The following is a 56,686-nucleotide window of genomic DNA, read 5'->3' as shown; positions in this document are numbered from 1 at the left end:
CGAGGGAGGGCCACGGGTCGGGGGCGGGCAGCCGGACCCGCAGGTGCTCGTCCACCACCAGGCGCCCGGAGTGCGGGTGCAGCAGCGCGACCCGGGTCCGCCGGCCGGGCCCCGTCATGACGTCACGCTCCCCGGCTCGTCGTAGGGCAGCGTCTCCGGCAACCGCGCCGGCTCGGTCGTCGGCCTCGGGGACGGCGCCCGCAGCCGCAGCTTCCGGTAGATCAGGGCGCGCATCTTGGGGGCGAACCGCCCCGGTTCGGAGGTGATCCGCGCCGCGACCCGCTCGTAGTGGTGCGGGCGGTAGGTGGCGGAGCTGCGCGCCAACTGCCGCAGCAGGGGCCGGTCGCCGCGCAGCCGGTGCGCGAACGAGCGCAGGTCGGCCAGCGGCGAGCCCGGGTCCACCTCCGGCTCCCGGGTGTCGGCCATCAGCACGGGCGCGCCGGTCATCACCCCGTACAGGGACACCGAGCCGTGGTCGCCCACGATGTAGTCGGCGGCCACGAGCGCCCCCGTCCAGTCGCTGTACTGGCTGATCAGCGTGAGCCCGGAGCGCCCGAGCCCGGCCAGCCAGCTCCGGATCTGCCATTCGCCGTGGGCGTTCCACACGTGCGGGTGCAGCAGCGCGGCCACCCGGTACTCGTCCCGGGGCAGTTCGGTGACCAGCCGCTCCAGCAGCTCCCAGCCGCGCCCCAGCAGGGAGTCGGGACCCCAGGTGGAGCAGACCAGGACCAGCCGCTGCCGCGCCCGGGTGCGCAGCGCCTCCCGGTACAGCGCCCGGGAGGGCAGGCTCGCCCGGATGCGGTCGAAGCAGGGGTCTCCGACGACCTCGGCGGCGGGCAGCGCCTCGGGGCACTCCCGGCCGAGGCGGGCCAGCTCCTCCTGGTGGGCCAGCACGATCACCTCGGGCACCACCGTGCCGTCCCGGATCAGCCGCTGCCGGCTGAGCCCGTACACCCCCCGCTCCGCCACCGCCCGGCCGCGCCGCCCGGCCGGGGTGAGCTTGTTGTGCCCGGCACCGTGCGGCAGCACGATGACGGGGGCGTGCAGTTCGTGCAGGCTGCCGTGGCTCGCGGCCAGCGCGAGGTCGAACTCGGTCTGTACGGCCTGGCTCCACGGCAGGACCAGCCCTTTGAGCTTCTCCAGGAAGTCGGCCACCCCGTGGCTGAACACATCGGGTGCGGAGGTGAAGAACACCTGCACCCTGGAGTCGCCCTCCAGCAGGCGCACCGCTTCCAGCAACCGCTGCCCCGCGGTCACCGTGTGCACCACCGCGAGGACCCTCCTGCGGATCTGTCGGGTGGCCCAGCGCTCGACGTCCAGACGCACCGGCACGTGCCGCCAGTGCGGTTCCGGCACTGTCACGCTCATCGAAATCGATCCCCCGGTCTTCCCCCTCGGACGGACCGGCAGCCCGGCCCGTCGGCGACCGGCCGCGACGGTTCGCGGCCACTTGCGCTGTGCCCGGCCGGGTGGATGGACGACTTGCAGAAATCCTGCACCCCGCGTGGACGGGACGGGGGGCGCCGCCGTGCGCCGGTCGCGCTTCCGTGCGCCTCTGGCCATCGCCTTCGCGGCGCGGGAAACAGTAAGTTGAGTGCCGTACGAAAGTACGAGCGCTGCCGGATGCGGTGAAAGAAGCACACCCGTCGGGGGCGATGGTGGAACTTCTTGCTCTGGGACCCCTTGAGCTGTGGGAGAACCAGCGGCAGCACGAGCTGGGTTCGGTGAAGGAGCGCTGCGTGCTGGCCGTGCTGGTGCACGCCCGGGGCGAGCCGGTGGCGGCGGGCACGCTGATGGAGCGGCTGTGGGACGGTGACCCGCCCCGGACGGCCCTGGACACCCTGCACAGCTACCTGTCCCGGCTCCGGGGGCGGTTACGCCGGTCGGTCGGCGACCTGGCGAGGCTGGAGCGGCCCTCCTCCCGCCTGTACCAACTGCGCGTCGCCGACCCGGAGGACGTGGACCTGCTGCGCTTCCAGCGGCTGCGCAACGACGCCGCGGCGGCCGCCGCCCGGGGGGAGCGGGACCTCGCGGTCGGCCTGCTGCACGCGGCCGAAGCCCTGTGGCGGGGTGAGCCGTTGACCGAGTTCACCGGGACGTGGGCGGCCTCGGCACGGGCCCGGCTGGTCGAGGACCACCGCCGCGTACGGGAGGAACGGATCCGGCTGGAACTGGAGTCGGGCCTCCACGCCGACCTGCTTGGCGAGCTGCACGAGCTGGCCTCGCAGAACCCGCTCGCGCAGCAGGTGATCGCCTCGCTGATGCTGGCGCTCTACCGCAGCGGGCGGCACGACGAGGCGCTGGAGGTCTACCGGACCACCCACCGGCGCCTCCTGGAGGACCAGGGCATCGAGCCCGGGGCCGAGCTGCGCGAGCTCCAGCGCCGCATCCTCGACCAGGACCGCACCCTCATGCAGACCCCTGATCCCGGGGCCACCGCCCTCGCCCCACCGCCCACGCCCGGCCCGTGCGACAACCTGCCCCGCGACACCCCCGACTTCACCGGCCGCACCGCCGAACTGCGCATCCTGCTCGGCGCTCCCCCACAGGCGACCGAACACCCCGCCGAACACCCCGCCGCCAGCGCCAGCGCCACCGCCCTGCCCGTCACCGTGGTGCACGGCATGCCCGGCGTCGGCAAGACCGCCCTCGCCGTGCACGCCGCCCACCGGCTGCGTACCGCCTACCCCGACGGCCAGTTCTACGTGGACCTGCACGCCTACGGCGGCCGGCCGCCCTTCGAGCCCGCCGAGGCGCTGTCGGTCCTGCTCCACGCCGCCGGGGTGCCGGAGCCGCTGCCCGCCTCCCTCGACGAGCGGGCGGCGCGGTGGCGGCAGTGGACCGCCCGCCACCGGGTGCTGCTGGTGCTGGACAACGCCCGGGACGCCGACCAGGTCCGGCCGCTGCTGCCGGGCGCGGCCTCCTGCCGGGCCATCGTGACCAGCCGCAACCGGCTCGTCGGCCTGGCCGGGGCCACCTCGCTGTTCGTGGACGTGCTGTCGGGGGCGGAGGCGGCGGTGCTGTTCACCCGGATCGTCGGGGCCGCCCGGCTGGCCGGCGACGTCCCGGCCCTGGGGCGGGTCGTGGACGCGTGCGGCTGCCACCCGCTGGCCGTGCAGTTGCTCGCCAGCCACTTCCGGCACCGCGACTCCTGGGACCTGCGCCACCTGCTGGACCGGCTCGCGCAGGCCGCCGATCCGCTGGACGAGCTCGACGACGCGGTCGCCTCGGCGTTCCGCCTCTCGTACGCGGCCCTCAGCGCCCCGGCCCAGAAGCTGTTCCGCCTCCTGGCGCTGCACAGCGGCCCCGACATCACCCTCCGCGCCGCCACCGCGCTCGCCGGCGGCACCGCGCGCGTACGCGGGAGCGTGGAGGAGCTGCTCGACTGCCACCTGCTCGAAGAGCCGGTCCGCGACCGCTACCGGCTCCACGACCTGGCCCGTGCCTTCGGCCTCCAGGCCGGCGCGCGCACCGATCCGGAAACCGCCCGCCGGGCCGCCGTCGAACGGCTCCTCGGCTACTACCTGACCGCCGCCCACCGCGCCGACCGGCTCGCCCACCCGCACCGCCGCGCCCTGCCCCTGGCCGGCCACCCGGCCCTCCGGTCCCCCGCCGCACCGCACTTCGCCGACGCGGACGAGGCGTCGGTGTGGCTGACCGTCGAACGCGCCAACCTGCTGGCAGTGGCCCGCACCGCGGCCGCCGAAGCCCCCGCCCACGCCGCGCTGTTCCCGCACGTCCTGGCCACCTCGCTGAAACAGTGGGGTACGTGGGACATCGCGGCCGAGCTGTACGCGGCGGCCGTGCCCGCCCTCCGCGCGCACGGCGACCGGACGGTCCTCGCCATGACGCTGACCGAGCGGGCGGACGTCCTGGCCCAGAAGGGCCATGCCGAGGCGCTGCGCTGTGCCGCCGAGGCCCTCTCCATCTACCAGGAGCTCCACTCCACCGTGGGCTGCGCGGACGCCCTCCACCAGGCGGCCCGCGCCCACTTGGCGGCGGGCGACGGCGGCAGCGCCATGGGGCTGCTGGACCGGTCGCTGGCGCTGTACCGGCAGGCCGGCGACCGGCACGGCGAGGCGCGGTGCCTCAACGTGCAGGGGGCGGCGCTGTACTACGCGGGGCGCTACGGCGAGGCGCTGCGCGCGTTCCGCGAGATCCTCGCCCTCAACGAGGAGCTGGGCGAGCTGCTGGGCCAGGCCATGGCGCTGAACAACATGGGCGAACTGCACTGCCTCCAGGGCCGGTACGAGGAGGCCCGCACCTACTACGAACGCTCACTCGCCCTGGTGCGGAGGTGCGGCGGCCGACAGGAACTGGCCATTTTGGACACCAATCTGGGCGGCGTCCACCAGGCGACCGGGCAGACGGAGAAGGCCCTCGCCTGCTACCGCCGGGCGCTCGACAGCCACCGGGCCGGCGGCGACTCGCTCGGCGAGGCGAACGTCCTGATCAGCATGGGCACGGCGTACGCGGAGACCGGCCGCCGCGGCGAGGCCCTGCTCCACTTCAACCTGGCGGAGCGGGTCGCCGACGGCATCGGCAACGCCTACGAGCGGCAGCGTGCCCTGATCGGCGTCGCCGACGTCCAGCGTGAGTCGGGGCGGCTCGGGGCCGCGATGAAGGTCTACGAACAGGCGCTGGAGGTCGCGCGGGGGATCGGGTTCCCGCTCGGCTCCGCGCGTGCGCTGGCGGGGCTGGCCCGCACCGCGCTGTCCGCGCACAGCATCGAGCCGGCCCGCCACTACGGACGGCAGGCGGTCGCCCTGTACGTGAGTCTCGAAGCCGACGCGGAGGCCGAGACCCTCCGGCGCCTCCTGCTGGACCACGGCGTGACCGGCTCCTGAGTCACCACATCAACTGCGCCTCCGTCACCGCGCCGGCCCGCACGGTCGTCACCCGCTCGGCGGGGGCCGCGCACACGGCGAGCGCCGCGATGGCGGCGGCGATGAGAAGGGCGCTCACGACGGTCCTCGTCACTGTGATCCACTGCACGGCGCAAAACGTATCGGCAACGAGGGCCCACATGGCGAGTCCAAGCAACATAAAGACAGAAGGGCTTTTCATGTGCTATGGGACCGGCTCCCCGTAGAGCACCAGGTTCTCGTCGTACGCGTGCGCGTCGGGGTCGAAGTCACCCGCACAGGTGACCAGGGCCAGCCGGGCGGTCCCCCGGGGCGTGAACAGGTCTTGCGGCAGGGCCTTCTTGGCGTGCGTGCGACGGGCGACGATCCTGTACGTGTGGCGGGCGCCGTCCGCCGTGGTGACCTGGGCACGAGTGCCCATGGGCACGTCGTGGAGGGCCTCGAAGGGGCCCGCGCCCTCCTCGGCCGAGTCCAGGTGGCCGGCCAGCAGGACGGTGCCGTGCGCGGCGCCGGGCGGTGCGCCCAGTGCCCACCAGCCCAGCCGCGTGGGGGACTCCGGCACGGCCATGGCCCCGCCCGCGTCGGCGGTGACCGGGTCGACCGGTGTGGGGCGCAGGTGGCCCGGGATGCGCAGGGAGACGGGCGGGGAGTACGCCGGGGCCCGCCCGGCCGCGGTCGGGCGCGCGGCGGCCGGCCCGGGCAGGGTGCCCGCGTCGGGTGCTCGCGTGGGGGCCGGGAAGAACGGGAAGAGGTACGCCACGACCGCCGTGGCGATCGCGGCGAGCCCGGTCCGGACCAGCACGCGGTCCGGACCGGGCCCGGCACCCGGCCAGGCGCCCATCGGCGTCAGCGGTTGTCGTTGCGGCGGATGCGGGACGCCATCCAGAAGGCTCCCCCGGCCACCAGGACCCCGCCGACCGCCAGTGCGGGCACGGCCAGCACGATCGGTACGTCGGCCGCCAGGGAGGTGGCGGCCTGGCCGCCGTTGCCGGCGTGGATCCGCTTCGGCTTGGCGGCCCCGTGGTCGCGGCACTCGCCGCCGCGCACCATGTCCAGGTGCATGGCGACGACCGGGCGGGCGGCCTTGGCGGCGGCGGTCACCTCGGCGTTCTTGCCGTTGGCGATCTGGTTGTCGATCCGCGCCAGGGTCTTCTCGTGGGCGGCGGCCTGGGCGTTCAGCCAGGCGGTGTCGTACGCCTTGGTGCCCGCCTTGGCCATGATGGCCGCGAGCGTGTCCTGCTGCTCCTTCGAGGGCGCGACGGGCAGGTCGACGCCCTGCTTGTCGGCGAGGGCCCTGGTGTCCGCGTCCAGCTTGGTGTGGTCGCGGACGAGCACCTTGGCGACGTCCTTCACACAGGCGGTGGTGGCGTTCTTCTGAGCGTCCTTGCCCGCCGCGATCTCGGTCAGGTTGCCCTGGTGGGAGGCGCGCAGGAAGGCGGCGTCGGTCGGGTGACCTGTGGTGGCGCCGTCGGCGGGCGCCGTGGCGAGGGCGGGGCCGGCGGCTATGCCGGTCAGGGCCAGACACGTGAAGGCCGTGGCGGCCCAGCGGTGGGTGCGGGTCACGATTGGTCGTCCGTTTCTCGTCGGTCGAAAGGTGACCCTCACGGCCGAGGGTCACGTGACCATCCGGACACGGCACGGCGCCGCCCGCCACTTGCCCTACTGCATACGGCGCACACTCGTTCAGGTGAGCGAGGCGGTGACCAGCAGGGCGAAGGACGCCGTGACCAGCAGCGTGCGCAGCAGGTGGAAGGCGTTCCAGCGGGACTCGAACGCGGACCGGGCGGGACCCGGGGCGCCGCCCTCCGAGGCCGCCAGCGCGTTGTTGAGCGGCACGTTCCCGCCGATGGTGACCAGGTGGTTGAGCACCGCGCAGACCAGCCCGGCGACGATCAGCCACCGCTGGCCGTCCGACCGGCCCTCGACCGGTACGCCGAGGGCCAGGGCCGGGAAGACCACGACGCCCGCGAAGGCGGTCATGAACACCGCGCGGGGCACCTGCGCGTTGATGAGCCGCATGACGGTCACGAACTGCTCGTCGGAGAGCCGGGCGAGCGCGGGCATGATGCCGGTCCGGAAAATCAGCATGAAACCCGCGTACAGGCCGGTGGAGATGATCGCGAGGGCGAGCAGCAGCGTCGGCATGCGGCCATCATGGCAGCCTGCCCGATACGGCGGCAGTGCTTGCGACCGGTTCTCGAGTCGGGCTCCTGCCCCGCGCGGCCGGTCGGTTCAGTCCCGGAGGCCGTTGGCCTGGCGGATCGATTCGGCGAGCTGCGCCACCACCTTGGACTCGGTCGTGCGGGCCAGTTCCGCTGCCCGCTCGGCGAGTTCGCTCCGGGACGGCGCGCCCGGCAGTTCACCGCCGCGCAGCGAGTCGGCGAAGTACGCGGCCACGGCGGCGACCCGGAGGCCCGGCGCGGTGCCCTCGTCCCACAGCCGGGCCCCGAGGGCGCCGGACTCCAGCGAGCCGGAGCGCTCGTGCGGGGCGCGCGAGGCGGGGTCGAGCCACCGGACGGTGGCGGTGGCCAGGTGGCCGCCGCGGCCGGCGGCGCCGGGCCGGGTCTTCACGGCGTACAGCGCGGTCACCTGGTGGCCGGGGCCGACCTCGCCGCCGTCCACCCGGTCGTCGCGGAAGTCGTCGTCGGCGACCTCCCGGTTCTCGTAGCCGATGAGCCGGAACGTCTCCACCGTCTTCGGGTCGAACGCCACCTGTGCCTTGGCGTCCCGGGCGCGCAGTTCGATGTGGGCAGGCAGTTGGTCGACGAAGACCTTGCGGGCCTGCTCGGAGGTGGAGACGTACGTGGTGTGGCCGTCGCCCTTGTCGGCGAGCTGTTCCATCAGCGCGTCGCCGTACTCGCTGCCGACGCCGACCCCGAAGAGCGTGATGCCGTACGCGCGGCGCTCGTCCTCGATCCGTTCCAGGATGGCCTCGGCCTCGGTCGCGCCGGTGTTGGCGAGCGCGTCCGACAGCAGGACGACCCGGTTGGTGGCGCCCTTGCGGTGGCCTTCGACGGCCGTGTCGTAACCGGTGGTCACGCCCGCCTCCACGTTGGTGGAGGAGGTGGTCTCCAGGGCGTCGATCACGTCGTGGACGCGGTCGCGGTTGCCGTCGAGGCGGGTCATGGGCAGCCGGGTCTCGGCCTCGTCGCTGAAGGTGACCAGGGCGATCGAGTCGTCGTCGCGTAGCTGGTCGGTGAGGACGGCGAGGGACTCCTTGACCAGGTCCAGGCGGCCCGGTTCGGCCATCGAGCCGGAGATGTCGACGACGAACGTCAGGGCGGCGGGCGGGCGTTCGCCGTGCCGGTCCGAGGGCCGGGTGGCCAGTCCGACGCGGACGAGGGACCAGTCGCCGGACGCCGTGCGGGCGCCGTCGACGGTCACCGAGAAGCCGTTGCCGTCGGGCTTGGGGTACGTCTGGCGGAAGCTGTTGACGAACTCCTCGGGGCGTACGGTGTCGGGCGCGGGCAGCCTGCCGTCGGCGAGGGTGCGGCGGGCGTAACCGTACGAGGCGGTGTCGACGTCCAGCGCGAAGGTGGACAGGTGGTCGGCGGGCGGGGCCTCGCGCGCCTCGTCGCCCCGACCGTCGGCGCCGGGGCGCTGTTCGCCGTCCGGTGCGCCGGGCGCGGGCGCGGGCACGCCGGGCGCGGGTGCACCGGGGGCGCGGTTGCCGCTGTCGCGCGCGGCGGTGCGGTCGGTTCCGGTACCGCCCGAGCAGCCCCCGAGCAGCAGCCCGCCGGCGAGCGCCGCCGTGACCGCCCAGGCCGCCGCCCGGCGTGTCCGCGCCCGGCCCGCCCAGCCCTTCCTACGTCGGTGAACAGCCATCCGAACCCCCCATGTCCCATGTCGCCTCATGTCCCGGTGGACGTACGGCACTTGTGAATGTGACGTCGAAAGGGCCCTGGAGGAGCAGACGAAGGTGTTGCGGATGGGTCTCAATGCGGCAACACGGGGCAGTCCTGTGAGACAAACCGCAGGGCTTGGCTTGGACTCGCCAACCCCTGAACTTGCTCTTGTCACCGTGCGCAGTCACATGCGTACATGGAGTTGCGTACGTTCCAAGGGGATGGCGGGGGTGGTCAGCCGTGGCGAACGTTCCGGGCTCCGTGCTCGGTCGAGCGGCTTTAAGAGACACGACACCGGGGGTCGCCGTGCCGCCGCAGTCACCGCGGCCGGCCGGGCAGCCCGTGCGCGGGACGAGACAGATCTGCGCGACGCTCGCCGCGCTCACCGAGTCCGCCCGCCGTGAGGTGCTCACCTTCGACGACCCGGCCGCCTGCCTGGGCATGTCGATCCCCGCGCCCTTCCTGGAGCTCGCCGGCACCTGTGTGCGCACGGCGACGGAGCGGGTCCGTACGGTGCGTCAGATCGTTCCGCGCCACGCGCTCTCCAGGGTCACCGCCGCCGACGCCCCGGGGGCGGCGCGGCTGCCGGGCCGGGCCAGGCTGACGGAGTCCATCCCGTTCAAGATGATCGTGGTGGACCGTACGGTCGCCGCCATCCCCCTCGATCTCGAACTGCTCTACAACGGGTTACTGCTGATCCGGGACCCGGTCGTGGTGCAGGCCCTCGTCCGGGCCCACCACGCCTGGTGGGAGATGGGCGAGGAGATCACCGCGCGCCCGTCACCGCCCGGATCGTTGCCGACGCACCTACGACCGGTGCTGGAGGCCCTGCTGGCCGGCCTCACGGACGAGACGGCCGCCGCGCGGCTGGGGATATCGGGGCGTACGTACAGCCGGCGTGTGGGCGAGCTGCTCGCGGCCCTGGGCACGACGAGCCGCTTCCGTGCGGGAGCGGAAGCGGCCCGTCGTGGCTGGCTGTGAGGCGGGACCCGCCGCCTAGGACACGATGTCCTTGCGCGCGAACCCCCGGAACGCGAGCGCGAACAGGACCAGGGCGTAGGTCACGGACACCGCCGCGCCCTTGAGCATGCCACCCCACTCCAACTGCGGCTGGAGCGCGTCGGCCCAGGCGAACTGCCAGTGCGCGGGCAGGAAGTCGCGCCAGGAGCCGAGCGCCGTCACCGCGTCCAGCACATTGCCGATGATCGTCAGACCGACCGCGCCACCGACCGCGCCGAGCGGGGCGTCGGTCCTGGTCGACAGCCAGAAGGCGAGGCCCGCCGTGACCAACTGCGAGACGAAGATGAACGCCACGACCAGCGCCAGGCGCGGCACCGTGTCGGCGGTGGCGAGGGAGCCGCCCGTGGGCAGCTCCAGCGGCCCCCAGCCGTACGCGACCGTGCCCGCCGCCAGGGCGACCAGCGGCAGCAGCAGCATCGCCGCCGCGCTGAACGCGAGCGCCACGGCCAGCTTCGACCACAGCAGCCGGGCGCGCGGCACGGGCGCGGCCAGCAGATAGCGGAGGGAGGACCAACTGGCCTCGGACGCCACCGTGTCACCGCAGAACAGCGCCACCGGCACCACCAGCAGGAAGCCGGCCGAGACGAACAGGCACGTGGCGGCGAAGTTGGCGCCCGACGCGGTCGCCGTGTCCATCAGGGTGATCCGGTCGTTGCCGCGCCCGTCCGGTCCGCCGCCGATCGCGAAGGCGGCGATCAGCACGAAGGGCAGGGCGGCCAGCACCGCGCCCATGACGAGGGTGCGGCGCCGCTTCAACTGGCGTACGGCTTCGACGCGCAGCGGCAGCGTGCGCCCCGCCCGGTAGCCGGGCGCGGCGGGGGTGCCGGTCGTGGTCGTCACGCGGGTCCTCCTCCGATCAGGGTGAGGAACGCGTCCTCAAGGCGGCGGTGCGGGCCGACGCCGGTCACCGGCACGTCCAGCCGGACGAGTTCGGTGATCAGGGCGGTGGCGGTCGCGCCGTCCAGCCGTACCAGCAGGCCGCCGTCCGTCCGTGCCACCGAGCCGACGCCGGGCAGGGCGCCGACCTTGTCGAGCAGCGGCTCGGGCACGTCACCGGCGGTCGTGACGAGCAGGGTGTCGCCCGCGCCGGTGATCTCGGCGACCGGGCCCGCCTGGACGAGCCGACCACGGTCCATGACCACCAGGTGCGTACAGGACTGCTCGACCTCCGACAGGAGGTGGCTGGAGACGATGACGGTCCGGCCACCGGCCGCGTACCGGATCATCACGTCCCGCATCTCGCGGATCTGCGGCGGGTCCAGTCCGTTGGTCGGTTCGTCGAGGATGAGGAGGTCCGGCAGGCCGAGCATCGCCTGGGCGATGGCGAGCCGTTGCCGCATGCCCTGCGAGTAGGTGCGCACGGCCCGGGCCAGGGCGTCGCCGAGACCGGCGATCTCCAGGGCCTCGTCGATGTGGGCGTCCTCGGCGGGGCGGCCGGTGGCCCGCCAGTACAGCTCCAGGTTGTCGCGCCCCGACAGGTGCGGCAGGAAGCCGGCGCCCTCGACGAACGCGCCGACCCGGGACAGGACGGGTGCGCCGGGCCTGATGGCGTGGCCGAAGACCCGGATCTCACCGTCGTCGGGGGTGATCAGGCCCATGAGCATGCGCAGGGTGGTGGTCTTGCCGGCGCCGTTCGGCCCGAGGAGCCCGAGGACCTGGCCCTTCTCGACCCGGAAGGAGAGGTCGCGGACGGCGTACCTGTCCGCGGACTTGGCGTACTTCTTCGTCAGTCCGGTGATCTGGAGCGGTACGCCCGCGAGCGCCGGGTCGGGTGCGGGGGCGGTGGTGCGGCGGCGGGCGGTGAGCAGCAGGGCTCCGGCGACCAGGGCGCCGCCGGCCGGGAGGCCCCACACCCACCAGGGCAGGCCGGCGGCCTGGGTGCGTACGGCGGGGGCGGTCGGCACGGACAGGGCGCCGGTCACGCCGACGGTGTACGTCGCCGGGGCCGCCGGGGTGGCGTAGCCGAGGTCGGTGGCGGCGAGGACGAGGCGCAGCCGGTGCCCGGCCTCCACCTCGTGGTCGATGGCGGGCAGCGTCAGCTCGACGGTCTTGCCGTTCTTCGCGCCCTCGACGCGGACGGGGCTGACGAGCTGGGCGGGCAGGACCTGCCCGCGCCCGTCGGGCCCGACGTCGTACACCTTGCCGAACAGGACCGCCTCTCCGGTGCCGGACGTGACGGTGACGCGGACGGTGGGCGAGCCGGTGATGCGCAACGGCGCGGTGAGGGGCTGGGACTCGAACCGGGCGAACTGCCCCGGGAAGTCGAGCGACAGGCCCACCCCCAGCGACGACAGTTGCGACAGCCCGCCGCCGACCCCGGGTACGGCGGAGATGGCGGGCGGGGTGGCCCCGGCGGGGTTGCGGAAGGTCTGCGGGCGGCCGGTGAGCGGGAGGTCTCGGGTCCCGCTGCGCAGCCCGGGGTAGCCGTCTGCGGTGGCGCCGCGCAGTCGGGCCTGGCCGTCGGTGGAGTCCACGCCGCCGGTGCGGCTGACCCGGAAGGCGGGGCCGGTGTCGGCGCCGGTGTCCTCCTTGAGGTACCGGTCGAACCAGGCGCCGATGCGTGCCTCGACGCGCTCGGTTTCGCGGTCGCCGCCGTCGTGTCCGCCCGCGATCCAGTCGACGGCGACGGGTGCTCCGCCCGCGCGGATGGCCTTGGCCATGGCGTCGGCGTGGGACAGCGGGAAGAGGGAGTCGGCCTGCCCCTGCACGATGAGCGCGGGCACCTTGATGCGGTCGCCGACGGCGGCGGGGCTGCGCGCCGCGAGCAGCGCCCGCGCGGCCGCGTCGGGCTTCCCGGCGACGGCCACCCGCTCGTACATGGCGCACAGCGCGTCCTGGAACCGCCCGCAGGCGGCCGCACCCGGCGCGGCGGTAGGGGTCGTCCCGCCCGCCGTGCCCGGCGCCTGGGCACCGCCCGGGTTGCGGCCCGGGGGCTGGTCGCCCTCGCCCGGCGGCCGGACCGGGGCCTCGGGCCGGTCGGACGAGGCCGCCGTGCCCGTGGTGAAGAAGATGCCGGCCCACAGTTTCTTGAAGACGCCGTCCGGGAAGAGCGCGTCCGCCAGGTTCCAGTACGTGATCTGCGGGGCGATCGCGTCCACCCGCTTGTCGTACCCCGCCGCCAGCAGCGAGATCGCCCCGCCGTACGACGAGCCAGACACGCCCACCCTGGGGTCGCCGTCGCCGTCGAGCCGCACCTCGGGGCGTTTCGCGAGCCAGTCGATGAGCCGCGAGACGTCCTTGACCTCGAAGTCCGGGTCGTTGAGCCCGATGCGTCCGGTCGAGCCGCCGAAGCCGCGCGCGGACCAGGTCAGCACGGCGTACCCGTCCCGCGCCAGCGTCTCGGCCTGGGCGCGCACGTCCTCCTTGCTGCCGCCGAAGCCGTGCCCGAGGAGCACGGCGGGGCGGCGGCCGTCGCCCTGGCCGGAGGTGAAGAACGACGTGTCGATCCTCGCCCCCGGCATCTCCATCACCGTGTCCTCGCGGTGCACGGACGGTGCACCGTCCGACGCGACGGCGGTCCAGGTGCCGGCACCCGCGAGCAGCACGACGGCGGCGGCGATCGCGGCCGCCCGGCGGCGGGGGAATCGGGTCTCCATGCCTAGACCCTAAGCGCCATGCCACGCCCGTCCTGGCGCCCTGCGGCGGAACTCGGGGGCCTTCCTGAGGTGTACGCACTACCGTCGCCGTACACCGGACGCGGTACACGAGAGGACACGAACACCATGGAGATCCGCCGTGCGGCGACCGTCGCCGAGCTCGTCGCCGCCGAGCACCTCTACGACGGCCCGGCGCGCGCCGAGTGGGCCGAGCGGTTCCTCGCGGCGCCCGGCCACCTGATGCTGATCGCCTATGTGGACGGCGTGCCGGCCGGGATGGTGTCGGGCGTCGAGATGCTGCACCCGGACAAGGGCACGGAGATGTGCCTGTACGAATTGTCCGTCGACGAGCGGTTCCGCCGGCGTGGCATCGGCCGGGCGCTGACCGGGGCGCTGGCCGCCGTCGCCCGTGAGCGGGGCTGCTACGACATGTGGGTCGGGGTGGACACCGACAACGAACCGGCATTGGCGACGTATCGCTCGGCCGGGGCCGTGGACGATGGAGAATTCGCCATGCTGACGTGGGAATTCGGCGACGAAGTGAAGAGGTCCGAGTAGAACCCTTGTGCGGTACATGACCAGCCGAGACGCTGTGGGGCCGTCCGGAAGAAAGGTCAGGTGCCCCCGAGATGAGAGCCCCATCCCGCAGGCCCCACCGCCGCATCGGCGCGCTGATACCCGTCGTCGCCCTCGCGGCCGGTCTGCAGCTCGCCGTCACCCCCACCGCGCACTCCGCGCAGGTCGGCGACCTCCGTCTCGCCCCCACGGAAACCGCCGTTTCGAATAGCTGGATCGTCGTCCTCAAGGACGGCTCGACGCGCGCCGCCGACCTCGGCGTCACGCCGCGGCACACCTACCGCAGCGCACTCGACGGGTTCTCCACGACCATGTCGAAGGCGAAGGCCGCCGCTCTCGCCGCCGACCCGAGGGTCGCCTATGTCGAGCAGAACCAGACGGTCCGCCTCAACGCCACCCAGCCGAACGCCACCTGGGGCCTGGACCGCGTCGACCAGCGCGACCTGCCGCTGTCGACCACGTACACGTACAACACCCCCGCGTCGAACGTGAACGCGTACATCATCGACACCGGCATCCGGACCTCGCACAGCGAGTTCGGCGGCCGGGCGGTGGTCGGCACGGACACCGTCGGCGGCGGCCAGAACGGGCAGGACTGCCAGGGCCACGGCACGCACGTCGCCGGCACGGTCGGTGGCAGGACGTACGGCGTGGCGAAGGCCGCCAAGCTGATCGCCGTCCGCGTCCTGGACTGCAACGGCTCGGGCACGACGGCCGGCGTCATCGCGGGCGTGGACTGGGTGACGGCGAACGCCGTGAAGCCGGCGGTCGCCAACATGAGCCTGGGCGGCGGCGCCAACACGTCGCTGGACAACGCCGTCAAGCGGTCGATCGCGTCGGGCGTCTCGTACGCCATCGCGGCGGGCAACGGCAACATCCTGGGCCTGCCGGAGAACGCCTGCAACACCTCCCCCGCCCGCGTCCCGGAGGCGATCACGGTCGGCGCGACGGACAACGCGGACCGCCGGGCCTCCTTCTCCAACTACGGCACCTGCGTGGACCTCTTCGCCCCGGGCGTGAAGGTCACCTCGGCCTGGCGCACCAGCGACACGGCGACGAACACCATCTCCGGTACGTCGATGGCGGCGCCCCACACCGCGGGCGTGGCGGCCCTGTACCTCTCGAAGCACCCGACCGCCTCCCCGGCGCAGGTGCGGGACGCCCTGGTGAACAACGCCACGAGCGGCAAGGTCCAGAACGCGCTCACGGGCTCCCCGAACAAGCTGCTGTACTCGCTGTTCTAGGCCTTCACGGCACGAGGTGCCCGAGGAGCTCCGCACCCGCCGGGTACGGACGCTCCTCGGGCATCAGTCGCTGCGCCCCCGCCAGGTCCCCTTCGCGCACCAGGGCGTGCATCTCGTGGGCGAGCGGCGTCACGTCCCGTATGGACACGGTCCACTCGTCGGCGTACCGCGCGGACGCCTCGCCCGCGAGCCCGAGCTGGAGCGAGCGGTACGGCAGCGGCGCCAGGCGCAGGTGCCGCTCGGGGTCCCACTGGACGCGGGCCGGCGACCGGCGCAACTGCCGCTTCCACGTGGCCTGGTCGGGGTGGAGCCCGCCCTTGTAGTGCGACAGGCAGGCGTGGCGCAGCGCCCACTCGAAGCCGTCACGGGTGATCTCGACGGCGAGGACCGTCTCCTGGCCTTCCTTGGTCGCCCAGCCGCAGCGGTACATCATCCACAGGAAGCTCGGCTTGATCCATGTCATCCGGTCCCGCTTCCAGATGGCCGGAAAGCGGCCGTCGCGGGCGGCGGGACCGCCGATGGCCGGCCGGTACGCCTGGTAGACGGTGACCGTGTCCTCGGTGTGGAGGGCACGGATGCGGTACTTCGGTTCGTTCTCGTTCATCCCGGCAAGGATCAACGGCCGGCCCCCGTGGGGGCCAGCCGTTTTCTCCGTGCCGGGAAGGTCTCAGTGGTTGCGCGGGAAGCCCAGGTCGACGCCCGCCGGGGCTTCGGACGGGTCGGGCCAGCGGGTGGTGACGACCTTGCCGCGCGTGTAGAAGTGGACGCCGTCGTTGCCGTAGATGTGGTGGTCGCCGAAGAGGGAGTCCTTCCAGCCACCGAAGGAGTGGTAGCCGACGGGCACCGGGATCGGGACGTTCACGCCGACCATGCCCGCCTGGATTTCGAGCTGGAAGCGGCGGGCGGCGCCGCCGTCGCGGGTGAAGATGGCGGTGCCGTTGCCGAACGGCGAGTCGTTGATGAGGCGGACGCCCTCCTCGTAGGTGCCGGCGCGCAGCACGCACAGCACCGGGCCGAAGATCTCGTCACGGTAGGCGTCGGAGTCGGTGGACACCTTGTCGAGCAGGGACAGGCCGATCCAGTGGCCGTTCTCGTACCCGTCGACGGTGTAGCCCGTGCCGTCGAGGACGACCTCCGCGCCCTGGGCGGCGGCGCCGGTGACGTAGGAGGCGACCTTGTCGCGGTGGGCGGCGGTGATCAGCGGGCCCATCTCGGAGGTGGGGTCGTCGCCGGGGCCGATCTTGATCTTCTCGGCGCGCTCGCGGATCTTCTCCACCAGCTCGTCGCCGATCGCGCCGACCGCGACGACCGCCGAGATCGCCATGCAGCGCTCGCCCGCCGAGCCGTACGCCGCCGAGACCGCCGCGTCGGCGGCCGCGTCGAGGTCGGCGTCGGGCAGGACCAGCATGTGGTTCTTGGCGCCGCCGAGGGCCTGGACGCGCTTGCCGTTCGCCGAGGCGGTGGTGTGGATGTACTTCGCGATCGGGGTCGAGCCGACGAAGGAGACGGCGGCGACGTCCGGGTGCTCCAGCAGGGCGTCCACGGCCACCTTGTCGCCGTGGACGACGTTGAGGACGCCGTCGGGCAGGCCCGCCTGGGAGGCCAGCTCGGCGAGCAGGTTGGCGGCGGACGGGTCCTTCTCGCTGGGCTTCAGCACGAAGGTGTTGCCGCAGGCAATGGCCAGCGGGAACATCCACATCGGCACCATCGCCGGGAAGTTGAACGGCGTGATTCCGGCGACCACGCCGAGCGGCTGGCGGATGGCGGCGACGTCGACCCGGTTGGAGACCTGGGTGGACAGCTCGCCCTTGAGCTGGACGGTGATCCCGCACGCGAGCTCGACGATCTCCAGGCCGCGCGCGACCTCGCCGAGGGCGTCGGCGTGGACCTTGCCGTGCTCGGCGGTGATCAGGGCGGCGATCTCGTCGCGGTGGGCGTCGAGCAGCGCGCGGTACTTGAACAGCACGGTGGTGCGCTGGGCCAGCGACGACGTCCCCCACGTCTCGTACGCGGCCCTGGCGGCGGCGACGGCCGCGTCGACCTCCTCGGCGGACGCGAGGGCGACCTTCGTGGTGACGGCGCCGGTCGCCGGGTCGGTGACCGGTCCCCAGTTGCCCGACGTGCCTTCGACGGTCTTGCCACCGATCCAGTGGTTGACGATCTTCGTCATGACGAAAAGCTCCTTCAGATGCTTCACAGATGGCGGCGTCGGGCTGCGACTTGCCGGTCGTACTCCTCCCGGGCCTTGACCGCCGGCGTACGGGTCGCGGTCTCGGCCACGGGCACATCCCACCATGCCTCGGCAGCGGGCGCGCCCGACACTGTGTCTGCCGTTTCGGTCTCGACGTAGACACATGTGGGGACGGTCGCCGCGCGGGCTTCGGCGAGGGCTTCTCGCAGGTCACGGACGGTGTGGGCGCGCAGGACGCGCATACCGAGGGAGGCGGCGTTGGCGGCGAGGTCCACCGGGAGCGGGTCGCCGGTGTACGTGCCGTCGGGGGCCCGGTAGCGGTAGGCGGTGCCGTACCGCTCGGCGCCCACGGACTCGGAGAGGCCGCCGATCGAGGCGTACCCGTGGTTCTGGAGGATGACGACCTTGATGGGCACGTTCTCCTGGACGGCGGTGACGATTTCGGTGGGGTTCATCAGGTACGTACCGTCGCCGACGAGGGCCCAGACGGGGCGGCCGGGGGCGGCGAGGGCGACGCCGATGGCGGCGGGGATCTCGTAGCCCATGCAGGAGTACCCGTACTCGACGTGGTACTGGTCGTGGGAGCGGGCCCGCCAGAGCTTGTGCAGGTCGCCGGGGAGCGAGCCGGCGGCGTTGATCAGGATGTCGTCGCCGTCGACCAGGGTGTCGAGTGCGCCCAGGACCTGCGGCTGGGTGGGGCGCGCGTCGTCGCTCTCGGGGGTGTACGCGGAGGTGACGCGCGCCTCCCAGCGGGTGCGCTCCTCGTGGTACTCGATCTGGTACCGGGCGGGGACGGTGTACCCCTGGAGGGCTCGCGCGAGGTGGTCCAGGGCCTCGCGGGCGTCGGCGACCAGCGGCAGGGCGGCCATCTTGTGAGCGTCGAAGCCGGTGACGTTGAGGTTGACGAACCGGACGCCGGGGTGGGCGAAGAGCGTGGCGGACGCGGTGGTGAAGTCGGTGTAGCGGGTGCCGACGCCGATCACCAGGTCGGCAGTGCGGGCGAGGCTGTTGGCGGTGGAGGTACCGGTGTGGCCGATGGCGCCGACGTCGGCGGGGTGGCCGTGCGGCAGGGCCCCCTTGCCGGCCTGGGTGCAGGCGACGGGGATGCCGGTCGCGCCGGCGAGGGCGGCCAGGGCGGGTTCGGCGCGGCTGTGGTGGACGCCGCCGCCGGCCACGATCAGGGGCCGCTCGGCCACCGTGATCGCCCGGACGGCCGCGTCGAGTTCGGCCGGGTCGGGCTGCGGGCGGCGCACCTGCCAGACGCGTTCGGCGAAGAACTCCTCCGGCCAGTCGAAGCCTTCCGCCTGCACGTCCTGCGGCAGCGCGAGCGTGACCGCGCCGGTGGTGGCGGGGTCGGCGAGCACGCGCATGGCGTGCATCGCCGCCGGGATCAGGGCTTCGGGGCGGGTGACCCGGTCGAAGTACCGCGACACGGGTCGGAGGGTGTCGTTGACGGACACGTCACCGGCGTGGGGCACTTCGAGCTGCTGGAGGACCGGGTCGGCGGGCCGGGTCGCGAAGGTGTCGCCGGGCAGGAGCAGCACCGGGAGGTGGTTGATGGTGGCGAGCGCGGCGCCGGTGACGAGGTTGGTGGCGCCCGGGCCGATGGAGGTGGTGACGGCGTGGGCGGACAGGCGGTTGGACTGGCGGGCGTAGCCGACGGCGGCGTGCACCATGGCCTGCTCGTTGCGGCCCTGGAGGTAGGGCATGGGGGGCCCGGGGGGCATCCCCCCGGAAGGCGCAGTGTCCCCGTACTCGACGAGGGCCTGGCCGATGCCGGCGACGTTGCCGTGGCCGAAGATGCCCCAGGTGGCGTTGATGAGCCGGTGGCGCCGCCCGTCGCGTTCGGTGTACTGGCGGGCCAGGAAGGCGACGAGCGCCTGGGCGGTGGTGAGCCGCCGGGTGCCGGTCTTCGGGCTGCTCATCGGTATCCCTCCGTGCGGTGGTCGGGGTGGAAGCGGATCTTCCACTCCCGTTCGTCACCCGGCCCGGCCATGACGTTGAGGTAGTACATGGTGTGGCCGGGGGCGGCGATGGACGGGCCGTGCCAGCCGTCCGGTACGAGGACGGCGTCGCCGCCGCGGACCTCGGCGAGGACGTCGGCGCCGCCGGGTCGGGAGGGCGACACGCGCTGGTAGCCGACCCCGTCGCCCTCGATCTCGAAGTAGTAGATCTCCTCCAGCTCCGCTTCCTCGCCGGGCAGGTGCTCGTCGTGTTTGTGGGGCGGGTAGGAGGACCAGTTGCCGCCGGGTGTGAGGACCTCGACGGCGATGAGCCGGTCGCAGTCGAAGGTGTCGGCGGCGGCGAAGTTGTGCACCTCGCGGGCGCAGACGCCGCTGCCGCGCGCCTCGACCGGTACCTCCGGCGCGGGGCCGTAGCGAGCGGGGAGTCGTCGCTCGCACTTCGCTCCTGCCAGGGCGAAGCGGCCTCCCGCGCCGGAGGCGATCTGGGCGTGGGCGTCACGCGGTAGGTACGCGAAGTCGGTGACGCCGCTGAACACGCTTTCCCGGCCGAGCAGTTCGATGATCTCGCCGTCGACCTGCACCGTACAGCCGCCGGTGAGGGGAAGCACCACCCATTCGCTGTCTCCGGTGGCGAAGAGGTGGGACTCGCCGGGGCCGAGGACGAGGACACGGAGGGCGCAATAGCCCCAGCCGGCCGCCTTCGGGTCGATGTGGAGCGCGTAGGGCCCCTGGGCGGTCTCGCCCCTCGGTACGTACAGCTTCTGCTCGGTCATGCTCTCTCCGTACCCCTCTCCGTACCCCTTCGGACCGGTCATCAGAGTTCATGAAGCAGGCCGACGGCCGTGTCGACGGCGGCGGCGACGTCGCCGTCCGCCGGATAGAGCAGCGACCGGCCCACCACCAGGCCCTGGACGGTCGGCAGCCGCAGCGCTTTGCGCCACTTCTCGTACGCCGCGTCCTGGTCGGGCCCCACGTCGCCGCCGAGCAGGACGGCGGGCAGGGTCGTGGTCTCCATGACCCGCGCCATGTCGTCGGGGTCGTCGGTGACGGGCACCTTCAGCCAGGTGTACGCGGACGTCCCGGCGAGCCCGGAGGCGATGGCGAGCGAGGTGGTCACCGCGTCGGGGCTCAGGTCGTTGCGGACGCGGCCGTCCACCGGGTCGCGGCGGGAGAGGAACGGCTCGACGAAGACGGGGAGCCGCCGCTCGGCCATGGCGTCGATGACGCGGGCTGCGGAGGCGAGGGTGGTGAGGGAGCCGGGGTCGGTGTGGTCGATGCGCAGCAGGAGCTTGCCGGCGTCGAAGCCGAGGCGGGCCAGGTCCTCGGGGCGGTGGCCGGTGAACCGGTCGTCCAGCTCGAACGCGGCGCCCGCGAGGCCCCCGCGGTTCATGGAGCCCATCACCACCTTGTCCTCCAGGGCGCCGAGGAGGAGCAGGTCGTCGAGGATGTCGGCGGTGGCGAGGACGCCGTCGACGCCGGGGCGGGAGAGCGCCAGGCAGAGCCGCTCCAGCAGGTCCAGGCGGTTGGCCATGGCGAGCGGCCGGTCCCCGACGGCGAGGGCGCCCCGAGCGGGGTGGTCGGCGGCGACGATCATCAGCCTGCCGGAGTCGCCGAGGAGCGCCCGGCGCCTGCGGCGGGCGGCGGCCTCGGCGACGGCCTCGGGGTGCCGGGTGCGGACCGCGACGAGGTGCGCGAGGTCGACGGTCATGGTGTGCCGCCGCTCTGGAGGGCCTGCTCCACCTCGTCGGGGAAGGGCATCGCGGAGGAGCAGGCGAGGCGGGAGGCGACGATGGCGCCGGCGGCGTTGGCGTACCGGACGGTCCGCTCCAGGTCCCAGCCGGCGAGCAGCCCGTGGCACAGGGCGCCGCCGAACGCGTCGCCGGCGCCCAGGCCGTTGACGACCTCGACCGGGACGGGCGGTACGTCGGCGGTGTCGCCGTCGGCCGTCATGGCGAGGACGCCCTTGGGGCCCCGCTTGACGACGGCGAGGCGGACGCCCGCGTCGAGGAGGGCGCGGGCGGCGGCGTACGGCTCGCGCTCACCGGTGGCGATCTCGCACTCGTCGAGGTTGCCGACGGCGACGGTGGCGTGCCGGAGGGCCGCGCGGTAGTGGGGCCTGGCCTCGTCGGCGTCGGCCCAGAACATGGGGCGCCAGTCGAGGTCGAAGACGGTGAGCCGCCCGTCGTGGGCGGTGGGGGCCGGCCGGGCGGCGAGGGCCGCGAGGGTGGCCGTCCGGCTCGGTTCCGCGCACAGCCCGGTACCCGTCATCCAGAACACCCGGGCGGCGGCGATGGCGGCCAGGTCCAGCTCGTGCTCGTGGATCTGAAGGTCCGGGGCCTTGGGCTGCCGGTAGAAGTAGAGCGGGAAGTCGTCGGGCGGGAAGATCTCGCAGAACGTGAGCGGGGTCGGGTACGCCTCGACGGGCGTCACCCACCGGTCGTCCACACCGAAGGCGCGCAGCTCCTGGTGGAGGTACTCGCCGAACGGGTCCGCACCCGTGCGGGTGATCAGCGCGGTCCGCCGGCCGAGCCGGGCGGCGGCGACCGCCACGTTGGAGGCCGAGCCGCCGAGGAACTTGCCGAACGTCTCGACCCGCGCCAGTGGCACACCGGTCTGGAGGGGGTAGAGGTCCACCCCGATGCGCCCCATGGTGATGAGGTCGTACGGATCGGTCGCCATCCATGTCCCCTTCGCGTCGGCACCGTGGTCAGGTCTAGCCGCCCCTGGAGGGCCTGTCAACATTTTGTCCTTACATTCGGACTAACTCTTGACGCCCCACTCCGGCCCCGACCAAGCTGACCCTCATGACGCCGCTGTCACCAACGCCGCTGTCCCGTATCCGGATCGGTTCCGCCCCCGACTCATGGGGTGTGTGGTTCCCCGACGATCCGCAGCAAGTCCCCTGGCAGCGCTTCCTCGACGAGGTCGCCCGGGCCGGGTACGAGTGGATCGAACTCGGGCCGTACGGCTACCTCCCCACCGACCCCGCCCGGCTCACCGAGGAGACCGCCCGCCGCGGGCTGAAGGTCTCGGCGGGCACGGTCTTCACCGGCCTCCACCACGGCGAGGCCGTCTGGGAGAAGACCTGGGCCCACGTCGCGGACAACGCCACGCTCGCCCGCGCCATGGGCGCCGACCACCTCGTCGTCATCCCGTCCTTCTGGCGCGACGACAAGACCGGCGAGGTCCTCGAGGACCGCGAGCTGACGGCCGCTCAATGGCGCGACCTGACCCGCCTGACCGAACGCCTCGGCCTGGAGGTCCAGGACCGCTTCGGCCTCCGCATCGTCGTCCACCCGCACGCCGACACCCACATCGACAGCGAGGACAACGTCGCCCGCTTCCTGGACGCCACCGACCCGGACCTCGTCGCCCTGTGCCTGGACACCGGCCACTACGCCTACTGCGGCGGCGACAGCGTCAAACTCATCGAGACCTACGGCGAACGCATCGGCTACCTGCACCTGAAGCAGGTCGACCCCGAGATCCTCGCCCAAGTCGTCGCGGAGGGCACCCCGTTCGGCCCGGCCGTCGCCCGCGGCGTCATGTGCGAGCCCCCCACCGGCATCCCCGCCCTCGAACCGGTCCTGGCCGCCGCCCAGGCCCTGGACGTCGACCTCTTCGCCATCGTCGAGCAGGACATGTACCCCTGTCCCCCGGACAAACCCCTCCCCATCGCCGAACGCACCCGCCGCTTCCTCCGCTCGTGCGGGGCGTGAGGGCCGCGCCCGGTCGTGACCGGCGGCACTAGCAGCGGGCCAGTGTGCCGCTCTCCCTGCCGAGTTTAGGGCTGTGGGCCCAGCCTTCGGTGTTCGTCCCCTCGATACGGGCGTAGATCCACTTATTGCCGTAGGCGTTGGTGACGTAGCAGTGGTAGTAGAGCTTCACGCCGGTCTTGACCACGGTCACGTACTGGCAGTCCGCGTACGGCCCGGTGTAGAGGTGGGAGTTCTCGGCCAGATAGCCGTAGCCGTTGCTGCGGTTCTCGTGGGCCCAGCCGGTGCACGCCGTCGACACCGGGGTGGGCTCCTTCACCGTCGGACTGGGCGTGGTCTCCGGAGGAGCCGACGGGCTCTCGGCCGGCTTGTCGCCTCCGCCGCCGGGCGCCGTCGTGGGGCCCGTCTCCTTTTCCTGGTCCGTGTCCTCGTCCCCGTCCTCGCCCTTGGGACCGTCCGTCTCCTCCGAGGGGGACGGAGGCTGCGAGGACGCGCTGGGAGAGCCGGAGGACGTCGGGGTGGCGCTCCCGGTCGGCAGGCCGCTGCCCGTCGGGGAGCCGGCGCCGGGCGGGGACGGGTGCGTGACGTCCAAGGTCTTGCCGCCCTGTGGGGCTGTCAGGGCGTAGGTGATGCCACCGCCCACGGCGAGGAGCAGCACGGCGGCCGCCGCTGCGGTGAGGGTGGGCCGGCTGCGCTTGCGCGCGCGACGGGCGGTGGAGCGGCTCGTCTCGGGGGCGGGGACTCCCGGGGCGGGGACTCCGGCGGGGACTCCGGCCGCGCCCGCGACCGGCGCGCCGGGCTGCGGAGGCGTCGACGGCAGGTGGGGCTGCGGGTGGCCCGCGTACGGCGGCTGGGCCTGCGGGGCGGGCTGGGGGAACAGCGGAGGGCCGAACCCGGGTGCCGGTGCGGCGGCGGGCGCGGCCCCCGGGTCCGGTGCGGGAGCGGGAGCGGGGGCCGGTGCGGGGGCGGGGGACGCGAGGGTCACCGTCCCGCCCGTGGCGATGTGCTCCAGCATGCCGCGCGCCTGGTCCGCGGTGGGCCGGTCCTCCGGTTCCTTCGCCATCAGCGCCTGGAGCACCGGCGTGAGCGTTCCCGCCCGGCGGGGCTCCGGCAGCGGTTCGGTGACGATCGCCGACAGGGTGGACCAGGCGGACGTGCGGCGGAACGGCGAAGTGCCCTCCACGGCCGCGTACAGCGTCATGCCGAGCGACCAGATGTCCGACGCGGGACCGGGCTCCCGGCCCTGCGCGCGCTCCGGCGGCAGGTAGTCGAGCGAGCCGACGATGTCACCGCTGCGGGTCAGCTTGGCCATGGCGTCATCACCGGACGCTTCCATGGTGGCGATGCCGAAATCGGTGAGAACGACCCTCCCCCAGCCTCCGGCCGGGGGGACCCCCATCTCGCTTCGCTCGCCGTGCTCCAGCAGCACGTTCGCGGGCTTGACGTCCCGGTGCAGTACGCCGGCCCGGTGCGCGGCGGCGAGCGCGTCCATCAGCTTGGCGCCGATCGCCGCGGCTTCGTGCGGCTCCAGAGTGCCGCGCTGCGTCAGCAGGTCGTCGAGCGAGCACCCTTCGACGAGCTCCATGACGATGACCGGCAGGCCCTGCTCCTCGGTCACGTCGTGCACGGTGACCACACCGCTGTGCCGTATGCGGGCGGCGGCCTGCGCCTCCCGCTGCATCCGGGTCCGCAGATCGGCCAGTTCGGCCGTGGAGGCGTCGGTGAAGGCCCGCAGGACCTTGACGGCGACCTCCCGGTTCAGCAGTTCGTCCACCGCCCGGGCGACCACGCCCATGCCGCCGCGCCCGATCACGGAAGTCACCCGGTAACGGCCGCCGAGAACCTTGCCTATCAGCTCTCCGCCATTCGCTTCCCCCGTCGTCACCGCATGCTCCGTTCCTCGCTGTTCGCCATCCGTCAACCGGTGCCACAAGCGTAGAGGCAGGCATATGACGGGACTTGGGCGGCCGCACCGGCGGCCGGACGTGACGAGGGGCCGGCGCCCCGCCCCGGGCCCCGGCCCCCGGCCCCGCCCCCGGCCCGGTGGACCGGTGGACCGGAAACCCCTCGACATGCCGGAGCGCTCCGGGAGATGCTCCTGTCGATGACACGCACCGATACGCCGCCCGCCTGGGATGAGCGCACCCAACTGACCACCTTCCTCGGCTACGTTCGCGCCACCGCGCGCGCGAAGTGCGAGGATCTGTCCGACGAGGCGGCCCGCAAGGCGCTGCTCCCCGGCTCGCCGTTGATGACCCTGAGCGGCCTCATCAACCATCTGCGCTGGGTGGAGTACTACTGGTTCCAGGTCGTCTTCCTCGGCGAGGAGGACGAGGGCCCGTGGACCGATGAGGACCCCGACCGCGAGATGCGCATCGCCGTCGACCTCCCGCTGTCCCGGATGCTCGACGAGTACGCCGAGCAGTCCGCGCGTTACGACCGCCTGGTCGCCGAACACGATCTGGACACCACGGCCCGGCGGGAGCGGAGCGACGGCAGCGCCGTGAACCTCCGCTGGATCCTGCTGCACCTCATCGAGGAGACGGCGCGCCACAACGGCCACCTCGACCTCCTGCGCGAGATGACCGACGGGCGCAAGGGCGCCTAGCGCTTCGCGCGGGCCTCCTTTGTCACAGTGATCCCTGCCGTGTCACGCATATCTCCATTACGCGGACCTTCCGTCACAGCCGGTCAACAGCCCCTTTCCGCCCCCGCTCCCTGTCGTTCAACGGGCACAGGCTCAGTGATCGCCAGCGCCCACGCCGCGGCTCCCCCGACGGCCCTCCAGGGCCGCCGCCGTGGCGGGCGCAGGGAGGTGCCAAAGATGACGGACAGAAGGCTCTGGTCCTACAAGGAGATCGCCGCGCACATCCGGGTGCAGCCGGACACGGTCCGGTCGTACCGCAAGCACGGCCTGCTCCCGCAGCCCGACCATGTGGAGGGCGGTAAGCCCTACTGGTACCCGGACACCATCCGCGTCTGGGTGGCCAACCGTCCCGGCAACCGGGGCCGGGCGGACTGAGGTCCGCGCTGTGGCCCGGCCTCCGGCCCCGTACACCGTCAGGTACGGGGCCGGCCGCGTAAATGCCTTGCCCGGCGAGGGGACGGGCACGGAGGATCGCCCGATGAGCGACTTCTCCGTCAAGCCGACCCTCACCGGCGACAACGTGGTGCTGCGTCCGGTCACCGAGGACGATGCCGCCGTGTTCGCGGAGATCCTCCAGGATCCCGACGTGCTGACGTTCACCGGCATCCCCGCCGACGAGCCGCCCCTCTCCCTCGACTACCTCCGTTCCTGGTACGGCTCCCGGGGGGAGCAACCGGACCGGCTCGATCTCGCGCTGGTCGACCGGGCCTCCGGGGAGGTGGTGGGCGAGCTGGTGTTCAACGAGTGGGACGAGCCCAACCGCAGTTGCAACTTCCGCACCCTCATCGGGCCCCGGGGCCGCGATCGGGGCCTGGGGACCGAGGCGATCCGGCTGTTCCTCGCGTACGGCTTCGAGCAGCTCGGCCTGAACCGGATCTCGCTCGGTGTCTTCGCCTTCAACCCCCGTGCGATACGGGCCTACGAGAAGGTCGGCTTCGTGCGGGAGGGCGTGGAGCGGGAGGCCCTGCTGCACCAGGGCGAGTGGGTCGACTCCCTCTACATGTCCGTGCTCGCCCGCGAGTGGGCCGTCCACCGCGGTCACCCCGAGTCCGCCCCGTCCGTCACCCCCTGATGGCCGGCTCGGGCTCGCGCGCCGGCGCGGGCGTCACCGTCGGTGCGGGTGCCGGGGCGCCCTCGCCCTCGCTGAGCCCGAACCTGGCGTGCAGGGCGCGCAGCGGCGCCGGGGCCCACCAGGTGGCCCGCCCGGTCAGCCGCATCACGGCGGGGACGAGCAGGCTGCGCACCACCATCGCGTCCATCACCACGGCCAGCGCGACGCCGAGTCCGAGCATCTTGGTGTTCGTCACCCGGGACGTGCCGATCGCCACCATCACCACCGCCAGGATCACGGCCGCCGCGGTGATCAGCCCGCCGGTGCGCTGAAGCCCGAACCGGACGGCGTGCTCATGGTCACCGGTGGTGTCGTACTCCTCCTTGATCCGGGAGAGCAGGAACACGCCGTAGTCCATGGAGAGCCCGAAGGCGACGCAGAACATCAGCACCGGCAGTGTCGTCTCCATGTCCCCGGTGGGGGTGAAGCCCAGGAGGCCGGACAGATGGCCGTCCTGGAAGATCCACACCATCGCCCCGAACATCGCCGTGAGGCTCAGCGCGTTCAGCACGACCGCCTGGACCGGTATCAGCACACTGCCGGTGAGCAGGAAGACCAGCAGCAGGGTGGCCACCACGATGGTGGCCGCCGCCCACGGCAGCCGGTCGGCTATGGCGTCCTTGGAGTCGACCAGCACGGCCGCCGACCCGGTCACCGAGGTGGTGAACGGTGCCTTCTCGGCGCGCAGCTCGCCCACGAGGCGCTGCGTCTCCTGGGCGACCGCCTCCCCCTCGGGCTGCACCGAGAAGTACGCGTACGTCCCCGAGGTCACCGGCCCGTCCACCCGCAGCACACCCGGCAGGCCCGCGATCCGGTCGCGGTACTCGGCGTACTGGGCGGTGGTGGCCCGCCCCTCGGCGAGGACCTCCAGACCACCGCCCGGGCTGCCGGGGAAGCCGTCCCGTAGGTGCTCCTGGACGACGCGGGACTCGGCGCTCGACGGCAGTTGCCGGTCGTCGGCCGTACCGAACTTCACGCCCATGAACGGCAGCCCCAGCAGCACCAGCCCGGCGGCCGTACCGACCGCGAAGAGGGGTGCCCGGCGCATCACCAGCGCCGCCGTCCGCGCCCATCTCGCGCCGTCGGCCTTCTCCGTGCCGCCGGCCTTCCCCGGCCGCCGGGTGAACAGGCGCCGCAGGTCGAGCGCGTTGCCCCGGGGGCCGAGCAGCAGCAGGGCGGCCGGCAGCAGGATCAGCGCGGCGGCGGCCGCCAGCAGCACCACGGCGATGCCGGCGTACGCGAAGGAGCGCAAGAAGTACTGCGGGAAGACCAGCATGGCGGAGAGGGACACGGCCACCGTCAGCGCCGAGAAGAGCACCGTGCGCCCGGCCGTCCGCAGCGTCGTCGCCACCGCCGCCCCGGTGCCGGCGCCGCCGGCCAGCTCCTCGCGGAACCTCCGCACCACGAACAGGGCGTAGTCGATGGCCAGTCCGAGGCCGAGCGCGGTGGTCAGGTTCATCGCGAAGACCGATACGTCGGTGAACTCGGTGAGCCCGCGCAGCACGGCGTTGGTGCCCAGGATGGCGACGATGCCGATGCCCAGCGGCAGCAGGGCGGCGACGGCGCTGCCGAAGACGATCACGAGGAGCACGAGCGTCACCGGAAGGGCGATCAGCTCGGCCCGCAGCAGGTCCTCCTGGATGATGGTCTGCATCTCGTGCTGTACGGCGACGGGCCCGCCGATCGTGACCTCCACCGGCCCGTGCGTGCCCCGGAAGGCGGGCGCCATCCGCTCCAGGGTCTCGCCCCGGGTCTTCTCGTCGCCCTCGATCCGCGCCGCGATGAGCGCCTCGCGCCCGTCCTCGGCCCGGAGCGCGGGCGAGCCCGTCCGCCAGTACGAGCCGACGCCCACGACCCCCGGCTCGGCGGCGAGCCGCGCGGCGAGGCGCCGGGCCTCGGCGGCGACCGCCGGGTCGTCCACCCCGGCGCGCCCGCTGTCGACGAGGAGCAGGAGGTTGGGCTGCGAGGCGGGGAACTCCCGCTCCAGGGCCTTCGTCGCGTACGCCGAGGCGGAGTCCGGGTCCTCCCACCCGCCGCTCCCCATGCGGTCGGCCACCCCACTGCCGGCGAACACCGCCAGCGCCGTGATCACCAGCCCGAGCAGCAGTGCCAGGCGCGGCCGCGCGGTGACGAACCGTGGCGCGCCGCCGCGGGCGGGCGGGCTGTTGACTTCGGACATGACGCGGTGTCCCCTTCACCGTGATCCGGGACCCGTGCCCCCGTGGCACGCGTCCCGGACCGTCCCATTGCCATAGACTGGCAAACACGAGTGATCGCTCGCGTTTTCCAAGAATGCGAGCGACCTCTCGCGTTTGTCAACCACTCCGAGAAAGCTGGGGATTGACATGCCGGACGCCACAGTTCCGACCGAGGCCAAGCCGCGCCGGCGGCAGGCACGGGGGGAGCGGCGCATCGCGCAGTTGCTGGAGGCCGCCGCCCAGGTGTTCGCGAGCACCGGCTACGCCACCGCAAGCACCAACGCCATCGCCCGCGAGGCGAGCGTCTCCCCCGGCACGCTCTACCAGTACTTCCCCAACAAGGAGGCCATCGCCGTCGAGCTCGGCGAGCGCCTGCTGCACCGGATGCGCGAGGCGCACGGCCAGGCGTTCACACCGGCCAACTTCGACCTGCCGCTGCCCGAGATGCTGGACGCGATCCTCGACCCGATGATCGAGTTCAACTGCGCGAACCCCGCCTTCCTCGCCCTGATGCACGGCTCGGACATCCCCGGCCGGATCACCGAGGAGCACGACGCGCTGCACGCCTCCCTCCTGACGCGCATCGAGGAGCTGTTCGGGCACTACGCCCCGGACATGCCCGCCGACGAGCGCGGCCGCACGGCCTCCATGGCGCTCGCCGTGTTCAAGGCGGGCCTCGTCCTCGTCCTGGCCCACGAGGGAGCCGAACGGGACGCCTACATCGCGGAGCTGAAGCGGATGATGTTCCGGTATCTCGACCCGGTCATTGGCATCCATACCCCCTAGGGGTATACAGTGAGGGCGTCAGGGCGTCACGGCGCACCTTCCGGGCCCCACGCACCCCTGCCGCACCATGACTCCGACCGAAGAGGAGAACACCATGACCGCCGAGACGAGGACCGAGCTGCCCCAGGCCACCGGCTCCTGCTGCTCGCCCACCGGCTCCTGCCACGACAGCGCGGCCGACGTCCGGACCGGCGGCATCACCACGGTCTACGAGGTCAAGGGCATGACCTGCGGCCACTGCGAGGGCGCCGTGGCGGAGGAGATCTCCGCGATCGCCGGCGTCACCTCCGTCAAGGCGGTCGCCGCGACGGGGCTGGTCACCGTCGTCTCCGAGGCCGCCCTGGACGAGGCCGAGGTCCGCGCGGCGGTCGACGAGGCCGGCTACGAGCTCACCGGCACCGCCTGAGCACCCACGCGCCACCATCGACGCCGACAGGCGCCCGGCCGGTCCGGGCCGCACCGTGACGACGGGCGGCCCGGGCCGGCCGTTGCCTTTCCTCCCCCTTTGGTGGTGACTGTCCGTCCCCGGTCCCGTACCTGCACGTGATTTCACCTTCACGTGACTCACAGGACCTTCACAAAGAGATCTAGATCACAGATATTTAGGGGTAACCATTTGGACGGCTCGCGAGTCTAAATGGGCGATGCCACGAACGTCTTGGGGGACGTTCATGGGATGTCTTGGGGGACGTCCCAGGCAAGCGTTGGCCGGGGCACGTGCACCGGGGAGCTTTGAGCGGCCCTCCCGTACGTACGTACCCCGGCAGATCGCACGCGAGCTTCTGCTGCAACCGGCAGACGCCCGGACCCGGATCCCGTGGGGGGAATCCGTTCCGGGGAAATGGGAAGCGCCCCGCTCGCCGACCCGTGGGGGGATCGGCGGCGGGGCGCTTCTCGCTTGAGTGAGGGCGCTGCGTCAGCGGCTCTCGACCGGGACGAAGTCGCGCAGCACCTCGCCCGTGTAGATCTGGCGCGGGCGGCCGATGCGGGAACCCGGCTCCTTGATCATCTCGTGCCACTGGGCGATCCAGCCCGGCAGCCGGCCCAGCGCGAAGAGCACCGTGAACATCTCGGTCGGGAAGCCCATCGCCCGGTAGATCAGACCGGTGTAGAAGTCGACGTTCGGGTAGAGGTTGCGCGAGACGAAGTACTCGTCGGCGAGCGCGTGCTCCTCCAGCTTCAGCGCGATGTCCAGCAGCTCGTCGGACTTGCCGAGCGCCGAGAGGACGTCGTGCGCCGCCGCCTTGATGATCTTCGCCCGGGGGTCGAAGTTCTTGTAGACGCGGTGGCCGAAGCCCATCAGCCGGACGCCGTCCTCCTTGTTCTTCACCTTGCGGATGAAGGAGTCGACGTCGCCGCCGGTGGCCTGGATGCCCTGGAGCATCTCCAGCACCGACTGGTTGGCGCCACCGTGCAGCGGGCCCCACAGGGCCGAGATGCCGGCGGAGATGGAGGCGAACATGTTCGCCTGCGAGGAGCCCACCAGGCGCACGGTCGAGGTCGAGCAGTTCTGCTCGTGGTCGGCGTGCAGGATCAGCAGCTTGTCGAGCGCGGAGACCACGACCGGGTCGAGCTCGTACTCCTGCGCCGGGACCGAGAAGGTCATGCGCAGGAAGTTCTCGACGTAGGACAGGTCGTTGCGCGGGTAGACGAACGGGTGGCCGATCGACTTCTTGTACGCGTAGGCCGCGATCGTCGGCAGCTTGGCCAGCAGCCGGATCGTGGACAGGTGGCGCTGCTTCTCGTCGAACGGGTTGTGGCTGTCCTGGTAGAACGTCGACAGCGCGCTGACGACCGAGGACAGCATCGCCATCGGGTGGGCGTCGCGCGGGAACCCGTCGAAGAACCGCTTGACGTCCTCGTGCAGCAGGGTGTGCTGCGTGATCTCGTTCCGGAAGGCCGCCAGCTCGTCGACCTTGGGAAGCTCACCGTTGATCAGCAGGTACGCCACCTCGAGGAAGGTGGAGCGCTCGGCGAGCTGCTCGATGGGGTAGCCGCGGTACCGCAGGATGCCCTGCTCGCCGTCCAGGTAGGTGATCGCGGATTTGTAGGCGGCGGTGTTGCCGTATCCACTGTCCAGGGTCACCAGACCGGTCTGGGCTCGGAGCTTCCCGATGTCGAAGCCCTTGTCACCGACGGTGCTCTCGACCACCGGGTAGGTGTATTCACCGTCCGCGTACCGCAGTACTACAGAGTTGTCGCTCACGTCATCCCTCACCGACGTAGTGCCTCTTCTTCGAGGTGCCCTGACTGTCTCTACCATCCCCCACTTGGCCCAGCAGAGTGCACTCGGGGTCGACCATTCGGCCAATTGGCGGCACTCAGTGCCGTCAACCTGCTCATCCTGCCCCCTTCGCCCCGGTTGCGAAAGTCCGGATGATCCTTAGGTGATGTTTCCCACCCGTACCTCACCTTTCAGCCGGTGTCGCAGTGAGGTAAAGCGCCGGCCGGCGGAGACGGTACGGACCGCCTGCCCGATCGCCTTGCGGGAGCCGACCAGCACGACGAGCTTCTTCGCGCGCGTGACGGCCGTGTAGAGGAGGTTGCGCTGGAGCATCATCCACGCCCCGGTGGTGACCGGGATCACCACGGCCGGATACTCGCTGCCCTGGGAGCGGTGGATCGTGACGGCGTACGCGTGTGCCAGCTCGTCCAGCTCGTCGAAGTCGTACGGCACCTCCTCGTCCTCGTCCGTCAGCACCGTCAGCCGCTGCTCGTCCACGTTGAGTGAGGTGACCACGCCGACCGTGCCGTTGAAGACCCCGTTCGTCCCCTTCTCATAATTGTTGCGAATTTGAGTGACCTTGTCGCCGACGCGGAAGACCCTGCCGCCGAATCTCTTCTCCGGCAGGTCCGGCCGGGCGGGGGTGACCGCCTGCTGGAGCAGGCCGTTGAGCGTGCCGGCCCCGGCCGGGCCCCGGTGCATCGGCGCCAGGACCTGCACGTCCCGGCGCGGATCGAGGCCGAACTTCGCCGGAACCCGGCGGGCGGCGACGTCCACGGTGAGGCGGCCGGCCTCCTCGGTGTCCTCGGTGACGAAGAGGAAGAAGTCCGGCAGCCCCGAAGTGATCGGCTGCTGACCGGAGTTGATCCGGTGGGCGTTGGTGACGACACCGGACTGCTGGGCCTGCCGGAAGATCCTGGTGAGCCGCACCGACGGGATGGGGCCGTCCTCCGCCAGCAGGTCGCTCAGCACCTCCCCCGCCCCCACGCTCGGCAGTTGGTCGACGTCTCCCACCAGCAGCAGGTGCGCCCCCGGCGCGACCGCCTTGACCAGCTTGTTGGCCAGCAGCAGGTCCAGCATGGACGCCTCGTCGACGACGACCAGGTCGGCGTCGAGCGGCCGGTCCCGGTCGTACGCCGCGTCCCCGCCCGGCTTCAGCTCCAGCAACCGGTGCACCGTCGACGCCTCCGCGCCGGTCAGCTCCGCCAGCCGCTTGGCCGCCCGGCCGGTGGGCGCCGCGAGGATCACCTTGGCCTTCTTGGCGCGGGCCAGCTCCACGATGGACCGGACCGTGAACGACTTGCCGCAGCCGGGGCCGCCCGTCAGCACGGCGACCTTCCTGGTCAGGGCGAGCCGCACGGCCTCCTCCTGCTCGGGCGCCAGCTCCGCCCCCGTACGGTCCGCGAGCCACGCCAGCGCCTTGTCCCAGGCCACGTCCCGGAAGGCCGGCATCCGGTCCTCCTCGGTGCGCAGCAGCCGCTGGAGCTGGGCGGCCAGGGAGACCTCGGCGCGGTGGAAGGGCACCAGGTACACGGCCGTCACCGGCGGGCCCTCGGGGCCCGGCACCCGCTCCCGGACGACGCCGCCCTCCTCCTCGTCCGCCACCAGCTCGGCGAGGCAGTCGATGACCAGGCCCGTGTCGACCTGGAGCAGCTTCACGGCGTCGCCGATCAACTGCTCCTCCGGCAGGAAGCAGTGCCCCTGATCGGTCGACTGCGACAGCGCGTACCGCAGTCCGGCCTTCACCCGCTCCGGGCTGTCGTGCGGGATGCCCACCGCCTGCGCGATCCTGTCGGCGGTGAGGAACCCGATGCCCCACACGTCGGCGGCCAGCCGGTAGGGCTGGTTCTTCACCACGGAGATGGAGGCGTCCCCGTACTTCTTGTAGATCCGCACCGCGATGGAGGTGGAGACGCCGACGCCCTGGAGGAAGACCATCACCTCCTTGATCGCCTTCTGCTCCTCCCAGGCGGCACCGATCATCCTCGTCCGCTTCGGCCCGAGCCCCGGCACCTCGATGAGCCGCTTCGGCTCCCGCTCGATGACGTCGAGGGTCTCGATGCCGAAGTGCTCCACGATCCGGTCGGCGATGCGCGGTCCGATGCCCTTGATCAGGCCGGAGCCCAGATAGCGGCGGATGCCCTGGACGGTGGCCGGCAGGACCGTCGTGTAGTTCTCCACCGTGAACTGCCTGCCGTACTGGGGGTGCGAACCCCAGCGGCCCTCCATGCGCAGCAACTCGCCCGGCTGCGCGCCGAGGAGCGAGCCGACCACCGTGAGGAGATCGCCGCTCCCGCGCCCGGTGTCGACCCGGGCCACCGTGTAGCCGTTCTCCTCATTGGCGTACGTGATCCGCTCCAGGACCCCTTCGACCACTGCCAGATTGGACATGCCACGACGCTACCCGGCACCTCGGACAGCGCGGCCGGCCTGTGGAAAACCCCGGGTACGGCACCCCCGCGCACGCACTCCCTGGCACGCACCCCCGCGCACGGCGGGACGAAGGGGCCCGGGCCGAGGGCGCCCGAAGGCGTCCACGGGCCGGGCCCCGCGCGCTCCCCCCATCAGGGGCCTCCTCCGAATCCCCCCGGATTTCCCCCCGGAGGCCCTGATGACAGATACGACACGTGCCGCACCGCGAAGGTTGTACGGGCGACGGCCGTGAATGTCAGAGCACGTGCCGCACGTACCGCCGCGCCGTCTCCTCCAGCACCTCGATCCCGTCCCGGGCCCACAGACCGTCGTTGAACAGTTCCACCTCGATGGGGCCGGTGTAGCCGGCCGCGTCGACCAGTTCGCGCCAGGCGCGCAGGTCGATGGTGCCGTCGCCGATCTGGCCGCGCCCGGTGAGGACACCGGCCGGCAAGGGGGTGGTCCAGTCGGCGAGCTGGAAGGAGTGGATGCGGCCTTGCGCGCCGGCCCGTGCGACGGCCGCCGGGGCCCGGTCGTCCCACCAGACGTGGTACGTGTCCACGACGACGCCCACCTGGGAGGACGGGAACGGCTCGGCCAGGGCGAGCGCCTGGTCGAGGGTGGACACCGCGCAGCGGTCGGCCGCGTACATGGGGTGCAGGGGCTCGATCGCGAGCCGGACGCCCCGCTCGGCGGCGTACGGGGCGAGTTCGGCGAGCGCGGCGGCGATGACGGAGCGCGCGGCCGACAGGTCCTTCTCCCCGGGCGGGAGGCCGCCGGAGACGAGGACCAGGGTGTCGGTGCCGAGGGCCGCCGCCTCGTCGACGGCCGCGCGGTTGTCGTCCAGGTCGGCGGCGGTGGTGAAGAAGCCGCCCCGGCACAGGGTGGTGACCGTCAGCCCGGCGTCGCGCACCAGTTTGGCGGTGGCCTCCAGGCCGTATTCGGCGACCGGCTCGCGCCACAGGCCGATGCCCAAGATGCCCAGGCGCGCGCAGGCCCCGGTCAGCTCGGGCAGGGGAAGTTGTCTGACCGTCATCTGGTTGATGCTGAACCTGGTGAGACTCAACTGCCGACTCCGTACACCGTGAGCAGGGACTTCATTCGGGACTCCGCCAGCGCCGGGTCGGGGAACAGGCCCAGTCCGTCGGCCAGTTCGTACGCCCGTGCCAGGTGCGGGAGCGAGCGTGCCGACTGGAGGCCGCCGACCATGGTGAAGTGGTCCTGGTGGCCGGCCAGCCAGGCCAGGAACACCACGCCCGTCTTGTAGAAGCGGGTCGGTGCCTGGAAGAGGTGGCGGGAGAGGGGGACGGTCGGGTCGAGGACGGCGCGGAAGCCCGCCTCGTCACCGGTGTCGAGGCGGCGGACCGCCTCGGCCGCCAGGGGGCCGAGCGGGTCGAAGATGCCGAGCAGCGCGTGGCTGAAGCCGTGTGCGTCGCCCGCGATCAGCTCGGGGTAGTGGAAGTCGTCGCCGGTGTAGCAGCGCACCCCGTCGGGGAGGCGGCGGCGGAGCTCCACCTCGCGCCGCGCGTCCAGGAGGGACACCTTGATGCCGTCGACCTTGTCGGGGTGCTCGGCGATGACCTTCAGGAAGGTGTCGGTCGCGGCGTCCAGGTCGGCCGAGCCCCAGTAGCCCTCCAGGGCGGGGTCGAACATCGGGCCCAGCCAGTGGAGGATCACGGGTTCGGCGGACTGGCGGAGGAGGTGGGCGTACACGGTGAGGTAGTCGTCGGGGCTCGTCGCGGACGCCGCGAGCGCCCGGGAGGCCATGAGGATGGGCTGGGCGCCGCTCTCCTCCACCACCGCCAACTGCTCCTCGTACGCGGCCCGCACGGTGGCCAGGTCCGCCGGGCCGGTGAGCTGGTCGGTGCCGGCGCCCGCCGCGATCCGGCCGCCGGCCGCCTTCGCCTCGGCGCCCGAGCGGCGGATCAGCTCGGCCGCCCCGGCCCAGTCCAGGCCCATGCCGCGCTGGGCGGTGTCCATGGCCTCGGCCACTCCGAGCCCGTGCGCCCACAGGTGGCGGCGGAAGGCGAGGGTGGCGTCCCAGTCGACGGCCGCCGGGGAGTCGGGCGAGACGTCTGCGTACGGGTCGGCCACCACGTGGGCGGCGGAGAAGACCGTACGGGACGCCAAGGGCACGCCGGTGGGGGCGAAGGCCGCGGGTTCGGTACGCGGTTCGTAGGTGCCGTGCGGGAGTCGGATCGTCACAGCGACAGCTCCGGTACGTCGCAACGGCGGCCCTCGGCGGAGGACTTCAGGCCCAGCTCGGCGAGCTGCACGCCGCGCGCGCCCGCCAGGAGGTCCCAGTGGTACGGCTCGTCGAGGACGACGTGGCGCAGGAACAGCTCCCACTGGGCCTTGAAACCGTTGTCGAACTCGGCGTTGTCCGGCACCTCCTGCCACTGGTCGCGGAAGGCCTCCGTGACGGGCACGTCCGGGTTCCACACCGGCTTGGGCGTGGCCGAGCGGTGCTGGACGCGGCAGTCGCGCAGCCCGGCGACGGCCGAGCCGTGGGTGCCGTCGACCTGGAACTCGACGAGTTCGTCGCGGTGGACGCGTACCGCCCAGGAGGAGTTGATCTGCGCGACGGCGCCGCCGGCCAGTTCGAAGATGCCGTACGCGGCGTCGTCGGCGGTGGCGGCGTACGGCTTGCCGTCCTCGTCCCAGCGCTGCGGGATGTGGGTGGTGACGTGGGCGTTGACGCTGGTCACCCGGCCGAACAGCTCGTGCAGGACGTACTCCCAGTGCGGGAACATGTCGACGACGATGCCGCCGCCGTCCTCGGCGCGGTAGTTCCAGGAGGGGCGCTGGGCCTCCTGCCAGTCGCCCTCGAAGACCCAGTAGCCGAACTCCCCCCGTACGGAGAGGATCTCGCCGAAGAAGCCGCCGTCGATGAGGCGCTTCAGCTTGAGCAGACCCGGCAGGAAGATCTTGTCCTGGACGACTCCGTGCTTGATGCCGGCGGCCTGGGCCATGCGGGCGAGCTCCAGGGCGCCGGCGGTATCGGTGGCGGTCGGCTTCTCGGTGTAGACGTGCTTGCCGGCCGCGATGGCCTTGCCGAGGGCGTCGACGCGGGCGGAGGTGACCTGGGCGTCGAAGTAGATGTCGATGGAGCCGTCGGCGAGGACCCCGTCGAGGTCGGTGGACCATTCGGTCAGTCCGTGGCGGTCGGCGAGCGCGCGCAGGGCGTGCTCGCGGCGGCCGACGAGCACCGGCTCGGGCCACAGGACCTGCCCGTCGCCGAGGTCCAGGCCGCCCTGGTCGCGGATCGCGAGGATGGAGCGCACCAGGTGCTGCCGGTACCCCATCCGCCCCGTGACGCCGTTCATGGCGATCCGCACGGTTCTGCGTGTCACGAAGGTCCTCCATGTGTGGTCGGCCCCGTCGCCTGTGTGGTCGGCCCGGTCGCCTGTCGCTTACGGGAGTCTTGCCCGGACAACGTCGTAGCAAGCGCTTTCTATCGGGGATGACGCTAGCCTGCCGACAGCGGCCCGTACAAGGGCCCGGTCCGACTCTCCTCGGAGGAAAGCGATGACAGTCACCCTGGCCGATGTGGCGGCGCGCGCCCGGGTGTCCCCGGCCACCGTCTCCCGCGTCCTCAACGGCAACTACCCGGTCGCGGCCTCCACCCGGGAGCGGGTCCTGCGCGCGGTCGACGAGCTGGACTACGTCCTCAACGGCCCCGCCAGCGCGCTCGCCGCCGCCACCTCCGACCTGGTCGGCATCCTCGTCAACGACATCGCCGACCCGTTCTTCGGGATCATGGCGGGCGCCGCGCAGACCGCGATCGGCGAGGGCGGATCGGGCCGGGCGGGGGGCGAGAAGCTCGCCGTCGTCTGCAACACGGGCGGGTCCCCGGAGCGCGAGCTGACCTACCTGACCCTGCTCCAGCGCCAGCGCGCGGCCGCCGTCGTCCTGACCGGCGGCGCGGTGGAGGACCCGGACCACATCGCGGCCATGGCCGCCAAGCTGGCCAAGCTCGCGGATGCCGGGACCCGGGTGGTGCTGTGCGGGCGGCCGCCGGTGCCGGCGGCGGGCGACGCGATCGCGGCCGCGCTGACGTTCGACAACCGGGGCGGCGGGCGCCGGCTGACGGAGCATCTGCTGACGCTGGGCCACCGGCGCATCGGGTACGTCGCCGGTCCGGCCGAGCGCACCACCACCCGCCACCGCCTGGAGGGCCACCGCGCGGCGATGGAGGCGGCCGGGCTCGCTGGCGGCCTGGACCGGCTCACCGTGCACGGGTCCTACGACCGGCGCTCGGGCTACGACGCGACGCTGGAGCTGCTGCGCCGTGACCCGGACCTGACGGCGATCGTCGCCGCGAACGACACGGTCGCGCTGGGCGCCTGCGCCGCGCTGCGCGACCAGGGGCTGCGCATCCCGGACGACGTCTCCGTGGCGGGCTTCGACGACCTGCCGTTCTCGGTGGACGCGGTGCCCGCCCTCACCACCGTACGGCTGCCGCTCCACGAGGCGGGCGCGCGTGCCGGGCGGCTGGCGACGCGCACGGAGGCGCCGCCACCGGGTGGCATCGCGACCATCGCCGGGGAGCTGATGGTCCGGGCGTCGACGGGGCGGCCGCGCGGGCGCTGACCCGGCGCCATCGCGGAAGGACCGGGTACGCGGGGCGGCCCCGGCACTCGTGGTCCGCCATGTCCGGGCGCCTTGCGGGTACGTTCCACGGGAGTGAGACCGGACCCGCGCCGTACGAAGGAGCTCCAGACCGTGAAGTACGCCTTCTCCACCCTCGGTGTCCCCGGGATGCCGGTCCCCGACGTCGTCCGCCTCGCCGTGGACAGCGGCTACCAGGGCGTGGAGCTGCGCGCCCACCCCGAGGAGCCGGTGCACCCCGGGCTGGTGGCGCACGAGAGGCGGGCCGTGGTCGAGGAGTTCGCGCGGGAGGGCGTCGAGATCCTGACGGTGGCGGGGTACGCGCGCGTGGCGGAGGCCGGGGACGACGAGCCCGTGTACGAGGAGCTGCACCGGCTCCTGTACCTGGCGGCCGACCTGGGCGCGTCGTACGTGAGGGTGTTCCCGGGCGGCGGCGACCAGGACCCGGCGCGGGCGGACGCGACGGCGGCCCGCCGGCTGGGCGTGGCGGCGGAGGTCGCCGCGGACCTGGGCGTGCGGGTCCTGGTGGAGACCCACGACTCGCACCGCACCGGTGCGGACGTGGCCAGGATCGTGGGGGCGGTCGGCCACAAGCACGTGGGCGCCCTGTGGGACGTGATGCACCCCTGGTCGGCGGGCGAGGCCCCGGCGGCCACGCACGCGGTGCTGGCGCCGTACCTGGGCTACGTCCAGGTCAAGGACATCGCCTCGGCGGAGGACCCCACGCCGCTGCCCCTCGGCGCCGGGGTGCTGCCGCTCGCCGAGTGCCTGGCGCTGGTGGGCGGCGAGGGCTGGGCCTGCTGGGAGTACGAGAAGCGGTGGTACCCGCAGGCGGCCGACCTGCCGCCGCTGCTCGCGGCGGGCCGGGAGCACTTGGCGGCGATCGCCTAGGCGCCCCCTCCTGGGTGCCCCACTCCTGGGTGCCCCACCCGCGTCCGTGCGCTTTTCGGGCGGGCTCCGGCCGACACGACGTCACCCTGGCACGGGGATCGGCGTCCGGGTGTGAATCTGTCGTGGCGTCCCCGGGAACCGGCCGGGGAGCCCCGCGGCCGCGCCCGAGAGGGAGTCCCATGGTGTCCAGACGCCGTTTCGTGCAAGCCGGCGGTCTGACCGCCGCCGCGTGGGCACTGGGCGGGCCGTCGGCGCTCGCCGGGGCGCTGACGCGCGAACCTCCCCCGGTCGGGGACCACGTCCCGGCCACGGAGCTGGGAAGCACGGCGGACTGTCCCGTACCGTCCGAGCACGACCCGGAGGTCATCAGGACCGTCTACCGGGTCGGCGGCCAGTGGGGCGTCAACGACAAGGTGATGCTCGCCGGCTTCGAGGCCGGGTGGGTCGAGTCCCACATGAACAACCTCCCCTGCGGGCACCTCGACTCGGTCGGCGTCTTCCAGCAGCGCCCGAGTCAGGGCTGGGGCACCCGCGAACAGTGCATGGACGTCACGTACGCGTCCAACGCCTTCTTCACCCGGGCCGTCGAGGCCGACCGCGCCCATCCCGAGTGGACCGCCGGCCAGGTCGCGCAGAGCGTGCAGCGGTCGGCCTATCCCGAGCGGTACGACCAGGCCGAGGCGAAGGCCCGCGCTCTCCTCGAAGAGGCGCGGGCGGGCAGTGGCGGGCCGGTGACGGCCCCGGAGTCACGGGCCGATGCCGTGTAGGGCGGCCGTGGCGGCCCTTGCCCCTCCGCCCCTTTCCCGGCGCGGTGTGCGCGGGTCCTTGACCTGGCAGTTACTTTCCGGCTATCCGTGACTCCTTGGAAGTTTCCTTCATCCGGATGGCCGGAAGGAGCACCATGCACCACCGAGCCACACCCACCACCCCCTCCAGACGCACCCTCCTCACCGTCACCGCCGCCACTGCCGCGGCCGCAGCCGTCGGCGCAGTGACCACCCCCGCCGGGGCGGCGACCGGCGAGGACCGCCGCCTCAAGCGGCTCATCTCCCGTATGAGCCTGGAGGAGAAGGTCGGCCAGCTCTTCGTCATGCGGGTCTACGGGCACTCCGCGACCGCCCCCGACCAGGCCGACATCGACGCCAACCTCAAGGAGATCGGCGTCCGCACCGCCGCCGAGCTGATCGCCACGTACCACGTCGGCGGCATCATCTACTTCTCCTGGGCCCACAACACCCGCGACCCGCACCAGATCGCCGACCTGTCCAACGGCATCCAGCGCGCCGGGCTCGCCCAGCCGGTCCCCGTCCCGGTCCTCATCTCCACCGACCAGGAGCACGGCATCGTCGCCCGGATAGGGGAACCCGCCACCCTCATGCCCGGCGCCATGGCGCTCGGTGCGGGCGGCTCGCGCTCCGACGCCCGCCGTGCCGCCCGCGTGGCCGGCGCCGAGCTGGCCGCGATGGGCATCCGCCAGAACTACGCGCCCGTGGCCGACGTCAACGTCAACCCGGCCAACCCCGTCATCGGCGTACGCTCCTTCGGCGCCGACCCGCAGGCCGTCGCCGGTATGGTCGCCGCCCAGGTCAGCGGCTACCAGCGGGCGGGCATCGCCGCCACGTCCAAGCACTTCCCCGGGCACGGCGACACGTCCGTCGACAGCCACTACGGCCTGCCGACCATCACCCACACGCGAGAGCAGTGGAACACGCTCGACGCGCCGCCGTTCCGGGCCGCCATCGCCGCCGGGATCGACTCGATCATGACGGCGCACATCGTCGTCCCGGCCCTCGACCCGGCCGAGGACCCCGCCACCCTCTCCCGCCCCATCCTCACCGGCATCCTCCGCGAGCAACTCGGGTACGACGGCGTCGTCGTGACCGACTCGCTCGGCATGGAAGGCGTACGCACCAAGTACGGCGACGACCGCGTCCCCGTCCTCGCCCTCAAGGCCGGCTGCGACCAACTGCTCAACCCGCCCAAGCTGTCCGTGGCCTGGAACGCCGTCCTCAAGGCCGTACAGAGCGGCGAGATCAGCGAGGCCCGCATCGAGGAATCGATTCTCCGCATCCTCCGCCTGAAGGCGAAACTGGGCCTGTTCCACGACCCGTACGTCGCCCACGACTCCGTGGACCGCACCGTCGGCACCCGACCGCACCTCACCGCGGCCGACCGGATCGCCGAGCGGACCACCACCCTGCTGCTCAACGACGGCGGACTGCTCCCGCTCAGCCCCGCCGACCGGCCGAACCTCCTCGTCGTGGGCGCCGACGTCGCCTCGCCCTCCGGGACGACCGGCCCGCCGACCACCACCCTGGCCGCCGCCCTCACCGAACTCGGCTTCACCACCCGGGTGCTGCCGACCGGAACCGCCCCGACCGCCGCGAAGATCGACGAGGCGGTCGCGGCGGCGGCCGGCAAGGACGCCGTGGTCGTCGGGACGTACAACGTCTCGGCCACCAGCAGCCAGCGCACCCTGGTGTCCCGGCTCGCGGCCACCGGCGTCCCCGTCGTCACGGTCGCCATCCGCAACCCCTACGACATCGCACGCCTCAGCGGCCAGCGCGCCACGCTCGCCACCTACTCCTGGACCGACGTCGAACTCCGCGCCGCAGCACGGGTCATCGCGGGGCGGGCGCGGCCGGAGGGCCGGCTGCCCGTGCCCGTACAGCGCGCGGACGATCCGGCCCAGGTGCTGTACCCGATGGGCTACGGCCTGACGTACAAATCCTGACGTACAAATAGCGCAATACCCCCGACGCGTCTGGCGTGTGCCCGCCACGGCGGGTCACGCTGGGCGCGAGGATCGGGGGGTCTGGCATGCGTCGGCGACGAGCCATGGGCGCCCTGCTGCTGACGGCGGCGCTCATCACCGGCTGTGAGCAGGCACGCGGGGGCGCGCCCGTCGGCTTCGAGGAGAGCGCCACCGGCTACGGCGAGGTCTTCCTCGGCCCCGGCGAGTGCAGCACCCGTGGCCGGGACTTCCGCGAGGTGGTCTGCGGCAGCGAGCGGGCGGTGGCACGGGTGCTGACCCGGTACGCGGGGCCGCCGGCCGACGGGCCGGTCTGCCCCCGGACCACCGACTTCGTGCTGCACGTCTCCGAGAACCGCCCCGCCGTCGACGAGGACGGCGACGGGGCGGTGGCGCGGGGCTACGCCTGCATGCGCAACCTCCGGCCGCCGCACCCGGGCGACCCCGGGGGCGGCGGCGGCCCGTACACGGTCGCCGGGGACTGCCTGTACGACTCCCGCGCGGGCCAGGTGAAGGAGACGGCCTGTGACGGCTCCGGCGCGCGGCGGCCGGAGTACCGGGTGGCGAAGGCCGTGGAGCGGCGGTCGCGGTGCCCGGCGTGGACGGACCTGTACGTCGAGTTGGGCGGCGAGCAGCCGGTGGGCTGCGCGCGCCGCCTGTGAGCGGTACGCGCAGCCCCGGTGCGCCTCAGGGGCGCAGCGTCTGCTCGCGCTTCAGCTCCCGCTTGTCCAGGCGCGGGTCGTACGTCGCCAGCGGCGCCGCGCGCTGCGCGTCCGCCGGTGCGACGCCCGCCCAGGCCAGGATGCGCGCCGTGGCCTTCGTACGCTCGGCCTCGGTCAGGCCCGCGACGTTGGCGCCGTGGTTGGCGCCCGGCGCGGTCATGACGTAGGAGTCGCGGGCACCCTTGTCGACGCGGAACTTCTCGGCGCCCCACGGGTCGTTGCCGCCGTACACGAAGAGCATGCCGCGCCCCTGGGTGCGTACCCAGGTGTCGACGTCACGCATCACCCACGGCTTGAACCGCATGGGGATGTCACGCGGCACGAAGTTGCGGGCGGGCTGGTAGCCGTACCGGGTCAGGCCCTTGAGGTGCTCCATCCGCATGCTGGGCGAGCCGAGTTCGGTGGCGGCCTGGTAGTAGTACGGGGTGTACGGTTCCAGGCCCTGGTCGGAGTAGAAGGACCAGCCGGAGTACGTGTCGATGGTGTCGTACACGGCCTGGTCGGTGGCCGTGGCGGCATCGGGGATCGAGGCGCAGTCGGCCTCGGTGTGGTACTGCCAGAAGCCCCAGACGAAGTCCAGGACGACCGCCTCGTACGCCTTGTCCAGGCTGCCGACGGTGTTGAAGGTCGCGCCCTCGGCCTCCGCCCAGGTGCGGAACCTCTCCTGGAGCGGCGCCCGGCGGACGAGCGCCTCGCGCTGGAGGGCGTTCAGCCGGTCGCGGCACTCCTGGGTGGAGACGCCCGCGAAGAACCGGTCGTACGCCGCGTCCTCCTTCTCCACCACGTCGTTGGGGGCGACGTAGGCGACGACGCCGTCCATGTCACGGGGGTAGAAGCGCTCGTAGTAGGTGGCGGTCATGCCGCCCTTGGAGGCGCCGGTGGCCAGCCACTTGCGGTCGTAGATCTTCTTCAGCGCGGTGAAGATCCGGTGCTGGTCGGAGGCGGCCTGCCAGATGTCCAGCTTGGACCAGTCGGCGGGCTGGGGGCGGGACGGGGTGAAGAAGCGGTACTCCATGGAGACCTGGTTGCCGTCCACGATCCGGGTCGGCTCGGCGCGCCCGGGGCGGGTGCTGACGGCGTATCCACTGGTGTGGAAGACGGTGGGGCGGCTGGTGTCCTTGTGCAGCAGGGTCAGGCGCTGCTGGAAGGTGCCCTTGGAGCGGTCGCGGTGGTCGACCGGCTGGGTGTAGGTGAGGACGAAGTAGCGGTAGCCGGGGTAGGGCTTCTCCTCCACCAGGGTCATCCCGGGTATCGCCAGGATTCGGTCCTTGATGTCGGTGGTCGTGCCGTTGGTCGTGCCGCTGTCGGCGGGCCCGGCGGCGGTGGCCGTGCCGGCCGCGCTCACGGTGCCTATGAGCACCACGAGAGACAGCAGCCATCTGAGCGCCTTGCGCATTCACCCTCCACGTGGGTTTGCGGTGGTCGCCGCGAACCTAGTGGGGTCAACGTGCTTGCCGCCAGACCTGATTGGGCCCCGGGCCGGTCAGCAGAGGATCCATCCTGTGGAGGCGCCCTTGCCCGCGACCGCGCCGGACGCGCGCACGCACCGGTTGAGGGCGTGCACGGTGACGGGCCCGGCCTGCCGGGTGAACGCCCCCGCGTCGACGGCGGCCCGTCCGCCGCGCGGCTGGATGGACACCGACATGGCGCGCCGGGCGCCGGGCTTCTTGGCGACGGTCATGGCGCACGCGTACTGGCGGTTCTTGTACACGCGCAGCTCGCCGGTGCTGAACGCCATCGTCTTGACGAGCCGCCCGGAACAGGCCGTGGCCGCCGCGTCGGCACGTGGCGTGCCGGGTCCCGCGAGGACGAGGAAGCCCGCGGCGACCAGCACCGCGAGCACGTGTATGAGCAGTCGTCCTGCCCTGGCCGTGGCCACCCCACCGAACACGCTTGCTCCCCTCCGCCTCATGAGCGTACGTGCGTACGACGCGCTGGAGCGCCGAACGGTTGCCCGGGGGCGCCTAGGCGTAGCTGAGGATCGCGAACAGCGCGAGCGCCTCGGCGCCGAGCTGCGTCCGGAAGGCGTCCTTGCGCACGGCGTCCGTCCGCGCCCCGCGATCGGGCGTGACCAGCGCGACGAGCCACAGCACCCCGGCGGCCAGGGAGCTGTACAGCCACACCCAGCCCGGCATGCCCACGCACTGCTCGCCGCCCTTCACGACGCATCCGGACGCCCGCTCGGAGAACAGCGTCAGGAACCCGACCACCACGCAGGCGGGCAGGAACGCCACGGCGGCGATGGTCGCGCGGACACGCATGCGGAGGGCGAGGTCGGAGGGCGCAGGCGCGCCGGCCGGGTCGGTGCTCATGCCCTCATCCCACCGCCCGGCGCCCACCGGCGGAATGCGCCCGGGTACTCAGAAGCCCGGGCGCCCGTACTCACCCGCGCGTCACGCCGTCGCCGCCGGGGTCTCCGCCGGGGCCTCGCCGATGAAGGTGCGCCACAGCTCGGCGTAGCGGCCGCCGCGGGCCAGCAGCTCGTCGTGGGTGCCGTCCTCGGCGACGCGGCCGTGGTCCATGACGACCACCCGGTCCGCGCGGGCCGCCGTGGTGAGGCGGTGGGCGACCACCAGGGTGGTGCGGCGGCCGGCGAGGCGGTCGGTGGCGGCGTTGACCTGCGCCTCCGTGGCCAGGTCCAGCGCGGCCGTCGCCTCGTCGAGCAGCAGCACGTCGGGGTCGACCAGCTCGGCGCGCGCGAGGGCGATCAACTGCCGCTGGCCCGCCGACAGGTTCCGCCCGCGCTCGGCGACCTCGTGCAGGTACCCGCCGTCCAGCGTGGCGATCATGTCGTGGGCGCCGACCGCCCGGGCCGCCGCCTCCACCTCCGCGTCGGTCGCCTCCGGCCGCCCGTACGCGATGGCGTCGCGGACCGTCCCGGCGAAGAGGTACGCCTCCTGGGGGACGACCCCCAGCCGGTGCCGGTACGCGGTCAGGTCGAGGTCCCGCAGGTCGGTGCCGTCGGCGGTGACCCGGCCGGACGTCGGGTCGTAGAACCGGGCGACCAGCTTGACCAGCGTCGACTTGCCGGCGCCCGTCTCGCCGACGAACGCGACGGTCTGCCCGGCCGGGATGCGCAGGTCGACCCCGCTGAGGGCGGCTTCGTCGTCCCCGTACGCGAAGGAGACGTCCTCGAAGGCGATCTCGCCCCGGAGGGAGGACACCGGCCGCGGCTTCGCCGGGGCGGCCGTGGACGTCTTCTCGCGCAGCAGCTCCTGCATCCGCCCCAGCGAGACGGCCGCCTGCTGGTAGCCGTCGAAGACCTGCGACAACTGCTGCACGGGCGCGAAGAACAGGTCGATGTAGAGCAGGTAGGCGACCAGGGCGCCGGTCGTCAGCGTCCCGGCCTCGACCCGCCCCGCGCCCACGATCAGCACCGCCGCGGCCGCGACCGACGACAGGAACTGGACGAACGGGAAGTAGACCGAGATCAGCCACTGGCCACGCACGCGTGCCGCCCGGTACTCGGCGCTGCGCGCCGCGAACCGCTCCGTGCCCGACCGCTCGCGCCGGAACGCCTGCACGATCCGCAGCCCGGACACCGACTCCTGGAGGTCGGCGTTGACGACGCTGATCCGCTCCCGCGCCAGCTCGTACGCCTTCACACTCGACCGGCGGAAGAAGAACGTGCCGACCACCAGTACCGGCAGCGTCGCGAAGACGACCAGTGCGAGCTGCACGTCGATCACGACGAGCGCGATCATGATGCCGAAGAACGTCACCAGCGACACGAACGCGGTCACGAGCCCGGTCTGGAGGAACGTCGACAGGGCGTCCACGTCCGTCGTCATCCGGGTCATGATCCGCCCGGTCAGCTCGCGCTCGTAGTAGTCGAGCCCCAGGCGCTGGAGCTGCGCGAAGATCTTCAGGCGCAGCGCGTACAGCACCCGCTCGCCGGTCCGGCCGGTCATCCGGATCTCACCGGTCTGCGCCGCCCACTGCACCAGCACCGTCACCAGCGCCAGCGCGGACGCCGCCCACACCGCGCCCAGCGCGGCCTGCTCGACGCCTTCGTCGATGCCGTGCCGGATCAGGATCGGCAGCAGCAGGCCCATGCCCGCGTCGACCGCCACGAGGAACAGGCTGACCAGCAGCGCCGCCCCGAAGCCGCGCAGCAGCCTGCGCAGCCCGTAGGACTCCTCGGGCGTGACCGCCCGTGCCTCGTCGACCGCCGGGGTGTCCGTCGCCGGCGGCAGCGCCTCGACCTGGGCGAGCAGCTCGGGCGTGGCGCCCGGCGCCGCCGACTCCTCGACGGGCTGTTCCCGCTCCCACAGGGCCGGTGTGATGCCCCGTTCCGCGTCGAATTCGGCGTCCAGCTCCTCCCGTACCGTGCGGTCCTCCGGCATCTCCAGGGGCACGGCGTGGCCGGGCGAGACGCCGCCCAGCTCGTCGGGGTCGGTCAGCAGCCGCCGGTAGAGCGCCGAGCGCCGCTCCAGCTCCTCGTGCGTACCGATGTCGGACAGCCGCCCGTCGTCGAGGACGGCGATCCGGTCGGCGAGGTTCAGGGTGGAGCGGCGGTGGGCGATCAGCAGGGTGGTGCGCCCGGCCATGACGGACCGCAGCGCTTCGTGGATCTCGTGCTCGATACGGGCGTCGACCGCCGAGGTGGCGTCGTCGAGGAGCAGCAGTCTGGGGTCGGTGAGGATCGCCCGGGCGAGCGCGATGCGCTGGCGCTGCCCCCCGGAGAGGGTCAGGCCGTGCTCGCCGACCTTGGTGCCGTACCCCTCGGGCAGGTCGTTGATGAAGCCGTCGGCCTGCGCGGCCCGGGCCGCCGTGCGGATCTCCTCGTCGGTGGCGTCGGGCTTGCCGTAGGCGATGTTGGCGCGGACGGTGTCGGAGAAGAGGAAGCTGTCCTCCGGTACGAGGCCGATGGCGTCCCGCAGGGAGGCGAGGGTCAGCTCGCGCACGTCGTGCCCGCCGACCAGGACGGCGCCGTGCGTCACGTCGTAGAAGCGCGGCAGGAGCAGCGAGACGGTCGACTTGCCGCTGCCGGAGGAGCCGACCACGGCGACCGTCTCGCCGGGGCGGATCTCCAGCGAGAAGCCGTCGAGGACGGGCCGGCCGTCCTCGTAGGCGAACGACACGTCGTCGAACTCGACGCTCGCCGGGGCGTCGGCCGGCAGCTCCTTGGTGCCGTCCTGGATCACCGGTTCGGTGTCGATGAGCTCCAGGACGCGCTCGACGCCCGCACGGGCCTGCTGGCCGACGGTGAGGACCATGGCGAGCATCCGGACCGGGCCGACGAGCTGCGCGAGGTAGGTGGAGAACGCGACGAACGTGCCCAGGGTGATCTGGCCCCGGGTGGCCAGCCAGCCGCCGAGCGCCAGCATGGCGACCTGCCCGAGCGCGGGCACGGACTGGAGGGCCGGGGTGTAGCGGCTGTTCAGCTTGATGGTGCGCATCCGGCCGGCGAACAGTTTGCGGCTCGCCTCGCGGATCTTGCCGGTCTCCTGCTCCTCCTGCCCGAAGCCCTTGACCACGCGTACGCCGGTCACGGCGCCGTCGACCACTCCCGCGACGTGGGCGGCCTGTGCCTGGGCGTACCAGGTGGCGGGGTGGAGCCGGGTGCGGCTGCGCTTGGCGATCCACCACAGGGCGGGGGCGACGGCGAGCGCGACGAGGGTGAGCGGCAGCGACAGCCACGCCATGACGACGAGGGAGATCAGGAAGAGCAGGAAGTTCCCGATGGTCATCGGGAGCATGAACAGCAGGCCCTGGATGAGCTGGAGGTCGCTGGTGGCGCGGCCGACGACCTGTCCGGTGGACAGCTCGTCCTGCCGCCGCCCGTCGAGCCGCATGATCGTCCCGTACATCTCGGTGCGCAGGTCGTGCTGCACGTCGAGGGCGAGGCGGCCGCCGTAGTACCGGCGTATGTACGTCAGGACGTAGACGGCGACGGCGGCGGCGATCAGCAGCCCGGTCCAGACGGCGAGGGAGCGCGTGCCGGCGCCGATGACGTCGTCGATGACGACCTTGGTGATCAGCGGGACGATGGCCATGACGGCCATGCCCGCGAGGGACGACCCGAGCGCGAGCACCACGTTGCGCCGGTAGCGCCAGGCGTACCCGGACAGCCGTCGTGCCCATCCCTGCTCTGCCGCCGCCACGTGGTGCCTCCCGTTGGATCCCGTCGACCTGTTCGACCTGATCTACCGGAAGGCACCAACGCGGGCGCGGACGGATTTCATCCCTCCGCCGCCGCTGGACTAGCGCGGGGCGCTCACCAGGTCCTGGGCGGCACGGCCGGGCACGGCCGGGACGGCCTCCTGCGGGACGGCCGGCGGGACGAAGCTGTCGCTCCTCGCGGCGCCCGGGTTGAGGTCGGCGTGGACCACGCGCGCGACGGCCTGGATGGTGTTGATGCCGTCCTGCATGGTCGCGTTGTCGTGCGTGAGGACGGTGATCTGGTAGTTGTGCGCCGTGCCGGTGAAGGCGCCGATGGAGTGCACGCGCCAGCCGTGGGTGGCGCGCGGCAGCCAGCCGTTCTTCACGTGGATCTTCGCGGTGCCGGGGGCACCGGCGGGGGTGCCCCAGCGCTGCGAGGAGACGACCTTGTTCATCAGGTCGAGGATGTAGGCGCGCGAGGCGTCGGTGAGGACGGTGTTCTTCGCGGTGATCAGGGCCAGCAGCTTCTGCTGGTCACGGGCGGTGATCTGGGTGAGCCCCCAGTAGCCGCCGGAGCCGGGGACGGTCTTGGTCATGCCGGCCGCGGCGAGGAAGCCCTTGACCTTGGTCACGCCGAGCTGCTTCCACAGCGCGCTGGTGGCGTCGTTGTCCGACTTGGTGATCATGGCCGTGGCGCGCGACTTCTCGGTCGCGGTCAGCGCCCGCTTGGACTTCTGCGCGTCCCACAGGAGCGTGGCGAGCACGGTCGTCTTGACCACGCTGGCGGAGTCGAACTGCGTGTCCGGCCGCAGGACGCAGCTCGTCTTGGTCACGCGGTCGTTGACGAGGATCGCGGTGGTGGACTTGCGGCCCTTGAGCGCGGCGTTGATGTCGTTGACCAGTTTGGCGGCGAGGCCCGCCTTCTGGGAGGTGCACGCCACGGCCGGTGTCGCGGCGGAGGCGGGGGTGACGCCGGCGGCGGTCGGCAGGAGCACCCCGAGGGCGACCGCGGCGCACAGGGACCCGCGCCCGCGGCGGGATATGGAGAGTCTGTTCACGCATTCGATGACTCGGCAGGACGGGAAAAGTTGTACGCACGGGGCTCATCGGCCCGGTGAACCCCGTGCGGCTTCCGTCACAGGTGGGTCGGCGCGAACATCTTCAGCACGGCGGGCAGCACGACCACCGAAGGGCCGGGCAGGCGAAGGGAGTTCGCGAGGTCCTCGCGGAGGGCCTTCGGTGTGGTCCGTACGGCGGGGACGCCGAACGACTCGGCGAGCGCCACGAAGTCCGGGCGGGCCAGTTCGGTGCCGGTGGCCGCGCCGAAGGCGTCGGTCATGTACTCGCGGAGGATGCCGTATCCGCCGTCGTCGACGATCAGCCAGGTGACGTTCAGCCCGTACTGCTTCGCCGTGGCCAGCTCGGCGATCGAGTACATGGCGCCGCCGTCGCCGGAGACGGCCAGCACGGGGCGCGTGGGGTCGGCCGCGGCTGCGCCGAGAGCGGCCGGGAAGCCGTAGCCGAGGCCGCCGGCGCCCTGTGCGGAGTGCATGGTGTTGGGGCGGCGGGCGTCGAAGGCGGACCAGGCCCAGTAGGCGAGGATCGTCATGTCCCAGCAACTGGGCGCGTCGTCCGGGAGGGCGTCGCGCACGGCGGCGAGGACCTGCCGTTCCAGGGTGAGGTCCTGGCCGTCGATCCGCGCCCGGACCTTGTCCAGCACGGTACGGACGCGGTCGGCGGCGTGCTCGTCCGTCCTCGTGCCCACGGTTTCGAGGAGCGCCGACAGGGCCAGGCGGGCGTCGGCGTGGATGCCGAGGGCGGGGTGGTTGGACTCCAGCTTGCCGAGGTCGGCCTCGATCTGGATCACCCGGCCGCGCGGGGCGAAGGTGTGGTAGTTCGAGGACAGTTCGCCGAGTCCGGAGCCCACGACGAGGAGGACGTCGGCGTCCTCCAGGAAATCGGTGGTGTGCCGGTCCTCCAGCCAGGACTGGAGGGACAGCGGGTGCTCCCACGGGAAGGCGCCCTTGCCGCCGAAGGTCGTCACCACCGGTGCCTGGAGGCGCTCGGCCAGGGCCAGGAGCTTGCCGGACGCGTCGGAGCGCACCACTCCGCCGCCCGCGACGATCGCGGGCCGCTCGGCGTTCGCGAGCAGGTGCGCGGCGAGGGCCGTCAGCTCGGGGCGGGGCGGGAGGTCCTCGGGGGTGGCGTCCATGGCGGTGACCACGGGCAGGGCGGCCTCGGCCGTCAGCACGTCCTGGGGGATCTCCACCCAGACCGGGCCGTGGGGCGCGGTCAGCGCGGACTCCCAGGCGGCGGCGATCGCGGACGGGATCTGCGACTGGCTACGCACGGTGTGCACGGACTTGACGATGTCGCGGAACGACGCCTGCTGGTCGCGCAGTTCGTGCAGGTAGCCGTGGCGCCCGCCGCCCAGCCCGGCGGCCGGGACCTGGCTGCCGATGGCGAGGACGGGCGCGCTGGCGGCGGCCGCCTCCTGGAGCGCGGCCAGCGACATCAGGGCGCCGGGGCCGGTGGACAGCAGCAGCGGGGCGGCCTCGCCGGTGATCCTGCCGTACGCGTCGGCGGCGAAACCCGCGTTGTTCTCGACGCGCAGGCCCACGTACCGGAGCTTCGAGCGGCGCAGCGCGTCGAACATGCCGAGCGCGTGCTGGCCGGGCAGCCCGAACACCGTGGTGGCCCCGAGCCCGGCCAGCGTCTCGACGACGAGGTCACCACCGGTGCGCCCGGCCGGAGGGTTCAGGGCGGCCTCGGTCTGCGCGGCGGTGGGCCGCAGCACCAGGTCGTGGTCGTGGGTCACGTGGCGTCCTTTCGGGGAGGAGGTGGTTGTGGGCATCCGTTCCGCAGAGGGGTCCCCCCAGGATGAAGTCCTGGGGGATAAGGGTGGGCACCACCACCACCGGGCCGCACCCGACCGCGCGCCTGAGGCCCCGCGTCCTACGCCTGACGCGCCGCCGCGATCTGGCGGGACATGATCGTCGTCAGCTCGTACGCCGTGTGGGAGGCGGCCACGGACGTGATCTCGGCGTGGTCGTACGCCGGGGCGACCTCGACGACATCGGCCGAGACCAGGTTGCAGGAGGCCAGGCCGCGCAGGATCTCCAGCAGCTCGCGGGAGGTCATGCCGCCCGCCTCGGGGGTGCCGGTGCCCGGGGCGTGGGCCGGGTCGAGGCAGTCGATGTCGATGGAGATGTACAGCGGGCGGTCGCCGATGCGCTGGCGGAGCTGGTCGGCGATCTCGTCGGCGCCGCGCCGGTAGACATCGGCCGAGGTGACGATGCCGAAGCCCATCTTCTCGTCGTCGGTCAGGTCCTGCTTGCCGTACAGCGGGCCGCGCGTACCGACGTGCGACAGGGCCTCGGTGTCGAGGATGCCCTCCTCGACGGCCCGGCGGAACGGCGTGCCGTGCGTGTACTCGGCGCCAAAGTAGGTGTCCCAGGTGTCGAGGTGGGCGTCGAAGTGGAGCAGCGCGACGGGGCCGTGCTTCTTGGCGACGGACCGCAGCAGGGGCAGCGCGATGGTGTGGTCGCCGCCCAGGGTCATCAGGCGGGCGCCGGTGCCGAGCAGCTCGTCGGCGGCGGCCTCCACGGTCTCGACGGCCTCGTTGATGTTGAACGGGTTCACGGCGATGTCGCCGCCGTCCGCGACCTGGGCCAGCGCGAAGGGCGAGGCGTCCTGCGCCGGGTTGTAGGGGCGCAGGAGGCGGGACGCCTCGCGGATGGCGTTGCCGCCGAAGCGGGCGCCGGGACGGTAGGAGACGCCCGAGTCGAAGGGCACGCCGACGACGGCGACATCGGCGGTGCCGACCTCGTCGAGCCGCGGCAGCCGCGCGAACGTGGCGGGTCCGGCGTACCGCGGGATGCGGGACGAGTCGATGGGGCCGCGCGGGGTCACGTTCTCGTTGCTGCTCATGTCCAGATGCCTTCTTTCACCGACTTCGAGGCTTATCGACCCATAAGGCTAACCGTGGGGCCGGTGACGACAGTAGGTGGCCGGAAGGCGGCACAGAAGTGTACGTTTCCTCCATCTCTCGCGCTCCGGATGGAGGAAGCGTCCATGTCCGAGACGACGCCGCCGACCCCGCCCGCCCCACCCGTCCCGCTGAGCGCGCTGCTCGCCCGCGAGGAGCTGGGGCTGCGGCTGATCACCGGGCCGGGCGAGGCCGGCATCCACTGGGTGCACACCTCCGAGATGGCCGACCCGTACCCGTACCTGCTGGGCGGCGAGCTGCTGATGACCGCGGGCGTGCAGCTCACCGACCCCGAGCGGTACGTCGCACGGGTCGTGGCGGCGGGCGCGGCGGCGCTCGGCTTCGGGGTGGCGCCGGTCCACGACACGGTGCCGGAGGCGCTGGTGGCGGCCTGCGCGCGGCACGGGCTGCCGCTGCTGGAGGTGCCGCCGAGGACGCCGTTCGCGGCGGTGGGGCGCGCGGTGTGGCGGCTGATGGCGGAGGCCCGCCACCGGGAGCTGCGCCGGGTGACCGAGGCCCAGCGGTCGCTCGCCACCGCCGCGGCGCGGCCCGCCCCGGTGCCGGCCGTGCTGCACGCGCTGGCGTCCCGGCTGGCGGGGCGGGCCGCGCTGTACGCGCCGGGCGGCACGGAGTACGCGGCGGCCGGCCGCCCGGTGGAGCCCGAGGTCGCAGCGGCCCTGGCGCGCCTGGCCCAGGTGCCACGGACGGGCGGCCACCCCGGCGCGGGCGCGGGGGCGGGCGCGGGCGCGGGCGCGGGCGCGGGGGCGGGGGCGGGCGCGGGGGCGGGGGCCGCCTCGCGGCCCGGCGAGGGTGCCACGTCCGGCTCTCGCCCCGCCTCGGCGGCCGACACCGTGGGCGGCGTCCACCTCGCCGCGTACGCCCTCGGGGGCGGCCAGGGCCTCACGCTGGGCCTCGCCTCGGAGCGCCGGGAGCCGGGCGACCACACGATCGCGGGCGTCGCGGTGGTCCTCCTGTCGCTGCTCACCGCCCCGCACCAGGGCGCCGACGAGGCCACGCGCACCAGCGCCCTGGTCCGCCTCCTGCTGGGCGCCGCCCCCGCCGAGGTCGCCCCGCTGCTGGGCGAGGCCCCGTGGACCGTGGTGCACGCGCGCGGGGAAGGCCCCCCGCCCCCGCTGGGCACGCCGCTGGTGGACGCCCGGGACGGCGGCACCGTACTGGCGCTCCTGCCCGCCGGCCGGGACGTCGTCCCCCACCCGGGCTGGACGCTCGGGGTCAGCGCCCCGGTGGAGCCCTCGAAGCTCGGCGCCGCGGGCCTCCAGGCGGCGCGCGCCCTGCGCCGCGCCCAGGCCGCGCACACCCCGCTGGCCCGGCACCGCTCCGGCGGGATCGGCGCCCTGCTGGACCCCGACGAGGCGGCCGCGTACGCCCGCACCCTGCTCGCCCCGCTGCCGGAGCCCCTGCCGGAGACCTTGCGCGTGTGGCTGTCCCTGCACGGCAACTGGGACCGCACGGCCACGGCGCTGGGCGTCCACCGCAACACGGTCCGGCAGCGGATCGCCCGGTGCGCGGCGCTGCTGTCCATGGACCTGGACGACGCCGAGGTCCGCATGGAGCTGTGGTTCGCGCTGCGCTGGTCACCGTGATGGTTGTGACATGAACGACCCTGGACAGCTTCGGTGACTGCCCGGTAACTTCGTCTGAGCAAGCGCTTAGCCACACGTAGCCAAGGAGGCGTCCGTGCGCCGTACCGTATTCAACGAGGACCACGAGGCGTTCCGGGAGACCATCCGCGCCTTCATCGAGGCCGAGGTCGTCCCCGTCTACGACGAGTGGTTCGCCGCTGGCCAGGCGCCGCGCGACTTCTACTACAAGCTCGGCGAGCTGGGCGTCTTCGGCATCAACGTGCCCGAGGAGTTCGGCGGCGCGGGCCTGGACACGCACAAGTTCGAGGCCGTCCTGTACGAGGAGACCTCCCGCGCGGGCGTCCAGTTCGGCGGCTCCGGCGTGCACGTGCTGCTGGCCCTGCCCTACATCAAGATGCTCGCCACCGACGAGCAGAAGAAGCGCTACCTGCCGAACTTCGTGAGCGGCGAGGAGATGTGGGCGCTGGCGATGACCGAGCCGGGCACCGGCTCCGACGTCGCGGGCATGAAGACCACCGCCAAGCTCTCCGAGGACGGCACGCACTACGTCCTCAACGGCGCCAAGACCTTCATCACCGGCGGCGTCCACGCCGACCGCGTGATCGTGTGCGCCCGTACCTCCGCCCCCTCCGCCGAGGACCGCCGCTTCGGCATCTCCCTCTTCGCGGTGGACACCAAGTCCGAGGGCTACTCCATCGGCCGCAAGCTCGACAAGCTCGGCCTGAAGACCTCCGACACCGCCGAGCTGGCCTTCGTCGACGTCAAGGTCCCGGTCGAGGACCTGCTCGGCGAGGAGGGCAAGGGCTTCTACTACCTCGGCCACAACCTGGCCTCCGAGCGCTGGGGCATCGCTTTCGGCGCGTACGCGCAGGCCAAGGCCGCGATCCGGTTCGCGCAGCAGTACGTGACCGAGCGCACCGTCTTCGGCAAGCCGGTCGCCCACTTCCAGAACACCAAGTTCGAGCTGGCCGCCTGCCAGGCCGAGGTGGACGCGGCCGAGGCCGTCGCCGACCGCGCCCTGGAGGCCCTGGACGCGGGCGAGCTGACCCCGGCCGAGGCCGCCAGCGCCAAGCTGTTCTGCACCGAGGTCGCCCACCGCGTCATCGACCGCTGCCTCCAGCTCCACGGCGGCTACGGCTACATGAACGAGTACCCCATCGCCCGCCTGTACGCGGACAACCGCGTCAACCGCATCTACGGCGGTACCAGCGAGATCATGAAGTCGATCATCGCCAAGTCGATGGGCCTGTAGTCCCGGTGACCGAAGCGCTCGACGACCTGCTCGATCTGCTCGACCTTGAGCGGATCGAGCGGGACATCTTCCGGGGCGAGTCGCGCTCGGCGATCGTCCCGCGCGTCTTCGGCGGCCAGGTCGCGGCCCAGGCGCTGGTCGCGGCCGGCCGCACGGTCCCGGAGAACCGCCTCGCCCACTCCCTGCACGCGTACTTCCTGCGCGCCGGGGACCCGGGCGCGCCGATCGTCTACACCGTGGACCGCATCCGCGACGGCCGCTCCTTCACCACCCGGCGGGTCGTCGCCGTCCAGCACGGGCAGCCGATCTTCCACCTGTCGGCGTCGTTCCAGACGTACGAGGACGGCCTGGAGCACCAGGCGGACA

Annotated in this window: 47 protein-coding genes (2 of these 47 running past the window's edge); 18 read left to right on the top strand and 29 right to left on the bottom strand. The window is 72.8% G+C overall.

What is annotated here, in order from left to right:
- Positions 1-118, bottom strand: partial view of a transcriptional regulator gene (locus ACZ46W_RS27975; RefSeq protein ID WP_468343022.1) — the beginning only. Its footprint begins 356 nt before the window's first position; only the first 118 of its 474 coding nucleotides appear in the window; it begins with the start codon at positions 116-118; its stop codon lies off the left edge, out of view.
- A complete protein-coding gene (locus ACZ46W_RS27970) occupies positions 115-1,368 on the bottom strand; it encodes a hypothetical protein (RefSeq protein WP_468343019.1) in 1,254 nt (417 codons plus the stop codon). The genes ACZ46W_RS27975 and ACZ46W_RS27970 overlap by 4 nt, the downstream gene beginning before the upstream one ends.
- A 287-nt stretch (positions 1,369-1,655) precedes the next feature.
- Between ACZ46W_RS27970 and ACZ46W_RS27965 the strand changes: the two genes are divergently transcribed.
- Positions 1,656-4,847, top strand: a complete 3,192-nt coding sequence (locus ACZ46W_RS27965; RefSeq protein ID WP_468343016.1) for an AfsR/SARP family transcriptional regulator — start codon at positions 1,656-1,658, stop codon at positions 4,845-4,847.
- Between the two features lies 1 nt (position 4,848).
- On the opposite strand, the gene ACZ46W_RS27960 is transcribed toward ACZ46W_RS27965, so the two are convergent.
- From ACZ46W_RS27960 to ACZ46W_RS27940, 5 genes are all read right to left on the bottom strand, one after another.
- Positions 4,849-4,995, bottom strand: a complete 147-nt coding sequence (locus tag ACZ46W_RS27960) for a hypothetical protein (protein ID WP_468343013.1) — start codon at positions 4,993-4,995, stop codon at positions 4,849-4,851.
- A 75-nt stretch (positions 4,996-5,070) separates the two neighbouring features.
- Entirely contained in the window at positions 5,071-5,706 is a 636-nt protein-coding gene (locus ACZ46W_RS27955) for a class F sortase (protein WP_468343010.1), read from the bottom strand.
- A 5-nt stretch (positions 5,707-5,711) separates the two neighbouring features.
- Positions 5,712-6,428, bottom strand: coding sequence for a DUF4142 domain-containing protein (locus tag ACZ46W_RS27950; RefSeq protein WP_468343007.1), 717 nt, complete (start codon positions 6,426-6,428; stop codon positions 5,712-5,714).
- Between the two features lie 120 nt (positions 6,429-6,548).
- The gene (locus ACZ46W_RS27945; protein ID WP_468343004.1) at positions 6,549-7,010 is read right to left on the bottom strand and encodes an anthrone oxygenase family protein; all 462 of its coding nucleotides are present in this window, start codon (positions 7,008-7,010) and stop codon (positions 6,549-6,551) included.
- Between the two features lie 87 nt (positions 7,011-7,097).
- The gene (locus ACZ46W_RS27940) at positions 7,098-8,690 is read right to left on the bottom strand and encodes a vWA domain-containing protein (RefSeq protein WP_468343001.1); all 1,593 of its coding nucleotides are present in this window, start codon (positions 8,688-8,690) and stop codon (positions 7,098-7,100) included.
- A gap of 362 nt (positions 8,691-9,052) precedes the next feature.
- Here ACZ46W_RS27940 and ACZ46W_RS27935 point away from each other — a divergent pair, with 362 nt between their 5' ends.
- The gene (locus ACZ46W_RS27935; protein ID WP_468342998.1) at positions 9,053-9,691 is read left to right on the top strand and encodes a helix-turn-helix transcriptional regulator; all 639 of its coding nucleotides are present in this window, start codon (positions 9,053-9,055) and stop codon (positions 9,689-9,691) included.
- Positions 9,692-9,706: 15 nt separating this feature from the next.
- Here the strand turns inward: ACZ46W_RS27935 and ACZ46W_RS27930 are convergent, their stop codons facing one another.
- Together ACZ46W_RS27930 and ACZ46W_RS27925 are read right to left on the bottom strand one after the other, a co-directional pair.
- Entirely contained in the window at positions 9,707-10,570 is an 864-nt protein-coding gene (locus ACZ46W_RS27930) for an ABC transporter permease (RefSeq protein ID WP_468342995.1), read from the bottom strand.
- Positions 10,567-13,326 (bottom strand): alpha/beta fold hydrolase, encoded by a 2,760-nt coding sequence (locus ACZ46W_RS27925; RefSeq protein ID WP_468342992.1) that lies wholly within the window; start codon positions 13,324-13,326, stop codon positions 10,567-10,569. The genes ACZ46W_RS27930 and ACZ46W_RS27925 overlap by 4 nt, the downstream gene beginning before the upstream one ends.
- Before the next feature lie 126 nt (positions 13,327-13,452).
- Between ACZ46W_RS27925 and ACZ46W_RS27920 the strand changes: the two genes are divergently transcribed.
- Together ACZ46W_RS27920 and ACZ46W_RS27915 are read left to right on the top strand one after the other, a co-directional pair.
- On the top strand, positions 13,453-13,884 hold the full coding sequence (locus tag ACZ46W_RS27920) for a GNAT family N-acetyltransferase (protein ID WP_468342989.1): 432 nt from the start codon (positions 13,453-13,455) through the stop codon (positions 13,882-13,884).
- A gap of 71 nt (positions 13,885-13,955) precedes the next feature.
- On the top strand, positions 13,956-15,146 hold the full coding sequence (locus ACZ46W_RS27915) for a S8 family peptidase (RefSeq protein ID WP_468342986.1): 1,191 nt from the start codon (positions 13,956-13,958) through the stop codon (positions 15,144-15,146).
- Between the two features lie 4 nt (positions 15,147-15,150).
- On the opposite strand, the gene ACZ46W_RS27910 is transcribed toward ACZ46W_RS27915, so the two are convergent.
- The 6 genes from ACZ46W_RS27910 to iolC form a co-directional block, all read right to left on the bottom strand.
- Complete coding sequence (locus ACZ46W_RS27910; protein ID WP_468342983.1) at positions 15,151-15,750, bottom strand: DUF4291 domain-containing protein; 600 nt, start codon at positions 15,748-15,750, stop codon at positions 15,151-15,153.
- Positions 15,751-15,813: 63 nt separating this feature from the next.
- Positions 15,814-17,316 (bottom strand): CoA-acylating methylmalonate-semialdehyde dehydrogenase, encoded by a 1,503-nt coding sequence (mmsA, locus tag ACZ46W_RS27905; protein WP_468342980.1) that lies wholly within the window; start codon positions 17,314-17,316, stop codon positions 15,814-15,816.
- 23 nt (positions 17,317-17,339) lie between these two features.
- Complete coding sequence (gene iolD, locus ACZ46W_RS27900; RefSeq protein ID WP_468342977.1) at positions 17,340-19,262, bottom strand: 3D-(3,5/4)-trihydroxycyclohexane-1,2-dione acylhydrolase (decyclizing); 1,923 nt, start codon at positions 19,260-19,262, stop codon at positions 17,340-17,342.
- On the bottom strand, positions 19,259-20,074 hold the full coding sequence (gene iolB, locus ACZ46W_RS27895) for a 5-deoxy-glucuronate isomerase (protein ID WP_468342974.1): 816 nt from the start codon (positions 20,072-20,074) through the stop codon (positions 19,259-19,261). Before iolB ends, iolD begins: the two co-directional genes overlap by 4 nt.
- Positions 20,075-20,115: 41 nt before the next feature.
- Positions 20,116-21,009: a Cgl0159 family (beta/alpha)8-fold protein gene (locus ACZ46W_RS27890; protein ID WP_468342971.1), complete on the bottom strand. Its 894-nt coding sequence runs from the start codon at positions 21,007-21,009 to the stop codon at positions 20,116-20,118.
- Positions 21,006-21,980 carry a 5-dehydro-2-deoxygluconokinase gene (iolC, locus tag ACZ46W_RS27885; RefSeq protein ID WP_468342968.1) on the bottom strand — a complete coding sequence of 325 codons (975 nt, stop codon included), beginning with the start codon at positions 21,978-21,980 and terminating at the stop codon, positions 21,006-21,008. Before iolC ends, ACZ46W_RS27890 begins: the two co-directional genes overlap by 4 nt.
- 125 nt (positions 21,981-22,105) lie before the next feature.
- Between iolC and ACZ46W_RS27880 the strand changes: the two genes are divergently transcribed.
- On the top strand, positions 22,106-23,020 hold the full coding sequence (locus tag ACZ46W_RS27880) for a sugar phosphate isomerase/epimerase family protein (protein ID WP_468342965.1): 915 nt from the start codon (positions 22,106-22,108) through the stop codon (positions 23,018-23,020).
- A gap of 28 nt (positions 23,021-23,048) precedes the next feature.
- On the opposite strand, the gene ACZ46W_RS27875 is transcribed toward ACZ46W_RS27880, so the two are convergent.
- A complete protein-coding gene (locus tag ACZ46W_RS27875) occupies positions 23,049-24,902 on the bottom strand; it encodes a serine/threonine-protein kinase (RefSeq protein ID WP_468342962.1) in 1,854 nt (617 codons plus the stop codon).
- Positions 24,903-25,121: 219 nt separating this feature from the next.
- Between ACZ46W_RS27875 and ACZ46W_RS27870 the strand changes: the two genes are divergently transcribed.
- From ACZ46W_RS27870 to ACZ46W_RS27860, 3 genes are all read left to right on the top strand, one after another.
- Positions 25,122-25,625, top strand: coding sequence for a DinB family protein (locus ACZ46W_RS27870; RefSeq protein WP_468342959.1), 504 nt, complete (start codon positions 25,122-25,124; stop codon positions 25,623-25,625).
- Positions 25,626-25,841: 216 nt separating this feature from the next.
- The gene (locus tag ACZ46W_RS27865) at positions 25,842-26,039 is read left to right on the top strand and encodes a helix-turn-helix transcriptional regulator (protein WP_351808456.1); all 198 of its coding nucleotides are present in this window, start codon (positions 25,842-25,844) and stop codon (positions 26,037-26,039) included.
- 103 nt (positions 26,040-26,142) lie between these two features.
- Positions 26,143-26,736 (top strand): GNAT family N-acetyltransferase, encoded by a 594-nt coding sequence (locus tag ACZ46W_RS27860; protein WP_468342956.1) that lies wholly within the window; start codon positions 26,143-26,145, stop codon positions 26,734-26,736.
- On the opposite strand, the gene ACZ46W_RS27855 is transcribed toward ACZ46W_RS27860, so the two are convergent.
- Positions 26,726-28,954, bottom strand: coding sequence for an MMPL family transporter (locus ACZ46W_RS27855; protein ID WP_468342953.1), 2,229 nt, complete (start codon positions 28,952-28,954; stop codon positions 26,726-26,728). The genes ACZ46W_RS27860 and ACZ46W_RS27855 overlap by 11 nt on opposite strands.
- A gap of 166 nt (positions 28,955-29,120) precedes the next feature.
- Between ACZ46W_RS27855 and ACZ46W_RS27850 the strand changes: the two genes are divergently transcribed.
- Both ACZ46W_RS27850 and ACZ46W_RS27845 read left to right on the top strand, forming a co-directional pair.
- Positions 29,121-29,759: a TetR/AcrR family transcriptional regulator gene (locus ACZ46W_RS27850; protein ID WP_468342950.1), complete on the top strand. Its 639-nt coding sequence runs from the start codon at positions 29,121-29,123 to the stop codon at positions 29,757-29,759.
- A gap of 94 nt (positions 29,760-29,853) precedes the next feature.
- On the top strand, positions 29,854-30,165 hold the full coding sequence (locus ACZ46W_RS27845; RefSeq protein ID WP_468342947.1) for a heavy-metal-associated domain-containing protein: 312 nt from the start codon (positions 29,854-29,856) through the stop codon (positions 30,163-30,165).
- Between the two features lie 510 nt (positions 30,166-30,675).
- On the opposite strand, the gene ACZ46W_RS27840 is transcribed toward ACZ46W_RS27845, so the two are convergent.
- The 5 genes from ACZ46W_RS27840 to ACZ46W_RS27820 all read right to left on the bottom strand — a co-directional run bounded on the left by ACZ46W_RS27840 (position 30,676) and on the right by ACZ46W_RS27820 (position 37,748).
- Positions 30,676-31,965 (bottom strand): citrate synthase, encoded by a 1,290-nt coding sequence (locus ACZ46W_RS27840; protein ID WP_366131425.1) that lies wholly within the window; start codon positions 31,963-31,965, stop codon positions 30,676-30,678.
- 177 nt (positions 31,966-32,142) lie between these two features.
- Positions 32,143-34,374, bottom strand: a complete 2,232-nt coding sequence (gene recD2, locus ACZ46W_RS27835; RefSeq protein ID WP_468342945.1) for an SF1B family DNA helicase RecD2 — start codon at positions 34,372-34,374, stop codon at positions 32,143-32,145.
- 277 nt (positions 34,375-34,651) lie between these two features.
- Positions 34,652-35,431 carry a sugar phosphate isomerase/epimerase family protein gene (locus ACZ46W_RS27830; protein ID WP_468343424.1) on the bottom strand — a complete coding sequence of 260 codons (780 nt, stop codon included), beginning with the start codon at positions 35,429-35,431 and terminating at the stop codon, positions 34,652-34,654.
- 26 nt (positions 35,432-35,457) lie between these two features.
- Entirely contained in the window at positions 35,458-36,600 is a 1,143-nt protein-coding gene (locus tag ACZ46W_RS27825; protein ID WP_468342943.1) for a dihydrodipicolinate synthase family protein, read from the bottom strand.
- On the bottom strand, positions 36,597-37,748 hold the full coding sequence (locus ACZ46W_RS27820) for a Gfo/Idh/MocA family protein (RefSeq protein ID WP_468342941.1): 1,152 nt from the start codon (positions 37,746-37,748) through the stop codon (positions 36,597-36,599). Before ACZ46W_RS27820 ends, ACZ46W_RS27825 begins: the two co-directional genes overlap by 4 nt.
- A 175-nt stretch (positions 37,749-37,923) precedes the next feature.
- On the opposite strand from ACZ46W_RS27820, the gene ACZ46W_RS27815 reads away from it, so the two are divergent.
- From ACZ46W_RS27815 to ACZ46W_RS27795, 5 genes are all read left to right on the top strand, one after another.
- A complete protein-coding gene (locus ACZ46W_RS27815) occupies positions 37,924-38,988 on the top strand; it encodes a LacI family DNA-binding transcriptional regulator (protein ID WP_468342939.1) in 1,065 nt (354 codons plus the stop codon).
- Positions 38,989-39,120: 132 nt separating this feature from the next.
- Positions 39,121-39,897 (top strand): sugar phosphate isomerase/epimerase family protein, encoded by a 777-nt coding sequence (locus tag ACZ46W_RS27810; protein WP_468343421.1) that lies wholly within the window; start codon positions 39,121-39,123, stop codon positions 39,895-39,897.
- 179 nt (positions 39,898-40,076) lie between these two features.
- Entirely contained in the window at positions 40,077-40,664 is a 588-nt protein-coding gene (locus ACZ46W_RS27805) for a hypothetical protein (protein ID WP_468342937.1), read from the top strand.
- 134 nt (positions 40,665-40,798) lie between these two features.
- A complete protein-coding gene (locus ACZ46W_RS27800; RefSeq protein ID WP_468342935.1) occupies positions 40,799-42,631 on the top strand; it encodes a glycoside hydrolase family 3 protein in 1,833 nt (610 codons plus the stop codon).
- Between the two features lie 86 nt (positions 42,632-42,717).
- On the top strand, positions 42,718-43,311 hold the full coding sequence (locus ACZ46W_RS27795; protein WP_468342933.1) for a hypothetical protein: 594 nt from the start codon (positions 42,718-42,720) through the stop codon (positions 43,309-43,311).
- 25 nt (positions 43,312-43,336) lie between these two features.
- Here ACZ46W_RS27795 and ACZ46W_RS27790 read toward each other — a convergent pair whose 3' ends face one another.
- The 7 genes from ACZ46W_RS27790 to speB all read right to left on the bottom strand — a co-directional run bounded on the left by ACZ46W_RS27790 (position 43,337) and on the right by speB (position 53,406).
- On the bottom strand, positions 43,337-44,767 hold the full coding sequence (locus tag ACZ46W_RS27790; RefSeq protein WP_468342931.1) for an aminopeptidase: 1,431 nt from the start codon (positions 44,765-44,767) through the stop codon (positions 43,337-43,339).
- 87 nt (positions 44,768-44,854) lie between these two features.
- The gene (locus ACZ46W_RS27785; RefSeq protein WP_468342929.1) at positions 44,855-45,283 is read right to left on the bottom strand and encodes a hypothetical protein; all 429 of its coding nucleotides are present in this window, start codon (positions 45,281-45,283) and stop codon (positions 44,855-44,857) included.
- Between the two features lie 52 nt (positions 45,284-45,335).
- Entirely contained in the window at positions 45,336-45,683 is a 348-nt protein-coding gene (locus ACZ46W_RS27780) for a hypothetical protein (RefSeq protein ID WP_468342927.1), read from the bottom strand.
- 81 nt (positions 45,684-45,764) lie between these two features.
- On the bottom strand, positions 45,765-49,478 hold the full coding sequence (locus tag ACZ46W_RS27775; protein ID WP_468342924.1) for an ABC transporter ATP-binding protein: 3,714 nt from the start codon (positions 49,476-49,478) through the stop codon (positions 45,765-45,767).
- Positions 49,479-49,577: 99 nt separating this feature from the next.
- A complete protein-coding gene (locus tag ACZ46W_RS27770) occupies positions 49,578-50,471 on the bottom strand; it encodes a serine hydrolase (protein WP_468343418.1) in 894 nt (297 codons plus the stop codon).
- Between the two features lie 140 nt (positions 50,472-50,611).
- Positions 50,612-52,294 carry a thiamine pyrophosphate-binding protein gene (locus tag ACZ46W_RS27765; RefSeq protein ID WP_468342921.1) on the bottom strand — a complete coding sequence of 561 codons (1,683 nt, stop codon included), beginning with the start codon at positions 52,292-52,294 and terminating at the stop codon, positions 50,612-50,614.
- Between the two features lie 137 nt (positions 52,295-52,431).
- Complete coding sequence (gene speB / locus ACZ46W_RS27760; RefSeq protein WP_468342919.1) at positions 52,432-53,406, bottom strand: agmatinase; 975 nt, start codon at positions 53,404-53,406, stop codon at positions 52,432-52,434.
- A gap of 144 nt (positions 53,407-53,550) precedes the next feature.
- On the opposite strand from speB, the gene ACZ46W_RS27755 reads away from it, so the two are divergent.
- The 3 genes from ACZ46W_RS27755 to tesB all read left to right on the top strand — a co-directional run.
- A complete protein-coding gene (locus ACZ46W_RS27755; RefSeq protein WP_468342916.1) occupies positions 53,551-55,068 on the top strand; it encodes a PucR family transcriptional regulator in 1,518 nt (505 codons plus the stop codon).
- Positions 55,069-55,162: 94 nt separating this feature from the next.
- A complete protein-coding gene (locus tag ACZ46W_RS27750) occupies positions 55,163-56,320 on the top strand; it encodes an acyl-CoA dehydrogenase family protein (RefSeq protein WP_468342913.1) in 1,158 nt (385 codons plus the stop codon).
- A gap of 5 nt (positions 56,321-56,325) precedes the next feature.
- Positions 56,326-56,686 carry the 5' portion of an acyl-CoA thioesterase II gene (tesB, locus tag ACZ46W_RS27745; protein WP_468342910.1) on the top strand. The gene runs 515 nt beyond the window's last position, so only the first 361 of its 876 coding nucleotides appear in the window; its start codon is at positions 56,326-56,328; the stop codon falls past the right edge of the window.

It is taken from the genome of Streptomyces sp. NPDC031064 (assembly GCF_055570965.1).
This window is presented reverse-complemented; position numbering and strand designations above follow the sequence as displayed.

What these genes read in the sequence shown, in the direction of transcription:
- ACZ46W_RS27755 (WP_468342916.1), top strand. Translation starts at nt 53,551, where the DNA reads ATGTCCGAGACGACGCCGCCGACCCCGCCCGCCCCACCCGTCCCGCTG.
- ACZ46W_RS27915 (WP_468342986.1), top strand. Translation starts at nt 13,956, where the DNA reads ATGAGAGCCCCATCCCGCAGGCCCCACCGCCGCATCGGCGCGCTGATA.
- ACZ46W_RS27855 (WP_468342953.1), bottom strand. Translation starts at nt 28,954, where the DNA reads ATGTCCGAAGTCAACAGCCCGCCCGCCCGCGGCGGCGCGCCACGGTTC.
- ACZ46W_RS27800 (WP_468342935.1), top strand. Translation starts at nt 40,799, where the DNA reads ATGCACCACCGAGCCACACCCACCACCCCCTCCAGACGCACCCTCCTC.
- mmsA (WP_468342980.1), bottom strand. Translation starts at nt 17,316, where the DNA reads ATGACGAAGATCGTCAACCACTGGATCGGTGGCAAGACCGTCGAAGGC.
- ACZ46W_RS27940 (WP_468343001.1), bottom strand. Translation starts at nt 8,690, where the DNA reads ATGGCTGTTCACCGACGTAGGAAGGGCTGGGCGGGCCGGGCGCGGACA.
- ACZ46W_RS27870 (WP_468342959.1), top strand. Translation starts at nt 25,122, where the DNA reads ATGACACGCACCGATACGCCGCCCGCCTGGGATGAGCGCACCCAACTG.
- ACZ46W_RS27945 (WP_468343004.1), bottom strand. Translation starts at nt 7,010, where the DNA reads ATGCCGACGCTGCTGCTCGCCCTCGCGATCATCTCCACCGGCCTGTAC.
- ACZ46W_RS27785 (WP_468342929.1), bottom strand. Translation starts at nt 45,283, where the DNA reads ATGAGGCGGAGGGGAGCAAGCGTGTTCGGTGGGGTGGCCACGGCCAGG.
- ACZ46W_RS27965 (WP_468343016.1), top strand. Translation starts at nt 1,656, where the DNA reads ATGGTGGAACTTCTTGCTCTGGGACCCCTTGAGCTGTGGGAGAACCAG.
- ACZ46W_RS27865 (WP_351808456.1), top strand. Translation starts at nt 25,842, where the DNA reads ATGACGGACAGAAGGCTCTGGTCCTACAAGGAGATCGCCGCGCACATC.
- ACZ46W_RS27880 (WP_468342965.1), top strand. Translation starts at nt 22,106, where the DNA reads ATGACGCCGCTGTCACCAACGCCGCTGTCCCGTATCCGGATCGGTTCC.
- ACZ46W_RS27795 (WP_468342933.1), top strand. Translation starts at nt 42,718, where the DNA reads ATGCGTCGGCGACGAGCCATGGGCGCCCTGCTGCTGACGGCGGCGCTC.
- recD2 (WP_468342945.1), bottom strand. Translation starts at nt 34,374, where the DNA reads ATGTCCAATCTGGCAGTGGTCGAAGGGGTCCTGGAGCGGATCACGTAC.
- ACZ46W_RS27790 (WP_468342931.1), bottom strand. Translation starts at nt 44,767, where the DNA reads ATGCGCAAGGCGCTCAGATGGCTGCTGTCTCTCGTGGTGCTCATAGGC.
- ACZ46W_RS27815 (WP_468342939.1), top strand. Translation starts at nt 37,924, where the DNA reads ATGACAGTCACCCTGGCCGATGTGGCGGCGCGCGCCCGGGTGTCCCCG.
- iolB (WP_468342974.1), bottom strand. Translation starts at nt 20,074, where the DNA reads ATGACCGAGCAGAAGCTGTACGTACCGAGGGGCGAGACCGCCCAGGGG.
- ACZ46W_RS27925 (WP_468342992.1), bottom strand. Translation starts at nt 13,326, where the DNA reads ATGGAGACCCGATTCCCCCGCCGCCGGGCGGCCGCGATCGCCGCCGCC.
- ACZ46W_RS27850 (WP_468342950.1), top strand. Translation starts at nt 29,121, where the DNA reads ATGCCGGACGCCACAGTTCCGACCGAGGCCAAGCCGCGCCGGCGGCAG.
- iolC (WP_468342968.1), bottom strand. Translation starts at nt 21,980, where the DNA reads ATGGCGACCGATCCGTACGACCTCATCACCATGGGGCGCATCGGGGTG.
- ACZ46W_RS27780 (WP_468342927.1), bottom strand. Translation starts at nt 45,683, where the DNA reads ATGAGCACCGACCCGGCCGGCGCGCCTGCGCCCTCCGACCTCGCCCTC.
- ACZ46W_RS27910 (WP_468342983.1), bottom strand. Translation starts at nt 15,750, where the DNA reads ATGAACGAGAACGAACCGAAGTACCGCATCCGTGCCCTCCACACCGAG.
- ACZ46W_RS27805 (WP_468342937.1), top strand. Translation starts at nt 40,077, where the DNA reads ATGGTGTCCAGACGCCGTTTCGTGCAAGCCGGCGGTCTGACCGCCGCC.
- speB (WP_468342919.1), bottom strand. Translation starts at nt 53,406, where the DNA reads ATGAGCAGCAACGAGAACGTGACCCCGCGCGGCCCCATCGACTCGTCC.
- iolD (WP_468342977.1), bottom strand. Translation starts at nt 19,262, where the DNA reads ATGAGCAGCCCGAAGACCGGCACCCGGCGGCTCACCACCGCCCAGGCG.
- ACZ46W_RS27970 (WP_468343019.1), bottom strand. Translation starts at nt 1,368, where the DNA reads ATGAGCGTGACAGTGCCGGAACCGCACTGGCGGCACGTGCCGGTGCGT.
- ACZ46W_RS27890 (WP_468342971.1), bottom strand. Translation starts at nt 21,009, where the DNA reads ATGACCGTCGACCTCGCGCACCTCGTCGCGGTCCGCACCCGGCACCCC.
- ACZ46W_RS27830 (WP_468343424.1), bottom strand. Translation starts at nt 35,431, where the DNA reads ATGACGGTCAGACAACTTCCCCTGCCCGAGCTGACCGGGGCCTGCGCG.
- ACZ46W_RS27845 (WP_468342947.1), top strand. Translation starts at nt 29,854, where the DNA reads ATGACCGCCGAGACGAGGACCGAGCTGCCCCAGGCCACCGGCTCCTGC.
- ACZ46W_RS27860 (WP_468342956.1), top strand. Translation starts at nt 26,143, where the DNA reads ATGAGCGACTTCTCCGTCAAGCCGACCCTCACCGGCGACAACGTGGTG.
- ACZ46W_RS27920 (WP_468342989.1), top strand. Translation starts at nt 13,453, where the DNA reads ATGGAGATCCGCCGTGCGGCGACCGTCGCCGAGCTCGTCGCCGCCGAG.
- ACZ46W_RS27955 (WP_468343010.1), bottom strand. Translation starts at nt 5,706, where the DNA reads ATGGGCGCCTGGCCGGGTGCCGGGCCCGGTCCGGACCGCGTGCTGGTC.